The organism is Helicobacter pylori SA221C (genome assembly GCF_000476855.1).
In the GTDB taxonomy this organism is placed as follows: Bacteria; Campylobacterota; Campylobacteria; order Campylobacterales; family Helicobacteraceae; genus Helicobacter; species Helicobacter pylori_DK.
This window is the reverse complement of the sequence record NZ_CBPT010000004.1, coordinates 1-56,082: the sequence shown is the minus strand read 5'-3', so window position 1 is coordinate 56,082 and position 56,082 is coordinate 1. Positions and strand designations below refer to the sequence as shown.

General features: G+C 39.4%; 56 protein-coding genes, 5 tRNA genes and 2 pseudogenes (1 of these 63 only partly in view). 17 read left to right on the top strand and 46 right to left on the bottom strand.

The features are described from left to right. The 13 genes in view from mfd to QU01_RS03540 are tightly spaced (at most 47 nt apart) and all read right to left on the bottom strand, a layout consistent with a single transcriptional unit that may run on beyond the window. On the bottom strand, positions 1-1,441 hold the 5' end (the start) of the coding sequence (gene mfd, locus QU01_RS03600; RefSeq protein ID WP_033762177.1) for a transcription-repair coupling factor. Its footprint begins 1,565 nt before the window's first position; the window shows 1,441 of its 3,006 coding nt (coding positions 1-1,441); it begins with the start codon at positions 1,439-1,441; its stop codon lies off the left edge, out of view. Positions 1,442-1,444: 3 nt separating this feature from the next. Further along, the gene (locus tag QU01_RS03595; protein ID WP_000963936.1) at positions 1,445-1,855 is read right to left on the bottom strand and encodes a bactofilin family protein; all 411 of its coding nucleotides are present in this window, start codon (positions 1,853-1,855) and stop codon (positions 1,445-1,447) included. After that, positions 1,774-2,712, bottom strand: a complete 939-nt coding sequence (csd1, locus tag QU01_RS03590; RefSeq protein WP_033762179.1) for a peptidoglycan DD-metalloendopeptidase Csd1 — start codon at positions 2,710-2,712, stop codon at positions 1,774-1,776. The genes QU01_RS03595 and csd1 overlap by 82 nt, the downstream gene beginning before the upstream one ends. A gap of 8 nt (positions 2,713-2,720) precedes the next feature. Further along, on the bottom strand, positions 2,721-3,647 hold the full coding sequence (csd2, locus tag QU01_RS03585) for a M23B family cell shape-determining DD-metalloendopeptidase Csd2 (RefSeq protein ID WP_033762181.1): 927 nt from the start codon (positions 3,645-3,647) through the stop codon (positions 2,721-2,723). Beyond that, positions 3,647-4,816: a bifunctional folylpolyglutamate synthase/dihydrofolate synthase gene (locus QU01_RS03580; RefSeq protein ID WP_033762184.1), complete on the bottom strand. Its 1,170-nt coding sequence runs from the start codon at positions 4,814-4,816 to the stop codon at positions 3,647-3,649. The genes csd2 and QU01_RS03580 overlap by 1 nt, the downstream gene beginning before the upstream one ends. After that, positions 4,806-5,351 carry an LPS assembly lipoprotein LptE gene (gene lptE, locus QU01_RS03575; protein WP_050547306.1) on the bottom strand — a complete coding sequence of 182 codons (546 nt, stop codon included), beginning with the start codon at positions 5,349-5,351 and terminating at the stop codon, positions 4,806-4,808. Before lptE ends, QU01_RS03580 begins: the two co-directional genes overlap by 11 nt. Then, the gene (gene leuS, locus QU01_RS03570) at positions 5,314-7,734 is read right to left on the bottom strand and encodes a leucine--tRNA ligase (protein ID WP_033762187.1); all 2,421 of its coding nucleotides are present in this window, start codon (positions 7,732-7,734) and stop codon (positions 5,314-5,316) included. Before leuS ends, lptE begins: the two co-directional genes overlap by 38 nt. A 9-nt stretch (positions 7,735-7,743) precedes the next feature. Then, on the bottom strand, positions 7,744-8,082 hold the full coding sequence (locus tag QU01_RS03565) for a DUF6394 family protein (protein WP_000383778.1): 339 nt from the start codon (positions 8,080-8,082) through the stop codon (positions 7,744-7,746). 9 nt (positions 8,083-8,091) lie between these two features. Continuing rightward, positions 8,092-9,063 carry a protein translocase subunit SecF gene (gene secF, locus QU01_RS03560; protein WP_033762188.1) on the bottom strand — a complete coding sequence of 324 codons (972 nt, stop codon included), beginning with the start codon at positions 9,061-9,063 and terminating at the stop codon, positions 8,092-8,094. An 8-nt stretch (positions 9,064-9,071) separates the two neighbouring features. Further along, on the bottom strand, positions 9,072-10,652 hold the full coding sequence (secD, locus tag QU01_RS03555; RefSeq protein WP_033762190.1) for a protein translocase subunit SecD: 1,581 nt from the start codon (positions 10,650-10,652) through the stop codon (positions 9,072-9,074). Further along, positions 10,649-11,032, bottom strand: coding sequence for a preprotein translocase subunit YajC (yajC, locus tag QU01_RS03550; RefSeq protein WP_000531762.1), 384 nt, complete (start codon positions 11,030-11,032; stop codon positions 10,649-10,651). Before yajC ends, secD begins: the two co-directional genes overlap by 4 nt. Positions 11,033-11,079: 47 nt before the next feature. After that, complete coding sequence (gene nhaA / locus QU01_RS03545; protein WP_033762192.1) at positions 11,080-12,396, bottom strand: sodium/proton antiporter NhaA; 1,317 nt, start codon at positions 12,394-12,396, stop codon at positions 11,080-11,082. Between the two features lie 23 nt (positions 12,397-12,419). Beyond that, the gene (locus tag QU01_RS03540; RefSeq protein ID WP_033762195.1) at positions 12,420-15,254 is read right to left on the bottom strand and encodes a RecB-like helicase; all 2,835 of its coding nucleotides are present in this window, start codon (positions 15,252-15,254) and stop codon (positions 12,420-12,422) included. A 250-nt stretch (positions 15,255-15,504) separates the two neighbouring features. Here QU01_RS03540 and rpsB point away from each other — a divergent pair, with 250 nt between their 5' ends. The 4 genes from rpsB to QU01_RS03520 all read left to right on the top strand — a co-directional run bounded on the left by rpsB (position 15,505) and on the right by QU01_RS03520 (position 19,790). After that, positions 15,505-16,299 carry a 30S ribosomal protein S2 gene (gene rpsB, locus QU01_RS03535; protein ID WP_000258276.1) on the top strand — a complete coding sequence of 265 codons (795 nt, stop codon included), beginning with the start codon at positions 15,505-15,507 and terminating at the stop codon, positions 16,297-16,299. Continuing rightward, positions 16,299-17,366 (top strand): translation elongation factor Ts, encoded by a 1,068-nt coding sequence (gene tsf / locus QU01_RS03530; protein ID WP_033762198.1) that lies wholly within the window; start codon positions 16,299-16,301, stop codon positions 17,364-17,366. Before rpsB ends, tsf begins: the two co-directional genes overlap by 1 nt. A gap of 77 nt (positions 17,367-17,443) precedes the next feature. Continuing rightward, the gene (locus QU01_RS03525; protein WP_033762201.1) at positions 17,444-18,544 is read left to right on the top strand and encodes a DUF5343 domain-containing protein; all 1,101 of its coding nucleotides are present in this window, start codon (positions 17,444-17,446) and stop codon (positions 18,542-18,544) included. Further along, on the top strand, positions 18,534-19,790 hold the full coding sequence (locus tag QU01_RS03520; RefSeq protein ID WP_033762203.1) for a DNA cytosine methyltransferase: 1,257 nt from the start codon (positions 18,534-18,536) through the stop codon (positions 19,788-19,790). Before QU01_RS03525 ends, QU01_RS03520 begins: the two co-directional genes overlap by 11 nt. 280 nt (positions 19,791-20,070) lie before the next feature. Here QU01_RS03520 and QU01_RS03515 read toward each other — a convergent pair. The 5 genes and pseudogenes from QU01_RS03515 to flgB all read right to left on the bottom strand — a co-directional run bounded on the left by QU01_RS03515 (position 20,071) and on the right by flgB (position 23,450). Beyond that, a pseudogene (locus QU01_RS03515) lies at positions 20,071-21,917 on the bottom strand (peptidoglycan D,D-transpeptidase FtsI family protein). A 6-nt stretch (positions 21,918-21,923) separates the two neighbouring features. Continuing rightward, positions 21,924-22,049, bottom strand: coding sequence for a transcriptional regulator (locus tag QU01_RS07995; RefSeq protein ID WP_080000639.1), 126 nt, complete (start codon positions 22,047-22,049; stop codon positions 21,924-21,926). Positions 22,050-22,072: 23 nt separating this feature from the next. Further along, a complete protein-coding gene (gene fliE, locus QU01_RS03510; RefSeq protein WP_001147918.1) occupies positions 22,073-22,402 on the bottom strand; it encodes a flagellar hook-basal body complex protein FliE in 330 nt (109 codons plus the stop codon). Between the two features lie 127 nt (positions 22,403-22,529). After that, positions 22,530-23,015: a flagellar basal body rod protein FlgC gene (gene flgC, locus QU01_RS03505; protein WP_000480093.1), complete on the bottom strand. Its 486-nt coding sequence runs from the start codon at positions 23,013-23,015 to the stop codon at positions 22,530-22,532. A gap of 12 nt (positions 23,016-23,027) precedes the next feature. Next, positions 23,028-23,450 carry a flagellar basal body rod protein FlgB gene (gene flgB / locus QU01_RS03500; RefSeq protein WP_033762278.1) on the bottom strand — a complete coding sequence of 141 codons (423 nt, stop codon included), beginning with the start codon at positions 23,448-23,450 and terminating at the stop codon, positions 23,028-23,030. Between the two features lie 204 nt (positions 23,451-23,654). On the opposite strand from flgB, the gene QU01_RS03495 reads away from it, so the two are divergent. Beyond that, positions 23,655-24,821 carry an FtsW/RodA/SpoVE family cell cycle protein gene (locus QU01_RS03495; protein ID WP_033762207.1) on the top strand — a complete coding sequence of 389 codons (1,167 nt, stop codon included), beginning with the start codon at positions 23,655-23,657 and terminating at the stop codon, positions 24,819-24,821. Positions 24,822-24,843: 22 nt separating this feature from the next. On the opposite strand, the gene QU01_RS03490 is transcribed toward QU01_RS03495, so the two are convergent. Further along, the gene (locus QU01_RS03490) at positions 24,844-25,851 is read right to left on the bottom strand and encodes an ABC transporter substrate-binding protein (RefSeq protein ID WP_033762209.1); all 1,008 of its coding nucleotides are present in this window, start codon (positions 25,849-25,851) and stop codon (positions 24,844-24,846) included. Positions 25,852-26,050: 199 nt separating this feature from the next. Beyond that, positions 26,051-27,052, bottom strand: coding sequence for an ABC transporter substrate-binding protein (locus QU01_RS03485; protein WP_033762211.1), 1,002 nt, complete (start codon positions 27,050-27,052; stop codon positions 26,051-26,053). 240 nt (positions 27,053-27,292) lie between these two features. Here QU01_RS03485 and QU01_RS03480 point away from each other — a divergent pair, with 240 nt between their 5' ends. Further along, positions 27,293-27,889 carry a peroxiredoxin gene (locus tag QU01_RS03480; RefSeq protein ID WP_000961662.1) on the top strand — a complete coding sequence of 199 codons (597 nt, stop codon included), beginning with the start codon at positions 27,293-27,295 and terminating at the stop codon, positions 27,887-27,889. 144 nt (positions 27,890-28,033) lie between these two features. Continuing rightward, positions 28,034-28,849, top strand: a complete 816-nt coding sequence (locus tag QU01_RS03475) for a MetQ/NlpA family ABC transporter substrate-binding protein (RefSeq protein WP_033762214.1) — start codon at positions 28,034-28,036, stop codon at positions 28,847-28,849. Between the two features lie 471 nt (positions 28,850-29,320). Here QU01_RS03475 and mrdA read toward each other — a convergent pair whose 3' ends face one another. The 9 genes from mrdA to QU01_RS03430 all read right to left on the bottom strand — a co-directional run bounded on the left by mrdA (position 29,321) and on the right by QU01_RS03430 (position 36,675). Beyond that, positions 29,321-31,087: a penicillin-binding protein 2 gene (gene mrdA, locus QU01_RS03470; RefSeq protein WP_033762217.1), complete on the bottom strand. Its 1,767-nt coding sequence runs from the start codon at positions 31,085-31,087 to the stop codon at positions 29,321-29,323. Beyond that, the gene (locus QU01_RS03465) at positions 31,068-31,511 is read right to left on the bottom strand and encodes a hypothetical protein (RefSeq protein WP_033762220.1); all 444 of its coding nucleotides are present in this window, start codon (positions 31,509-31,511) and stop codon (positions 31,068-31,070) included. The genes mrdA and QU01_RS03465 overlap by 20 nt, the downstream gene beginning before the upstream one ends. A 12-nt stretch (positions 31,512-31,523) precedes the next feature. Continuing rightward, a complete protein-coding gene (gene yihA / locus QU01_RS03460) occupies positions 31,524-32,150 on the bottom strand; it encodes a ribosome biogenesis GTP-binding protein YihA/YsxC (protein ID WP_021173482.1) in 627 nt (208 codons plus the stop codon). Continuing rightward, positions 32,147-32,698, bottom strand: a complete 552-nt coding sequence (gene lptA, locus QU01_RS03455; RefSeq protein ID WP_033762222.1) for a lipopolysaccharide transport periplasmic protein LptA — start codon at positions 32,696-32,698, stop codon at positions 32,147-32,149. The genes yihA and lptA overlap by 4 nt, the downstream gene beginning before the upstream one ends. After that, a complete protein-coding gene (locus tag QU01_RS03450) occupies positions 32,698-33,291 on the bottom strand; it encodes a hypothetical protein (protein ID WP_000831025.1) in 594 nt (197 codons plus the stop codon). The genes lptA and QU01_RS03450 overlap by 1 nt, the downstream gene beginning before the upstream one ends. After that, a complete protein-coding gene (locus QU01_RS03445) occupies positions 33,266-33,760 on the bottom strand; it encodes a KdsC family phosphatase (RefSeq protein ID WP_033762225.1) in 495 nt (164 codons plus the stop codon). Before QU01_RS03445 ends, QU01_RS03450 begins: the two co-directional genes overlap by 26 nt. Further along, positions 33,757-34,704 carry a septal ring lytic transglycosylase RlpA family protein gene (locus QU01_RS03440; protein ID WP_033762226.1) on the bottom strand — a complete coding sequence of 316 codons (948 nt, stop codon included), beginning with the start codon at positions 34,702-34,704 and terminating at the stop codon, positions 33,757-33,759. Before QU01_RS03440 ends, QU01_RS03445 begins: the two co-directional genes overlap by 4 nt. Further along, complete coding sequence (locus QU01_RS03435) at positions 34,704-35,822, bottom strand: lytic transglycosylase domain-containing protein (protein ID WP_033762229.1); 1,119 nt, start codon at positions 35,820-35,822, stop codon at positions 34,704-34,706. Before QU01_RS03435 ends, QU01_RS03440 begins: the two co-directional genes overlap by 1 nt. 88 nt (positions 35,823-35,910) lie before the next feature. After that, positions 35,911-36,675, bottom strand: a complete 765-nt coding sequence (locus QU01_RS03430; protein ID WP_033762231.1) for a TatD family hydrolase — start codon at positions 36,673-36,675, stop codon at positions 35,911-35,913. A 74-nt stretch (positions 36,676-36,749) separates the two neighbouring features. Between QU01_RS03430 and ribE the strand changes: the two genes are divergently transcribed. From ribE to metI, 4 genes are read left to right on the top strand one after another with little or no spacing between them, the layout of a single operon-like run. Further along, positions 36,750-37,370: a riboflavin synthase gene (gene ribE / locus QU01_RS03425; protein ID WP_033762233.1), complete on the top strand. Its 621-nt coding sequence runs from the start codon at positions 36,750-36,752 to the stop codon at positions 37,368-37,370. Continuing rightward, entirely contained in the window at positions 37,371-37,643 is a 273-nt protein-coding gene (locus QU01_RS03420) for a FlhB-like flagellar biosynthesis protein (protein WP_001044047.1), read from the top strand. Between the two features lie 18 nt (positions 37,644-37,661). After that, positions 37,662-38,645, top strand: a complete 984-nt coding sequence (locus QU01_RS03415) for a methionine ABC transporter ATP-binding protein (RefSeq protein ID WP_033762235.1) — start codon at positions 37,662-37,664, stop codon at positions 38,643-38,645. 1 nt (position 38,646) lies between these two features. Then, entirely contained in the window at positions 38,647-39,294 is a 648-nt protein-coding gene (metI, locus tag QU01_RS03410; RefSeq protein WP_033587815.1) for a methionine ABC transporter permease, read from the top strand. 31 nt (positions 39,295-39,325) lie between these two features. Here the strand turns inward: metI and QU01_RS03405 are convergent, their stop codons facing one another. From QU01_RS03405 to wecA, 4 genes are read right to left on the bottom strand one after another with little or no spacing between them, the layout of a single operon-like run. Continuing rightward, positions 39,326-40,444 carry a glycosyltransferase family 8 protein gene (locus QU01_RS03405; protein ID WP_033762237.1) on the bottom strand — a complete coding sequence of 373 codons (1,119 nt, stop codon included), beginning with the start codon at positions 40,442-40,444 and terminating at the stop codon, positions 39,326-39,328. 48 nt (positions 40,445-40,492) lie between these two features. Continuing rightward, positions 40,493-40,921: a hypothetical protein gene (locus QU01_RS03400; RefSeq protein ID WP_033762239.1), complete on the bottom strand. Its 429-nt coding sequence runs from the start codon at positions 40,919-40,921 to the stop codon at positions 40,493-40,495. Between the two features lie 9 nt (positions 40,922-40,930). Further along, positions 40,931-41,527 (bottom strand): lipid A 4'-phosphatase, encoded by a 597-nt coding sequence (gene lpxF, locus QU01_RS03395; RefSeq protein WP_033762241.1) that lies wholly within the window; start codon positions 41,525-41,527, stop codon positions 40,931-40,933. Beyond that, positions 41,524-42,534 (bottom strand): undecaprenylphosphate N-acetylglucosaminyl transferase WecA, encoded by a 1,011-nt coding sequence (gene wecA, locus QU01_RS03390; protein WP_033762244.1) that lies wholly within the window; start codon positions 42,532-42,534, stop codon positions 41,524-41,526. Before wecA ends, lpxF begins: the two co-directional genes overlap by 4 nt. Positions 42,535-42,669: 135 nt before the next feature. On the opposite strand from wecA, the gene pdxJ reads away from it, so the two are divergent. The 4 genes from pdxJ (at position 42,670) to flgG (ending at position 46,436) form a co-directional block, all read left to right on the top strand. Then, on the top strand, positions 42,670-43,458 hold the full coding sequence (gene pdxJ, locus QU01_RS03385; RefSeq protein ID WP_033762246.1) for a pyridoxine 5'-phosphate synthase: 789 nt from the start codon (positions 42,670-42,672) through the stop codon (positions 43,456-43,458). 1 nt (position 43,459) lies between these two features. Further along, positions 43,460-44,383 (top strand): 4-hydroxythreonine-4-phosphate dehydrogenase, encoded by a 924-nt coding sequence (gene pdxA / locus QU01_RS03380; protein ID WP_033762249.1) that lies wholly within the window; start codon positions 43,460-43,462, stop codon positions 44,381-44,383. A 64-nt stretch (positions 44,384-44,447) separates the two neighbouring features. Further along, the gene (gene tsaD, locus QU01_RS03375; protein ID WP_033762251.1) at positions 44,448-45,470 is read left to right on the top strand and encodes a tRNA (adenosine(37)-N6)-threonylcarbamoyltransferase complex transferase subunit TsaD; all 1,023 of its coding nucleotides are present in this window, start codon (positions 44,448-44,450) and stop codon (positions 45,468-45,470) included. Between the two features lie 177 nt (positions 45,471-45,647). Continuing rightward, on the top strand, positions 45,648-46,436 hold the full coding sequence (flgG, locus tag QU01_RS03370; protein ID WP_000946438.1) for a flagellar basal-body rod protein FlgG: 789 nt from the start codon (positions 45,648-45,650) through the stop codon (positions 46,434-46,436). Positions 46,437-46,454: 18 nt separating this feature from the next. On the opposite strand, the gene QU01_RS03365 is transcribed toward flgG, so the two are convergent. The 7 genes from QU01_RS03365 to QU01_RS03335 form a co-directional block, all read right to left on the bottom strand. Then, positions 46,455-47,090, bottom strand: coding sequence for a hypothetical protein (locus QU01_RS03365; protein ID WP_033762254.1), 636 nt, complete (start codon positions 47,088-47,090; stop codon positions 46,455-46,457). Between the two features lie 496 nt (positions 47,091-47,586). Continuing rightward, entirely contained in the window at positions 47,587-47,727 is a 141-nt protein-coding gene (locus QU01_RS08290) for a hypothetical protein (protein WP_033762258.1), read from the bottom strand. Between the two features lie 84 nt (positions 47,728-47,811). Next, entirely contained in the window at positions 47,812-48,573 is a 762-nt protein-coding gene (locus QU01_RS03355; RefSeq protein WP_000323696.1) for a YaaW family protein, read from the bottom strand. Positions 48,574-48,877: 304 nt separating this feature from the next. Continuing rightward, positions 48,878-49,294, bottom strand: a complete 417-nt coding sequence (nusB, locus tag QU01_RS03350) for a transcription antitermination factor NusB (protein ID WP_000235749.1) — start codon at positions 49,292-49,294, stop codon at positions 48,878-48,880. Position 49,295: 1 nt separating this feature from the next. Beyond that, positions 49,296-49,766 (bottom strand): 6,7-dimethyl-8-ribityllumazine synthase, encoded by a 471-nt coding sequence (ribH, locus tag QU01_RS03345; RefSeq protein ID WP_033762261.1) that lies wholly within the window; start codon positions 49,764-49,766, stop codon positions 49,296-49,298. Between the two features lie 9 nt (positions 49,767-49,775). Beyond that, positions 49,776-50,606: a 3-deoxy-8-phosphooctulonate synthase gene (kdsA, locus tag QU01_RS03340; protein WP_033762264.1), complete on the bottom strand. Its 831-nt coding sequence runs from the start codon at positions 50,604-50,606 to the stop codon at positions 49,776-49,778. After that, positions 50,593-51,258, bottom strand: coding sequence for a carbonic anhydrase (locus QU01_RS03335; protein WP_033762267.1), 666 nt, complete (start codon positions 51,256-51,258; stop codon positions 50,593-50,595). The genes kdsA and QU01_RS03335 overlap by 14 nt, the downstream gene beginning before the upstream one ends. A 118-nt stretch (positions 51,259-51,376) precedes the next feature. On the opposite strand from QU01_RS03335, the gene pyrF reads away from it, so the two are divergent. Then, complete coding sequence (pyrF, locus tag QU01_RS03330; protein ID WP_033762270.1) at positions 51,377-52,060, top strand: orotidine-5'-phosphate decarboxylase; 684 nt, start codon at positions 51,377-51,379, stop codon at positions 52,058-52,060. Further along, entirely contained in the window at positions 52,061-52,891 is an 831-nt protein-coding gene (gene panC / locus QU01_RS03325; RefSeq protein ID WP_033762273.1) for a pantoate--beta-alanine ligase, read from the top strand. Between the two features lie 13 nt (positions 52,892-52,904). On the opposite strand, the gene QU01_RS03320 is transcribed toward panC, so the two are convergent. The 6 genes and pseudogenes from QU01_RS03320 to sabA form a co-directional block, all read right to left on the bottom strand. Then, positions 52,905-52,980, bottom strand: a tRNA-Glu gene (locus QU01_RS03320). Positions 52,981-53,043: 63 nt separating this feature from the next. Then, positions 53,044-53,120 (bottom strand) — tRNA-Asp (locus tag QU01_RS03315). A gap of 40 nt (positions 53,121-53,160) precedes the next feature. Then, positions 53,161-53,236 (bottom strand) — tRNA-Val (locus QU01_RS03310). Between the two features lie 41 nt (positions 53,237-53,277). Further along, positions 53,278-53,352: transfer RNA gene (locus QU01_RS03305), tRNA-Glu, on the bottom strand. A gap of 10 nt (positions 53,353-53,362) precedes the next feature. After that, positions 53,363-53,438, bottom strand: a tRNA-Lys gene (locus tag QU01_RS03300). Between the two features lie 433 nt (positions 53,439-53,871). Continuing rightward, positions 53,872-56,036, bottom strand: a pseudogene (gene sabA, locus QU01_RS03290) (Hop family adhesin SabA/HopD). Between the last annotated feature and the right edge of the window lie 46 nt (positions 56,037-56,082).

Genomic DNA, 56,082 nt, shown 5'->3' with positions numbered 1-56,082 from the left:
CATGCGATTTAAAGACTTCCAACTCCGCTAAATGCACATCCATCTTTTTACCCAAGATCAAATTGCGTTCAGCCGCTAATTCAATGATCTTGCTTGCAATCTCTAAAAGCTTAGTCCTGACTTTAGCTTTCAGTTTGAGGAAACTCCCTTTCCCTAGCCGGTCTTTAGCTGGCACGCTATCGCTTTGCGCCACATAGCGAGCGATGAGATGCAAATTTTCCACCGGTAACAGCAGTTTGTCTTCGCCCCAATAAGCGATTTCTAAAAAATCCCTCTTGCTCCCTAAAACGCTGTGCTGGACTAATTGAGAAAACACGCCCACCCCATAATCATCATGCACCACCCATTCGCCCGGATTTAGTTCATTCAAAGCGAGCTTGGATTTTTGGCGTTTTTTCTTCCTTTCAAAAGAATTGAGCGAAATAAAAATCCCATCAGGGGTTTTAAAGTTTAGCACAAAGGGGGCGATCACGCATTCCATGCTGCTTTTTTCAATCGTGCCTAATACATTGTCTAAAATCGTTTTATTAGGAGCTAGGAGCGTGATTTTACGATTTGAATGCAAAGCGATAAAGCCTTCTAGGGCATGCGCATGGATTTCTAAATCTTCATAGCCTTGCGCGTTTTCTAAAACCTTTAAAAATTTGAAACGCTCATAATCCAATTCGTTTAAGCTCGCTAATTCTTGAATTTCTTCTAAAGCTCTAGGGCTTATAACGCTTTTATAAACGCTTAGCAAGTCTTGCGCTTTTTCTCCTAAAAACCACAAACCAAAACTGGTTAAATCTTTAGAAAAGCTATTTAAGGGGCTTTGTTCCACTTTTGTTTTCAGATCCTTATAAGATGGTTCGTCCAAACTAAAAAGCGTGGGGGGGATTTCAATTTCTAACAAATCTTCTTTAAGACTCATTTGAGTGGTGGGATCCAATTCCTTAATGCTCTCACACTCCGTGTCAAAAAAACTCAAACGATACGCCTTAGAATTAGGCACATAAATATCCACAATATCCCCCCTAAAGCTCGCTTCGCCTTCCACTTCCACTAAGTCTAAAATTTCATAACCATAATAAAAGAGCTTGTCTTTCAAATCCTTAAGGTTATATTTTTCTAAAAGAGTGATTTTAAAGCTCTCTAAAAGTTCTTTTTTAGGTAAAGGGTGCAATAAAGCGCTAATAGGGGCAATGATGATAACTTCTTGTTTGTTTTCTAAGGCCTGATAAAACTCCCTCAAACCTCCTAAAAGCTGTAAAAATTCTTCAAAAAACGAACGCAAATCGTCGTTTTTTTTAGCCCTAAACTCCGGGAAAAGAACGGCTTTAATATTTGGCTTAAAATAGCTTATGACTTCTTTAGCGAGCTCGGACTCTTTAAAATCCTTACAAGCGAGTATTTGATAATCAAAGCCTTTGTTTAAGGCCCTATAAAGACTAGATTGGATCATTCCCTATTTATTTTCAATTTTCTTTTCTTGCTCATTGATTAACAACGCCCCCCCTTGAATATTCTTAGGGCGGGTTTCCCCAATCAAAATCCCCTTTCTTTCCACCACAAGCTCTTGACTAGAGATTTTACCATCAAGGCGCCCTAAAGGCATGATCTCTACCACTTCCGCCTCCACCGTGCCAGTGAACTTGCCATTGACCACTAATTTATTAGCAAAAATCTCACCCACTACCGAGCCGGTTTGCCCGATCACCACTGTGCTTTTAGAATGCACCACCCCTTCTAATTCGCCATCTATATGCAAATGGTAATCCAAATGAAGCTCCCCCTTTATTTTTGTGCCTTGAGCGATGATAGTCGCTGGTCCTGTTTTTGCATTAGCTGATTTATTATTGTTATCAAAGATTGCCATCTGATGCTCCTTTCTTTATTGAAAACTTCTTCAAAATTTTTCATGTTCCATTTGGTGAAACTCATGGGGTTTATGGGTTGATCTAAAAAACGCACTTCATAATGCAAATGCGGCCCTGTACTCATCCCTGTATTACCACTATACCCAATCAACTGCCCTTTTTTGACAAATTCGCCCGTTTTTACGATAATTTTATTCAAATGGGCGTAGTAGGTTTTAAAACCAAAAGGGTGGAAAACTTTAATCAAATTCCCATACCCCCCATTCCACCCTTTGCTCGCTAACCCCACTACCCCGCTCGCGCTCGCATACACAGGCGTATTAATAGCGGTGCTTAGATCAAGCCCGGTATGGTTGTGCAACACATGCAAAATAGGGTGGATCCTTTTATTAAAGGCGGCTGAAACGCGCCGATAGGATTCTAGCGGGTAGTCATTAGGGATAAGGCGCATGATAAAGCTTTTTTGAAGCCCGGTAATCCCAGCGACATCTAAGCGGCTGGAAAAATTGCCCTCTTCTTTTTCTTCTTCAGGCCTATTCACTCCCACCACTTCTTCTAAATCGTTGATGCGCTCCCCTGAAAGTTGCAAATCGTCTAAAAATTCATCCATTTGCAAAGAAAGCTTTTCATTCGTCTCTTTTTTTTTCTCAAATTCCTTAGTGATTAAAGCATGCTGCTTTTCAATATTTCTAATTTCTTTATTTAAAACTAATAACGAAATGCCTAAAAACAATAAAGATCCCACAACGCTCAACAGTGCATACAAGCCAATTTGACGGAATAAGATATGAACATTAATATAACGGCTCCCTTTAGAGTCCGTAACCATCACAATCAAACGCCTGTCTAAAAACACTAAAATCCTTACTGGCTTATGAGCGCGTCTTTATCCACATGCTCTTGGAGCTGGACAATGTCTTCTAAAACCCAAAACAAATTCTTCCATTCAATAAATTTATTTTCTTCTAAAGCGCTTTGGAAATGATCCAAATCCCATGCTAGGAATTTTTCTGCGTCTAAAATTTTACCCAAAAAGCGCACTTCATAATGCAATTTTTCGCCGCCGCTATTACCGCTCTTCCCGCTATAGCCAATCAACTGCCCTTTTTGAATAAAGCTTTTGGGCTGCACATTGACATGATCTAAGTGCGTGTAAATGGAGCTAAAACCAAACGCATGTTCAATGCGCACCAAGTTCCCATACCCCACATTAGAATTGGTTTTCACAAAATCCACAATCCCATCAGCGCTCGCATAAACAGGCGTGTTTAATGGCACGATAAAATCAATCCCGGATTCAACGCCCTTAATCTTTTTAATGGGGTGGTTCCTTTCTTTGGTGGGTTTGATCGCGCTATAAGTTTTTAGGGGCATGCCATTAGGAATGAGCATGAGCGCTAAATGTTTTTGAGCCAAATTTAAATTGTCTAAATCCACTTCATCATAAAGATGCACGCCCCCATTGGCCCCTCTTTTGACTTCAATCAAGGATTCCAACCCGCGAATCTTTTGCCCCACAATAAAAAGCTCTTCTCGCTTGTTTTTAATCTCTTTTGTCAAAGTGTAATTTTTTTGATACAAATCCCTAAAATCCCTTAAAACCGCATTCCTCTCGCTTGTCATCGTATCCATTTTAGCGATTAAAAATTTTAAAAACCCTACGCCAAGCCCCACGATCAATAAAAGAATGACAACAGAAATGATGAGGTTGCGTTTTAAATTTTTAGAAAATTTGAGCTGTTTAGAGCCTGATTCATCAATGATGGTGATCACAAGCTGGTTTTGCGGCATCAATCCCTCTTCTTTGGATAGCGTTCATAAAAAGCGTTGGCTACCAAAAATGAGCCATACACCAAATAATTTTCATTTTCTTTCAGTTCTTCAAACAAGGCGTGTTCTAACCCTAAAGTTTCTAAAATCCCTTTAAGTTTTTCTAATTGGATAATTCTTTCATTATGCAATTCTAAAATCAAAACCTTTTTAACCACAGGCTTTAAAATTTCTAGCACCAAAAAAGCGTCTTTATCTTGATAGCAGTTATAAATCAAAATGATTGGAGCGTTAAAAAGGCGTTTGATTTCTTCTTTTAAGGCTTTAGCGCTATGGGGGTTATGCCCCACATCTATTAAAATATTAGGGCTTAAAAGCTCGCAACGGCCGATTAAATCTAGGGGCTTTAGGTTTTTTAAAACTTCTTGTTTATTGCATGGCATAAGCGTCTCAAACGCTTTTAGGGCCACTTCTAAATTCATCGCTAAAAAATGGGCTAAATGGTGGCGTTCAATATAATCTCTTACTTCTTTTGAAATTTCATTTTGAACCACAATCAATTGTGCGTGTTTGTCTTTGGCGATTTTTTGAGCGATATTTAAAACCAGTTCTTGTTGGGGAGCGATGATACTAAGAGGGCCCATCGCTTTTAATTTAGTAGTCGCAATGCTTTCTAAACTATCCCCTAAAAATTCCTTATGATCGTAATCAATGGGGGTGAAAACGCTTAGGGTTTTTTCTAAAGCGTTCGTGCTGTCAAACTCCCCCCCAAGCCCCGCTTCTAAGACTAGATAATCGCAATCTTTAGCGAGCATGACAGCCAGTAAGGTGGCGTATTCAAAATACGAGCAAGCGCTGCTGAAAGCGTGCAATTGCAATTGCTGGTGGGCGTTTTCTAAAACGCTTTCTTCAACAACAGAGCCATTCACAAAAAAGCGCTCCCTAAATTCAAAAACATGAGGGGAGGTGAAATGCAACACTTTAAAATTTTGATCGGCTAATAAAAGGGTTAAAAACCGCCCGGTGCTGCCCTTGCCATTAGTCCCTACCACATGAATGACTTTCGCTTGAACCTCAAAAAAAGCGTTCTTAAAATCTTTATAAATTTGAATGAAGCGACTAGGATCAAATTTATGGTATTCCTTAGGCTTTGTTTCTAAAAACGCCTTTAATCCATGGCTATTTTTCATTATTGAATTTCCCCTCATAAGCGATTTGCGCGACAAATTTAGTCAAAGTTTGCTCCACAGCCTGATTGATAGCGTAATAGCGGTTCTGGTAGGTATTAAGGGGGTCTTGCAAATTCACAGCGTAATTGTAATACCCGCTATTTTGAAAAGTCTTTTGTGTGCCTCTTTTATTATCATAGGTGTAATTCACAGACACGGTTGCGCGATAGAAAGTCGTAAAGCCTTCTTTATTTTGCGTGATACTCGTATCGGTTACATTCGTGATTTCTATAATAATGATAGAATCCGCATCCTTTTCACTCGCTAAGCGGCTTTGGAAGCGTTGCACGACTAAACGATTCATCAAATCCTTAAACTCTACAGAGTTTTCAGGGTTAGGCAAATTCACAATGAGTTTCACGTATATGCTATCGCCTAAAGCGTTTTGAGCGTAAGCCGCAATGGGCTTATACCCACAGCCCTTGAACAAAAGCAACAAAATAAAAAAAGTAAAGCCTTCATGCGATAACAAAATTAACAAGCTTATTAGGCACATAAATTTCTTTTTTAACGCTCGCCTTTTCTAAATATTTCTCTAATTCTTTTTTAGCCAAAACAATGATTTCTTCTTTACTGGCGTTAATATTGACTTTCAATTCCGCGCGCCTTTTGCCATTAATGGTAAGCCCTAAAGTCATAGATTCTTCTATCAAAGCGTTTTCATCGATCGCTATAGGCTTAAAATTCTCTCTTTTAAAAAGCCTCTCGCTCAACTCCCATGCCGTGTGTGGGATAATAGGCTCTAAAATTTGCAACAACACAAAATAACCCTCGCATAAAATTTGCTCATTACTTTGCACGTTCAAAGCGTTTAAGGCCTCCATGCAGCTTGCGATCAAAGTGTTAAACGCGTAAGCGCTTTCAGCCTTATTGAAAATTTCATGCGATTTTTTCAACGTCTCATAGACTTTTTTGCGGGCTAGTTTTTGCGCTTCATTCAGGCTAACTTCTTTAAATTCAGGCTTAGAAGTGGTAGGGCTAATGGCGTTCGCTTTATCGTATAAGCGCTTGATAAACCGGTGTGCCCCCTCTAAAGCGCTGTCATTCCATTCCAATTCTTTAGCCGGCGGGGCAGCAAAAAGGATAAAGAGCCTTGCCGCATCGGCCCCATATTTTTTGAGTATTTCTTTAGGGCTGACGACATTACCTTTAGACTTGCTCATCTTAGCGCCATCTTTTAAGACCATGCCTTGAGTGATGAGTTGTTTGAAAGGCTCATCTAAATTGAGATAGCCCAAATCCCTTAAAGCCTTAGTGAAAAAGCGCGCGTATAACAAGTGCAAAATCGCATGTTCAATGCCGCCAATATAAGTGTCCACTGGCATGAAATACTTCAAGTAATTTTGATCAAACGCTTGATTTTCACGCTTATCTTTGGGGGTGGTGTAGCGCAAGAAATACCAACTAGATTGGATGAAAGTATCCATGGTGTCTGTTTCTCTTAAAGCGTCTTTGTGGCATTTAGGGCATTGAGCGAATTTCCAACTCGCATGCTTTTCTAACGGATTGCCCTCCCCATCAATCACAATGTCTTCAGGTAAAGTTACCGGCAGTTGGGTTTCAGGCACAATCCCGCAATGTTTGCAATGAATCATAGGAATAGGCGCTCCCCAATACCTTTGACGGCTCACTCCCCAATCTTGCAAGCGGTAGTTGATCACTCTTTTACCGAGGTTTTCTTTTTCAAAATAAGCGATGATTTGTTCTCTGGCCACTGAGCTAGAAAGATCGCTCCACTCCCCGCTATTTTTTAAAACCTCTTCTTTGGTGTGGGGCAAACTTTGAGAACTTTGAGTGATCACTTTAATAGGGATATGATAAAGATTGGCGAATTCAAAATCCCTTTCATCGCAAGCTGGCACGCCCATTAACGCCCCAGAACCATAATTAGCTAGAGCGAAATTAGCCACCCAAACAGGGATTTTTTGCTTCGTTAAAGGGTGGATAGCATAAACGCCTAAAAACGCCCCTTTTTTCTCTAAAGCTCTTTCTCTTTGAGTCGTGTTTAAAATCGCTTTAATCATCTTTGAATCTTCTTGGCTCACTCGCTTAATGGCATGCTCTACTAAAGGGTGTTCTGGGGCGATGGCGATGTAAGTTACACCATAAATAGTATCCGCTCTTGTGGTAAAGACTTCAATTTCTTGAATGCCGTTGCAAGCTTTCAAGCATTCATCAGCGATTTTAAAACCAAATTGCAACCCGCTAGATTTTCCTATCCAGTTTTTTTGCATGATTAAGACTTGAGAAGGCCAATGATTTTCTAAAGCCTCTAAGTCTTTTAGCAATTCTTCAGCGTAATTTGTGATCTTCAAATAATATTGATAGAGTTCTTTTTGAATCACTTCTGTATCGCAACGCCAACACCTCCCATCAATGACTTGCTCATTAGCTAAAACGGTTTTATCGTTAGGGCACCAATTGAGCATGGCTTTCTTGCGATAGACTAGCCCCTTTTCCCACAAATCAATGAAAAATTGCTGTTCAAATTTCGTGTAATCCGGATCTGAAGTGGCAAATTCCCTGTTTTTAGAAAAAGAAAACCCTAAAGCTTCAAACTCTTTTTGCATGTTTTCAATGTTTTCATAAGTCCAAGTTTTAGGGTGGATACCATGCTTAATGGCCGCATTTTCTGCAGGCATCCCAAAAGAATCAAACCCCATAGGGTGTAACACATTATAATGGTGCAAACGATAATAACGCGCCAAAGCATCGCCAATGGTGTAATTGCGCACATGCCCCATGTGGATTTCCCCACTAGGATAAGGCAGCATGCTCAAAATGTATTTTTTAGGGAGGTTAAAATCGTCTTTAGGCTCAAAACTCTTATTTTTCCACCAAAATTCTTGCCATTTTTTTTCTATATTGATAAAATCCATCGTTACCCCTTAATCCGTTTCGCTCGTTACAACGCTTTCAATCAACAAAAAGATGAGACTGAAAGCGTTGCTAATCAACGCTCCAATCATGAGCATGTAAGCGGTAACCAAATTATTCAAAATCTGTAAAAACACAAATGCCGGTATGAGGTGCAACACGGTGGCTAAAGAGCTAGCCAACAGCTCTGAAGCGAAACGCTTGATCACCCCAATTTTAAGCGTAACGGAAATAAGGTTTAAAGCTAACGCTACAAACAACACCACCGTGTTAGGCTCATACAAAAACCCTGCAATGGTGGTTAAAGAAATAAGGCTGAACAGCACATGAACGACCCGACCCCAATCCATAGAAACTCCTTAAACTTGACCGCCCTCATACAAACGGTGCATTTTTTCTTTCTCTTGAGCTTTTTTGATTTTTCTAGCCTCATTCTCATAATATTTATCCATATCAAAGCCTAACAATAACGCTACTTTAGGGGCGATGAAAATAGAGCTATAAGTCCCTACAATCGTGCCTATTAGCATGGGCAATGAAAAGCCAATGATAATCTTACTCCCAAACACGCACAAAATCAACACCACAAAAAACACGGTTAAAGAAGTTAAAAGCGTGCGCGTGAGCGTGCTGGAAATGGCTTCATCAATGGCTTGAGTGGCATTTTTGGTTTTTTGAGAGAGCATTTCTTCTCTGATCCGATCAAAAATAATGATCGTATCATTAATGGAATACCCAATCAAAGTGAGCAAGGCCGCAATCACTTCCAAATTCATATCAATCTTAAAAACAATCACTGAGCTTGCCACTAAAATCACATCATGCACAAGCGCAATAACGCTCGCTAAAGCGAAACGCCATTCATAGCGGAAACTCACATAAACCATGATCGCCATTAGGGCTAAAATCAGCGACAAAATGCCCTTTTCTTTCAATTCGCTCCCCACTCTAGGGCCCACGGTGTCAAATTTACGGATTTCAAAATCGCCACTGGGTTTTAGAATGTTAGCCACGATAGCGTTCAAATCTTCATTTTGGGCTGTTTCTACAAAAGGGAATTTGATTAAAATCTCTTCTTTAGAACCAAACTCGCTCACTTGAACGCCCTTAAAACGATCTTCTTTTTCAAAAAGAGCGCGCACTTCTTTAATGGGAGCGTTTTGCGCATAACGCACTTGCACCAAACTCCCTCCGGCAAAATCAATCCCTAAAGAAAACCCTTTAAAGAACAAAAGCCCTAACGCCAGAAGCGCTAAAATCGCTGAAAGAATCACTCCGTAATTGGAATAACGCATGAAGCTTAAGATTCTCGTTTGTTTGAATAATTCCATAAAAACTCCTAAGCCCTTTTATTTTTCACGCCAAACCAAAAATAAAGGCTCTTGGTTTGGGTCAATTTAGGCAAAAGGGCTTGATAAATCCCTTGAGTGCCTATAATAGCGGTGATAATAGAGGCTAAAATCCCAATGCCTGTGGTGAGTGCAAAGCCTTTAATCGCTCCTGTGCCATAAGCGTATAGTAGCACCGAAGCGATCAAGGAGGTGATATTGGAATCAAAAATCGCTCGGCTCGCATTGATATAGCCTAAATGGATCGCTTTAGTGATGCCCTCGCCCTCTCTTAACACCTCTCTAATGCGCTCATTAATAATGATATTAGCATCCACGGCAATCCCCACGGTCAAAACAATCCCTGCCATTCCCGGTAAAGTCAGCGTCGCTCCAAAAATCGCCATCACCGCCACGATCAAAAAAAGATTCACCACTAACGCCATACAAGCGATCACCCCAGCCATAGAGTAATACAACACCATAAAGCCCATCACTAAAATAAAACCCCCTATGAGAGCGATAATGGAAGCTTTAATGCTGTCCTTCCCTAAACTTGGGCCTATAATCCTTTTTTCTAAAACCTGAATGGGTGCGCTCATCGCCCCACTCCTTAAAGCGATCGCTAAATCGCTCGCTTGAGCCACGCTAAAATTCCCGCTAATTTGCCCGCTCCCTCCTCCAATGCGCTCCCTAATCACCGGGGCTGAATAGACTTTATTGTCCAAAACGATCGCCATGCGTTTGCCCACATTCGCGCCTGAAAAATCCCCAAAAATCTTAGCCCCTTGAGCGTCCAAAGTAAAGCTCACCACCGGCTGGTTGTTTTGATCATATACCACTTTCGCATCTGTAAGCATTTCGCCATCTAAAATAGGGATCGCTTTGAGTAAGATTTTACCCCCCATTTCCACATCAGACAACAACACACTGCCTAATTTTTGAGCCTCTAAATCCGTCATTTTCATCGCATCTTTATTGTGCTCTTCATCCACTGCCATCATCTGCAAATGAGCGGATCTTGAAATCAAGTCTTTAGCGCGCCGTTCTTCTTCTAAAGTCTTAATGCCAGGCAATTGCACCGAAATTTCTTCTTTACCTTGCTGGATGACTACAGGCTCTGCCAAACCAAATTGATCCAAGCGGTTACGAATGATCCCTATCACTTGCAAAATCGTGTTTTTACGCAATTCCTCTTGCTCTAAAGGGGTGAGCTTCACGCTATAAAACTCCGCTTCTTTTTTGATTTCAAACTGACTATGACCTTGCAATTCCAATAAAAGCGCGTCTAATTTTTTCGCTTCATCTTCATCTAAAAGCTCAAAACTGATCCCTTCTAAATTGGATTTAATGTCTTTAAGCAAGATATTTTGCTTTTTAGCGTTGTATTCTAAAGCAGACGCTAGGCTTAAATACTTGTTTTTTAAAGCCTCATCGGTTTGTACCCCTAAAAGCATGTTCAACCCCCCCCTTAAATCCAAACCTAAAGTGATTTTAGGGCCTTTAGTCTCTAACAAAGAAGGCACAGAAAACCCTACCCCTAAAAGAAGCGCGCAAATAAAAACGATTAAACGAGGGTTAAAAAGTTTCATTTAGTTGTTATTTGGCGTTGTTTCAAAGTTTTAGTACCAGATAATTTTGCCGAGATTTCTTCTCTGCCTTGCTGAATGACTATAGGCTCTGCCAAACCAAATTGATCCAATTCGTCTAATTTGAACGCTACATAGTTTTTAGAAAGTTTAGCGGTGGTGTCATCATTGAGTTTCACGCTAAAAAAATTCGCTTCCGCCTTAAGCACCTCAACAATCAGTCCTCCTTGAGTGACAATTTTATCGCCCTTAGTCAAACCCTCTATCATTTCTTTATGCTTTTTTTGCTGTTGGCGTTGCGGGCGAACAATCAAAAAATAAAAAATAAGAAACAACACCAAAAAGGGTAAAAGCGTCGTTATAATTTCTTTAGTTTGTCCCATTAAATTTCCTTAAAAGATGTTTTAATCTCAAATTATAGCATTTTTCACTATTTCTTTAAAGCCGCTCTTTTATCTAGCACGAATAAATATAAAGCCCCTATGATCCCAGAAATCAAAGATCCGAGTAAAATCGCAATTTTTGCCACTTCCATAGCGTCCTTATGCTCGCTCGTAAAAGCCAGATTAGAAATGAACATAGACATGGTAAAGCCAATCCCTGCTAAAAGCCCAGCCCCTAAAATATGCCACCAGTTGATGCCTTTAGGGCGCGCGGTGATTTTAAGCTTTTCGCTTATGAAAGTGATTAAGAAAATCCCTAAAGGCTTGCCCAAACAAAGCCCTAAAATAACCCCTAAAAGCACCTTATCCACTTCTAAATTGATGCTAGAATCAACACTCACCCCAGCGTTTGCAAACGCGAATAAGGGCATGATGAAATACCCGCTGATGGGGGCTAGAAAATGCTCCAACCTTTCTAAGGGGCTTTGTAAAGCGCTCGCTTTTTCTTCAATAGAATGCAAGATTTCTTGCTGCTCTTTGGTTAAAAGCGCTCCTGAACTCGTTTCTGCGTATCGCTTGCCTAATTCTAAAAGCTCTACATTTTTAGAATCTTTAGGGATTTTCACCGGTATCATAAAAGCTAGAATTACCGCAGCGATCGTCGCATGGATACCGCTTTGATGCACGCAAAACCAAAGCAACACCCCTAAAAGCAAGTAAGGGATAAGCGAGTGCATATTCAAACGATTTAACACAGCTAAAACAAAAACCACCCCTAAAGCCCCTAAAAGCCATGCGAATTTTAAATTCGTGGTATAAAAGAGCGCGATCACCACAATAGCCCCCAAGTCATCAGCCACCGCTAGAGTGATTAAAAAAACCTTTAAGGCGGTTGGCACCCTCTTGCCTAAAAGCATGATCACGCCCAAAGCGAACGCAATATCCGTCGCCATAGGGATCCCAAAACCATGCTGAGAGGGCGTATCAGCGTTAAGAAAAAAATAAATCAATCCTGGGGCTATCATGCCCCCAAGAGCCGCAATCACAGGGAAAGAAGCTTTTTTAAAACTGGATAACTCCCCAAATAACAATTCTCGCTTGATTTCTAAACCTATCATTAAAAAAAATAACGCCATTAAAACATCATCAATCCAATTATGCAAACTAAAGCCGATGAAAAAATCCCCTATTTGGAACCCAAAAGGGGTGTGCCATAGCGCAAAATAACTTTCTTTCAAAAACGAATTAGCCACCACCATCGCTAAAACAGCGTTCAAAAAGAGGAAAATCCCTCCAAAAGACTCGCTTTTAATAAAGTTTTTAAGCGTCAAACTGAGCGCGTTTTCTGTTTTTTTGAGATTCATAGACAACCTTAAAATTTTTAATTTCAAACCCATAATTTTTCAAGCAGTCTTTTATGAGCGTAAATGATGCCCGCTTGTATCTTAAAATGGGGGGCTTGAGTTTGCAAAAACTCAGCGTAATGAGACACTTGCGCTTTATGGCTTTGCTGGTAATTTTGAGAGCTTTTATAATCTAAAACATACAAATTTTGCCCCCTATCCCACAACAAAACATCAATCCTAGACACAACCCCTTCAAATAAAAAAGCCGCTTCACCCCTTAAGGCATAATTTTTAAAAAGAGCTTGTATCTCTGTATCGTTTTCAAAAAGCTCTAAACTCTCTTCTAACGCTTGGTAATCCAAACCATAAAAACCATGATGGTAGTTTAAATATTCTAAAACGCTTTCTTTAGGAATGTTGTAAGCGTATTGGTATTCTAATCCCTTGTGCAAAGCGATACCAAAATTGATCGCTTCCTGGTCGTTATTCTTCTCATAATCGCTCTCTGGCTCTTCTTCTATCTCTTGGACTTGCTCGCCATAGGCATGGGGCTTGATGAGAGTGCTTGTAATTAAAGGCTCTTTTTGTGGAGAAATAACCGGCATAATTTCTCCCTCTTCTAAAGGCGCAAGATCCAATTGTTCGCACATTTTTTTGTTTTTGCTTTCTTTTTTGTCTTTGGCCACGACAATCAGCCCTAACTCAGCCCTAGTGAATGCGACATAATACACATTGGTTTCTTCATGATCTTTGGCCGCTTCTTCTTTGTCTAAAGCCCTAGCGTAATCTTTATCCACGACCTCACGATTTTTCATTCTGTAATAAAGGCGAAGAAGCTCTGCGCCGTCATATTCTTCAAGGAGTTGATTGGAGTGATTTGAATTAGGATTGCCCAAGCATTCGCACACGATCACATAAGGGAATTGCATGCCTTTAGATTTGTGAATGGTCATGATCTGCACGCCTTTTGAATAGGAAGAAGCGATCGATTTAGCCTCTAATTTTTCTAAAAATCCATCGGCGTCTTCGCACCCAACCGCCAATTCCAAGCAGCTTTGCGCGCACTCTCCATAAAGCTCAAACAATTCCATCACCTTCCACACAAAGCCTGCCACGCTCTCTTTTTTGGGGTTAAAACCAGGCAAAGCGATCACATCATCATGCAAGTATCCAGCGAGTTTTAAAACGCTGTGCTTATAAAAAGGCTTGTAAGGTTCTTCCGCTAGAGCGTATTCTAAAGCGTTCTTAATGATTTTAGACTCTACAAATTGAGACAATTTTGCACTAGATTCCGTGCTTGGGTGGATTGCACTCAAACGCTCTTGCAAATAATTTTTGATTTCTAAAGCGTCCTTATTGGTGGCGCATAAAATGGTAATATCTTTAGGCCCAATACGATGTTCTAAAAGGTTTTGAGCTTCTTGTAAGACCTGATCTAATAGCAATTCTCTTTCATCAGCCACTAAAGAGACTTTAACATAGCCGTCTGTAGCATGTTTATTTTGAGAAGTTTTAGGGTATTTTTGCTCCAAATAAGCGGTGGGGGAATTTTGATAAGCTTTTTTAAAAATGGTGTTCACATAATTAATGATCAAAGGCGAACTGCGGTGGTTGAATTGTAGATTATCGTGGTAAAAATCCTTAGAAACGCTTTCAAACAAAGAGCTAAAACTCCCCCTAAAGGCATAAATGCTCTGCTTGACATCGCCCACAAAAAACACGCTCCTGTGCCATTTCGCTTGCCCTATCCCGGCTTTAATCTCATCAATAAAAGGGGCTAAAATCTTATAATCGTTCAAGCTCGTGTCTTGAAATTCATCAATCAAAATGTGCGCAATCTTGCTGTCCAACCTGAAATAAAAAAACTCCGCCGGCATTTCTTCATAACCATTCAATAAGACATGAACCTTATCTTTAATCGCATCAAAATCTAAGGCTTGGATTTTAGAAGTGGCGTTATCATAAAGTTGGATGAATTTAGGGAATTTTTTAAATATTGCGGTTTCTTTGGCTTCATAATAGCGTTTTAAATCGTTTTCAATCTCTTTGCATTCGCTCTCTAAAGTGGGGATTTCACTTTTAAGTTTTTTGAAAGATTGATATTCGCTCTTTTTTTTAAGCCAGGTTAAAGAGCTGTTTAAAAATCCCCTAAAACTACCGCATTTAATGGCTGTTTTAGCCGTATCTGACGCTGTTTCTATGCTTTGAATTTGTTCGTTTAAGCTCCTTAGTTTTTCTAAAAAACCCTCTTCATCAAATGCAGGCTCTTTCTTATTAGGATCAAATAAGTAGAGCTTGTTTTTTAAAAAACGCAACCGCTCTAAAATGGAATCGCTTGTGTAACTATCATAACTTAAGCATTGAGCGATAAAAACGCTCAATTCCTCAAGCTGTTCGTTATTTAAAGCGCTCAAAAAACCCTCATTAAGCTGTTGCTGGTGCGCTTTGGTGTCTTCATTGACTTCAAAATTCGCGCTCAACCCCACAAACCAGCAAAATTTCCTTAAAATGCTTTGAAAAAACGCGTCAATGGTGCTGATTCTGATTTCGGCGTTTAAAAAGCGTTGGTAGATTTTTTGAGCGCTATTTCGCACTAAACTAGGGTCTAAATGGTATTTTTCTTCTAATTCTTTTAGGATATTTTGGGATTTTTCTTTTTCTTTTTCATTTTCAAGGTCTTCTTTTTGCAAAATTTTTAAATAGTCTAAAATGCGCTCTTTCATTTCGGCGGTGGCTTTTTTAGTGAAAGTGAGCGTTAAAATCTCGCTAGGGTTAGCCCCCTTAAACAACAGGGCCAAAAACCGCACGCTCAAAGCGAAAGTCTTCCCGCTTCCTGCTGAAGCCTTTAAAGCCATGCATTGTCTTTTTGTATCCATTGAGATCTATCCTAAAATTTCTATTTTGTCTTTATTATAACCTAAAAGCCTTTTTTACTTAAGCTAAAAAACCCTAATCTTTTGCTATAATCACAGGGTTTTGTCGTTTTTCTATCATTTTAATAGGAATCAAAGGCAAAGACAGCGTCAAATTCACACATGCTAATCCTTGTATTTAGGTGTTCTTAAGAATTTAAGAATCAAATGAGCATGGAGGAAGAGAACCAAAATAACTTTAAGGAGCGTATTCATGGTAACCATGAAAGATTTATTAGAATGCGGTGTGCATTTTGGACACCAAACAAGGCGTTGGAACCCTAAAACCAAAAAATTCATTTTTGGCGTTAGGAAAAATATCCATATTATTGATTTGCAAAAAACCTTGCGCTATTTTAGATACACTTATAATATCGTGCGCGATGCGAGCGCTCAAGGCAAAAGCATCATGTTTGTAGGCACTAAAAAACAAGCCAACGAGACTTTGAAAGAATTTGCTGAAAGCATTCAAGTCCCTTATGTCAATTACCGCTGGCTTGGCGGCATGCTGACTAATTTTAGCACCATTAGAAAATCGGTGAGGAAATTAGAAATCATTGAAGAAATGGAAAATAGCGGTCAAATTGATCTATTGACCAAAAAAGAAAAGCTCATGATTTTAAGGAAAAAAGAAAAGCTGGATAAATATCTTGGCGGGGTGCGCCACATGAAAAAAATCCCTGATATGATTTTTGTGATTGATGTGGCTAAAGAAAAAATCGCTGTCGCTGAAGCAAGAAAACTCCATATCCCTATCGTGGCTCCCTTAGACACTAACTGCGACCCTGATTTGGTGGATTACCCCATTCCTGGAAATGACGATGCGATCCGCTCTATCAGGCTATTTTGTAAAGAAATGAGCGAAGCGATTTTAGAGGGGCGAGAACTCATGCAAGAAGAAATCGTCCATGCGGATGAAAATAGCGAAGAGATAGAGTTTGTGAGCAATGAAGAAAAAGAAGAAATGCTCGCTGAAATCCAAAAAGAAATCACTCAAGGAGCCGAATAATGTCAGGAATTAGCGCTCAATTAGTCAAAAAATTAAGGGACTTAACCGATGCGGGCATGATGGATTGCAAAAAAGCCCTTGTAGAAGTGGCTGGGGATTTGCAAAAGGCTATTGATTTCTTGCGCGAAAAAGGCTTGAGTAAAGCCGCTAAAAAGGCCGATAGGATCGCTGCTGAGGGCGTGATCGCTTTAGAAGTAGCGCCTGATTTTAAAAGCGCAATGATGGTAGAAATCAATAGCGAAACGGATTTTGTGGCTAAAAATGAGGGCTTTAAAGAATTGGTGAAAAAAACTTTAGAAACGATCAAAGCCCACAATATCCATACCACAGAAGAACTGCTTAAAAGCCCGTTAGACAACAAGCCTTTTGAAGAATATTTGCACTCTCAAATCGCTGTGATTGGTGAAAACATTTTAGTGAGGAAAATCGCTCATTTAAAAGCCCCTAGCTCTCATATCATCAACGGCTATGCGCATTCTAACGCTAGAGTGGGCGTGTTAATCGGTATAAAATACGATAATGAGAAAAACGCTCCAAAAGTGGTGGAATTGGCCCGAAACATCGCTATGCATGCCGCAGCGATGAAACCTCAAGTATTAGACAGCAAAGACTTTAGCCTTGATTTTGTCAAAAAAGAAACTTTAGCCTTGATCGCTGAAATTGAAAAAGACAATGAAGAGGCTAAACGCTTGGGCAAACCTTTAAAAAACATCCCCGCTTTTGGGAGTCGCATTGAATTGAGCGATGAAGTTTTAGCCCATCAAAAGAAAGCTTTTGAAGACGAACTAAAAGCACAAGGCAAGCCTGAAAAAATCTGGGATAAAATCGTTCCTGGAAAGATGGAAAGATTTATCGCTGATAACACTCTTATTGATCAACGCCTGACCCTTTTAGGGCAATTCTATGTCATGGACGATAAAAAGACTATCGCTCAAGTGGTTGCTGATTGTTCCAAAGAGTGGGATGATGATTTAAAAATCACTGAGTATGCGCGTTTTGAATTGGGCGAAGGCATTGAGAAAAAGGCAGAGAATTTCGCTGAAGAAGTGGCTTTGCAAATGAAATAGAATTTTTTAAGCGCGTTTTTTTGCGCTTCAAAACTCTCACAACTTTAACAACTAATAAAGAAACAATATAAACTAACATGCCTTACAGACTAGAAAAAGACTTCCAAGACTTAATCGCTAGTAACAACAACATTCAAAAAGATATTTGTTCTGTTTTAGAAATGGATTATAAGGATTTTAAGCTTTTAAGAGAGGACACTTATATCAATGGCATTACAGCAGACTTCACGCTTTTTGAAAGAAATAAAGTTAGGGCTATCATAGAGTGTAAGGGCGGAGCTATCGGGGTGAGCGAGTATGTGCGTGGTATCGGTCAAATTTTTCAATACGAATATTTTTTTGAAAACCATCTAAGCCTTAAAAATTATGGATTTTGCCAAAATTTTAACAGCGTGTTGGTTTTTCCTGAAAGCGTGTTAAAAAACAACGATTTTAATGTGGGGCTTTTCAAATACCCTAAAAGCAAGAAAATTTTAGAAATCAATTCGCATAATTTAGCCGTTAGATGCATTAATGATAGCGAATTGGAAAAGTTAAGAGAGACAAAACACAGGGATTTTAAAGTGATCTCGCCTTATTATGTGCGTGATATTAGATTTTTTGAAGTGTATTTTTTGCTCCAAGTTTTAGCTATTTTTAAATTTAAAAACAAATTAGTGCATCGTAAAAACATAGAAGAAACGATTTTAAAAAAGACCAATTCACTCAATAATGGTAATTGGCGCAATGTCTTTATCACGCTATCCACATTGGGTTTCATTGATAGCCAAAATTATCCTACAAGCACAGGTTTAAACTTTGTGAATATGAGTTATAGCGAATTTCTTGTGATGATTTTTGAAAGTTATATCAAGCCTTACTATATTGAAATTTTTAAACTTGTAGAAAATGATACGCTTAACTTAAAAAATAACGAAATAGCAGAACGCATTAGAGCGAATTTTAACAACCATGAAGTCTTGTTTTTGACTGAGTCCAATTCAAGATATATTTCATCATGGCTTAATATCGCAAAAGATGATTTTGCTTTTTTTGATTTCACTAAAAGACTAGTGCAAAGGCAATTGATTTTTAATCCTTTTACCAGCAATAAAGAAAGTTTTATTAAACATATTGAAAAACATTCACTTTTTAATAAGTATAAAGAAAGATATAAGGAAATTTTAAATGGCATATAATGTTTGTGAATTTTTTGTGGGAGCAGGCGGTTCGCATTTAGGTTTTATCCAACAAGGTTTTAAAACGCTCTATGTTAATGATATAGACAAAGACGCCCTAAAAACTTTACTCCATAACAATAAAGAACTAAAAGATGCCATCATAGATCAAACAAGCATTACAGAAATTGACCCTAAACATTTACAAGCACAGATAAAACAAGAGGTTGATGTGATTTTTGCTGGCATTGTGTGCAAAAGTTTTTCCTTAGCTGGGGAGCGTTCACCCAATGATAAACGCAATTATTTTTACCGCTACTATTTAGAAATAATCAAATCCCTGAGACCAAAAATCAGCATTATAGAAAATGTCAAAGGCATGCTAAACGCTAAAATTTTGCCGCAAAATTCAGATCCTAAAATTTTACAAGAAGTGGATATTTTATACCAAGAGTTAGAAAATTATAAGGGCAAAAAAGCAGAGTTAAGAAAAAAGAATTCTATCACTAAGGAATTTGAAAATTACGGCTTAAACTTACGCCAAAAGAAACAAAACTTGCAAAAGAAACTCAATGATTTAATGCATGGCGTCATAGATGACATTTTAAAAATTTATGAAGAATTAGGCTATCGTGTAGAGTTTAAAGTCTTAAATAGCGCGTGGTATGGGAGTGCGACCAAAAGAGAAAGGTTGATTATAGTAGCTGTTAGAAACGATTTACCCTTTAATTTTACATTCCCTAAACCCACCCATTTAAGCGATGAAATCAATACTAAGCTAGATTTTAAAGACTTACCCACAAGTTTTAAAAAACCTTTTTTGATTAGAGACGCTTTTAATTTGATTGATTATTCCAATTCAGATGATACAGACAATTTGCCCATGCAACACAACCCTAAAACAATTGAGCGTTTTAAATACATACAAGAAGGCAAAAACATCCAAGAAAGCATTGAGATTTTGCCTAAACACCTGCAAATCTCTAAATTCTATTCTAGAGGCAATACCATGCGTTTAAAAATGGATGCCTTATCTCCTACTTTAGTGCCAGGGCATAGCAATTTCCCCTTACACCCAACAGAGCACAGAAGCATCACCATTAGAGAGGCAGCAACCATTACCGGCTTTCCTATTTCTTACAAATTTTTTGGCTCACACACCAAGCGTTGCGAACAAGTGGGCAATGCTGTGCCTATCGCTTTATCCAGTGCGATTGCTAAGGAAGTTAAAAGATTTTTAGATAGTTTGAAACCAAAAACTATCTAAACGCCCAAAAAAATATTATGGTTGCAAATGAGCTTCAAACAGGCTTTAGCCATTTGTAAACCTTGCGTTTAAATTGCAATAACAAGTTAATTCGCATTCTTTTTGATTCAAGGGTTAGTTTTGATTATCTTTTTAGGGATCATGCAAGTTTCATTTTATTTAATTAGGATCAATCTAACTTAAACAGATTTTTTCTCATCTGTCCTCTAAATTTGGCCTTAATGCCACAGAGCCGGCAACTTAAGACTCCTTTTTTGGAGTTTGGGTTGAAAAGAGCCTTTTATTTTATCTTAAAGCGGTTTTTCTCCAACGCATTTTGAATCGCAATAGAGGGCGATAGATAATTGTAACGCACTAAAATTTCGGTGATTTCTTTAAAAATAGGGGCTGCAATCTTGCTAGCGTAATATTCTTCCTTGCCGTGCGAGCCTAAGATAACCACGCCGATAGTAAAAACCTGCCTTTCATCTTCAGCGAACCCAAAAAAAGAGCTGTTGTAGGACTGCACGCTATAACTCCCGTTTTTAGCAACCTTAGCCGTGCCCGTTTTGCCCCCTATGTATAGCCCTTCAAATTGAGCGTTTTTGCCTGTGCCATAACGCACCACTTTAATTAAGGTTTCTTTCATTTTTCTAGCGCTTTTTGGATTGATGACTTGAAAAGTGGGTTTGGGGCTAGGGATGTAAATATCGCCATTAGGGGCGGTTTCTCGTTGCACTAAATAGGGGGTAATTAATTTGCCTTCATTAGAAAACACCGCATAAGCCCTTAAAAGCTGTAAAAAAGTCGCGTTCAACCCATAGCCATAAGAGACGCTGCCCTTTAACACTTCACGCTTGAAAGCGGACAAAGGAGGGATCTTCCCTGTGGCTTCTAAGGATAAGTCAATGCCGGTTTTTTGAGAAAATCCATAGCCTAAAAGCCCGTTATAGAAATCCTCTGGGTTTAAGTTTTTACTGATTTTTATCATGCCCACATTGCTAGATTGGATCAAAATGTCTTCCACAACGGCTTTTTTACTGGGGATAAAGTCGTCTTTAATGGTGTATTTTCCTAATTGGTAATAGCCATGGTTTAAATCAATGCGTTCTTTGGGGTTGATCAAATTCTTATCCAACAGCAAGGAATAAACAATGGGTTTGATCGTGCTGCCTGGCTCAAAAACCTTTTCGGCAACGCTCAAATTCAAGCTTTCATAATCGCTGGTTTTAATCGCATTAGGATTGAAGCGCTTGCTTGAAGCCAGCGATAAAACTTCCCCGCTTTTAGGGTTAATGATACCCACTAGGATTTCTTTAGCCTTGAGTTTGTCTTTGGTTTTATCCAATAGGGTTTCAATTTCTCTTTGGAGTTTTAAAGGAACGCTCAAATACACCTTATAGCCATCAAGCCGTTCAACCTCTGTATAAGAGTGGTTTTGGATAAAGTTAAAACTCACGTCTCTTTTGCCCGTTCTTATGCCATTTTGTTGGGCTTTAAGCAAGTGATCTTGAGATTTTTCAACGCCTTTTTTACCGGTAGTTAAAGTGAGTTTGTCTTCTTCTTGTTTTTGCACATAGCCAATGATGGGCTCTAGGCTATTTTGATAAGGGTAATGCCTGGAAACGCCGCTCACTTCAATGTTTAGCCCTTGCTTTTGCCACACTTTATCGTGCGCGTCTTTGAAATTTTGAAAAACCCCAAAGGCTAAAAATTTCTTATTCAAGTCTCTAATATTAGCAGCCATATTAGGTGTGAGATCATAGGCTAGAATGATATAGCCTTTCGTATTGATGGCGTCTTTTAAGGAATTTTTAGGGATACTACTATAAATAGAAAGGAAATCAACGAAAAAATCTTCTTTATCTGGGTTTAAAAACCTCGTGTCAAAGCCCAGTTTGAAAAGGGTTTGCGAAGCGGCCAGGCTGTAGTTGTCTTGACTATAGATAGTCCCTCTAGTCGCAGTGTCTTGCTTGCTCATCACTAGATTGGGCATGTTGGCTTGGGCAAAAAAAGCTTTTTTAAAAGCCACCATTAAAAAAATAAAAAAAGCAATAAAAAGATTAAAGCCGTAACAGAACCCTTGTATTTTTGGGTTTCTAAAAATCGCTCTGGGTTGAAGCTAGGATCAATGTTTTTATTATCCATGAACGCTTACTTGAAAATGGCGTAGCGTTGGACTTTCACAACGCATGAGAGCATGAATTTTTGATGATAGAATCTGTTAAAATAGGGCGTAGCAACAACGAACCCTCTCTTTAAAAAGGACCAAGCGATCATTTAAAGAGAAGCCACTTAAGAGACTAGATCTGCGTTCTTAAAAGCTCTTTATAAGCGCTGATTGCTTTGTTGCGCACCTCAAGCATGAGTTTCATGCTCGTTTCAGCCTTCCCTATGGCGATAGCCGCTTGGTGCAAGTCTTTGATTTGCCCTGTCGCCATGTCGGCTAAGGCTTTATCAGACTGCTCTTGAGTGTTGTTAAGCTCATTGATAGATTGTTTTAAGAGTTTAGAAAACTCCCCACCTTTTTGCTCTTTAAAAGTGCTACCCGATTCTTCTCTTTTAGTCCTGTTGTCCGTGTTAAGCTCAGAGAAAGGACTCAATAAGCTTTTATCATTGTGTATGGCTTGCATAGAACCTCCTTAAGCTCTTTTTTAAAAATTTAACTCTATTAAATATCTTATTCATTTCTGTATTCTACTGATCTTTGGCTAATACTACCTAAATTTTCTTATACTACCATAAATTGTTGAAAATCATTCATGTTTGTAACATGCCAATCGCGTTTTGCGCCATGTTTTTAGCGCTTTGAAAGGCTGCAACATTAGCCTGATAGGCTCTAGTCGCTTCCACTAGATCCGCCATTTCAACCACCGCATTCACATTGGGGTAAGCCACATAGCCTTGAGCGTTAGCGTCAGGGTGGCTGGGATCGTATTTCATCAACGGCTCGCTATCATCGCGCACAATCTTATCCACCACCACGCTTGTAATGGGGATTAAGGGGTTGTCATCGCCTTCATCTAAAGGGTCTTCATAGGGGGTAATTTGATTGTTTTGGGCGATTTTTTGGTTTAAAATCTCATTGAAATCAAAAGCCTTAAACACCGCTTCTTGCCTCCTATAAGGGCCTCCTTCGCTCGTGCGCGTGGTGTTAGCGTTAGCGATATTAGAAGAAATCAAATTAGCTCTTAAGCGTTGGGCGGACAAACCATAACCGCTAATATCAAAAGAAGATAAAAACATGCTTTCCCTTAACTATAAATTCTTACTGGAATCAATGGCGTAATTGATCACGCCTCGATACTTTTTTAAGGCTGAACTCAAGGCTAAATACATGGTAGAGTTCTTGCCCATTTCACTTGTTTCTATGTCTAAATCCACGCTGTTGCCATCATTTTTAGCCAAATGCCCATCTCTAAAAAAAAGGCTTGCCCCATCTTTAGTGCTCTTTTCAAAGTCTAAATGCCTAGGGTTAGTGTGGGCTAAAGGCAAAACTTTACTGGATTGGTTTTCAAAAATTTCCGCTTTTTTCTTCGCTAAAACGCTTTCAAAATCCAAATCCTTTGGCCTGTAAAAAGGGGTGTCCACATTAGCGATGTTAGAAGCGATCATATCCTGCCTTAAAGCCCTATAATCTAGCGCTTTATAAACCAATCCAAACGCTTTAGAAAAATCCATACAAAACCCCTTTTTAAACCCTTGCAAAATTAAAGCATGCAAAAAGCATTCCAAAACCGGCTCGCTTTTTCATTAAAGAATGCGATCCATTTCAAAGCATGCTTAAGCTTGAGCGATAAGCCAATTCAGAGCCATTATAGTGTAAAATACCCCTAAAATACCTTAAGAGAACGCCTATTCAAAAACCAAAATAAGGAAATCCTAATGACTACAGACAGAAACCTGTTTTTTTGCGCTTCGCTATTGATTTTTTTGGGGGTATTGATGAGCTATTCGCTCTCAACTTACACCACAGTGGTGCTGTATCATTATGGGGAATTCCATTTTTTCATACGCCAGCTTTTAAGCGCGATCATGGGTATTGTTATCATGTGGGGGTTGTCTAGGGTTGATCCTAGCAAGTGGTTTAGCCGTTTGGGGTTTTTTCTTCTTTTTATCCCACCATTACTCATTATTGGCATGTTTTTTTTGCCAGAAAGCCTTTCTAGTAGCGCAGGGGGGGCGAAGCGATGGATTCGTTTGGGGTTTTTTTCTCTAGCGCCTTTGGAGTTTTTAAAGGTTGGTTTCACCTTTTTTCTTGCGTGGAGTTTGTCTCGCACCTTTGTGGCAAAAGAAAAGGCTAATGTTAAAGAAGAACTCATCACTTTTGTGCCTTATTCAGTGGTGTTTGTGGCCTTAGCGATTGGGGTGGGGGTTTTGCAAAACGATTTGGGGCAGATCGTTCTTTTAGGGGCGGTTTTAGCGGTGTTATTGGTTTTTTCTGGGGGGAGTGCGCATTTGTTTGGCTTGATTGTTTCAGGGGCGTTTGCGATCAGCGTTTCAGCGATTGTTACAAGCGCTCATAGGATTTTGCGCCTAAAATTGTGGTGGTCTAATTTGCAAAATTCGCTTTTCACGCTCTTGCCGGATAGATTAGCGAACGCTCTTAGAATAAGCGACTTGCCCGAATCCTATCAAGTCTTTCATGCGGGCAATGCCATGCATAATGGGGGGTTGTTTGGGCAAGGGCTTGGGCTTGGGCAAATCAAGCTTGGATTTTTGAGCGAAGTGCATACGGACATGGTCTTAGCTGGGATCGCCGAAGAATGGGGTTTTTTGGGGCTATGCGTTTGTTTTATTTTGTTTTCTGTTTTGATTGTTTTGATTTTTAGGATCGCTAACCGCTTGAAAGAGCCAAAATATTCGCTATTTTGCGTGGGCGTGGTGCTGCTTATTAGTTTTTCTTTGGTGATCAACGCCTTTGGGGTGGGCGGGATTCTTCCGGTTAAAGGTCTAGCGGTGCCGTTTTTGAGCTATGGAGGGAGTTCGCTTTTAGCGAATTGTATCGCTATAGGGCTTGTTCTAAGCCTAGCGCGATACACGAAAGGCTAAAAAATATCGCCCTTTTTTAAAATCAGTGCCATAAGAATGGTTCAACTTCTGCGTCATTCAAATCAAAAACCACCTTATAATAGTCTTTGACTATCGCATTAATATCCACGCCCTTAAAGGCTTCAGGGTGGGCTTTTAAAGCGATATACAAGCTAATGAGTGGGGCTCTAGGACCGCCAATATCCATTGTGGGGAGTTTATAGACTTGTTTGTTTTTGATGGCTTTGATAGTGGAAAATTTAGGGTTGTTTAACATGTCTTCAGGCGTGAGTGGGCTTACCCACCAAATGAAAATGATTTCAGGGTTTTCTTTAACGATTTTTTCCACGCTAATGTCAGCACGCCCAAATTTGACGTATTTCAAGCCAAAATTGTCTATGCCCCCTTTTTCTAAAATGTCTGAATCAAGGGCTTGATGGCCGCTAATCTTATTGGCCTTATGGAAAAGCTCCACCCCTTTTTTCTTTTTAACATTTTTCAAACGCTCAGCAATAAAGTCCAAAGTTTCTTGCATTTTGGCGAATTTTTTAGAAGCGTCAATTTCTAAGACCGTGGCTTGAGCTTGCATGGCCTGCATGGCCTCTGCAATCGTTGTCTCTTGGAAAGAAAGAAATGATATACCAAATTTTTTCGCATGCTCTACCGCTTTAGGGTTGCCCACAAAGGTTACCACAAGATCAGGGCTAAGCTTTTTTAAAAGCTCCACATTCAATGCGGCTGTATGATCAGTGCTCATGTGTTTGACGCGTTTAAGATCTTCGCCTTTGAGAGTGGCTTTAACAATGTCGTCTTTAAAGGCGTAATCCGAAACGCCTACAACCCTATTCCAAACATTAAGCATGGCAGGCACTTCTACATAGCTCCCTATATAGGCTATTTTAGAAACAGGAAGCTTTATCGTTTGATCCCCGAAATAATCCTTGACTTTAACTTCTTGCATTGAAGCGTTGCACACATTCAACAATAATGAAGCGACAAGCGCACCTAAAGAATAAGAAATGAAGGCTTTTTTAAAGCGAGTAACTAACATAACGATCCTTTTTGTATGATTTATAAAGCGATTATAACATTACTAAGAAAATAACAATAGTAAAAATGAAACTATTTTTCATAAAATCTTAAAAGATAAAAATAAGATAAAAATTAGGGAAGAAAATTTTAGCTACAAGGCTTGTTCTAAGCCTAGCGCGATACACGAAAGGCTAAAGAATATCAGCCCTTTTTAAAAATCAGTGCCATAAAAAGGGTTCAACCTCTGCATCATTCAAATCAAAAACCACTTTATAATAGTCCTTAACAACCGCGTTAATATCCACGCCCTTAAAGGCTTCAGGGTGGGCTTTTAAAGCGATATACAAGCTTATGAGTGGGGCTCTAGGCCCGCCAATATCCATTGTGGGGAGTTTATAGACTTGTTTGTTTTTGATGGCTTTGATAGTAGCAAATTTGGGGTTGTTCAACACATCTTCAGGCGTGAGTGGGCTTACCCACCAAATGAAAATGATTTCAGGGTTTTCTTTAACGATTTTTTCCACGCTAATGTCAGCGCGCCCAAATTTGACGTATTTCAAGCCAAAATTGTCTATGCCCCCTTTTTCCAAAATATCTGAATCAAGGGCTTGATGGCCGCTAATCTTGTTGGCTTTGTGGAAAAGCTCCACTCCCTTTTTCTTTTTGACACCTTTCAAACGCTCTTTGATAAAATCCAAAGTTTCTTGCATTTTGGCCAATTTTTTAGAAGCGTCAACTTCTAAGGCCTTAGCTTGAGCGTCAATATCTTCCATGACTTCTGCAATGGTTTTTTCTTGGAAAGAAAGGAATGAAATCCCAAATTTTTTCGCATGCTCTACCGCTTTAGGGTTGCCCACAAAGGTTACCACAAGATCAGGGCTAAGCTTTTTTAAAAGCTCCACATTCAACGCCGCCACATGATCACTGCTCATGGGTTTAATGCGTTCAGGGTCTTTAAGAGTGGCTTTAACAATATCGGATTTAAAAGCGTAATCCGAAATGCCCACGACCCTATCCCAAGTATTGAACATGGCAGGCACTTCTGCAAAGCTGCCCAAGTAGATTATTTTAGAAACAGGAAGCTTTATGGTTTGCTCCCCAAAATAATCCTTGACTTGGATTTCTTGATTAGAAGCGTTAGCCACGCCTAATAACGATGAAACAAGAAGAACCCCTAAAGAATAAGAGATTAAAGCTTTTTTAAAGCGAGCGATTAGCATGACAATTCCTTTCGTATGATTTATGAAGCGATTATAACACTATTCAAGGAAATACAAGCAGTAAAAATGAAACTTTTTTTCACAAAATCTTAAAATTTAAAAGGAAATATCTTTTCATTAACTTTTTAAGAATATACTCCACTATGTTTCCGCTGGTTGAGTGGAAAGCATAATAAAATTAAATCTGTTTTAGGTTTAATTTTGATCCAACAAAATTTTAAAACACTTAAGGAGTTGTATATGTTAGTTACAAAACTTGCCCCCGATTTTAAAGCGCCTGCCGTTTTAGGAAACAATGAGGTTGATGAGCACTTTGAGCTTTCTAAAAATTTAGGTAAGAGCGGTGCGATTCTTTTCTTTTGGCCAAAAGATTTTACTTTTGTATGCCCTACAGAAATCATTGCGTTTGACAAAAGAGTGAAAGACTTCCAAGAAAAAGGCTTTAATGTGATTGGCGTGTCTATTGACAGCGAACAAGTGCATTTTGCATGGAAAAACACCCCTGTAGAAAAAGGCGGTATTGGTCAAGTAACTTTCCCTATGGTGGCTGATATTACTAAGAGCATTTCTAGAGACTATGATGTGCTGTTTGAAGAAGCGATCGCTTTGAGAGGAGCTTTTTTGATTGACAAAAACATGAAAGTAAGACATGCAGTGATCAATGACTTGCCATTAGGTAGGAATGCAGATGAAATGCTTCGCATGGTAGACGCTCTCTTACACTTTGAAGAACATGGTGAAGTATGCCCAGCAGGCTGGAGAAAAGGCGATAAAGGTATGAAAGCTACCCATAAAGGCGTTGCAGAATATCTTAAAGAAAATTCCATTAACCTTTAATGGTTCAATTCGCTGTTTGATCAAGAGAAACTTCGTTTTTCTTGGTTGAATCCTTTTCTTTTTATTCTTTGCCAGTTTCTAAAATTTTCGTATCGTTTTATCTTTTTATCATTTTTGAATTAATTTTTTAATAAAGGGGTTTTTATGAATGCATTCAAGCGTATTATTAGTGTGGGGGTAATTGCTTTAGGTTTGTTTAACCTTTTGGACGCCAAACACCACAAAGAAAAAAAAGAAGACCACAAAATCACTCGTGAGCTTAAAGTGGGTGCTAACCCTGTGCCGCATGCGCAAATCTTGCAATCAGTCGTGGACGATTTGAAAGAGAAAGGGATCAAATTAGTGATCGTGTCTTTTACCGATTATGTGTTGCCTAATTTAGCGCTCAATGACGGCTCTTTAGACGCGAATTACTTCCAGCACCGCCCTTATTTGGATCGGTTTAATTTGGACAGAAAAATGCACCTTGTTGGTTTGGCCAATATCCATGTGGAGCCTTTAAGATTTTATTCTCAAAAAATCACAGACATTAAAAACCTTAAAAAAGGCTCAGTGATTGCCGTGCCAAATGATCCGGCCAATCAAGGCAGGGCGTTGATTTTACTGCATAAGCAAGGTCTTATCGCTCTCAAAGATCCAAGCAATCTATACGCTACGGAGTTTGATATTGTCAAAAATCCTTACAACATCAAAATTAAGCCTTTAGAAGCCGCATTATTGCCTAAAGTTTTAGGGGATGTGGATGGGGCTATTGTAACAGGGAATTATGCCTTGCAAGCAAAACTCACCGGAGCCTTATTTTCAGAAGACAAGGACTCGCCTTATGCCAATCTAATAGCCGCTCGTGAGGATAATGCGCAAGATGAAGCCATAAAAGCGCTGATTGAAGCTTTGCAGAGTGAAAAGACCAGGAAATTTATTTTGGATACCTATAAAGGGGCGATTATCCCGGCTTTTTAAGCCATTTGGATAACATTCGTCTTTAAGATGAATGGGGGCTTTAGGTGCTAATCAAAAGTTCTTTTCTTATTGAGTATTCAAAACGCTAAAAGTCTTTTTAAAATAAAACGAAAAGAGCTTGCACTAATCAAGTGGCAATTTCTTAAAAGCGTTATTTCTTAAAGGGGGAAATGGTGCAAAATAACCCCCTATCCCTTTAAGAAAATCATGATAAAATCTAAAACGATGAAGCAAAATAACAAAATATTAAACAAGGCTTTAGCTGTCAATATGCGATTAAAACAAAGCCAAACATACAGCAAGCCTAAATCTCATTAAAGTTTTACGCTTTTAGAATGTTCTTTAATGAAGACCAGTTTTAAACCACCCATTAGAATGAGTTATAGAGCGCTGAAACAAGTTTGGAAACAAGTTGGCTAATGGTCTTTAGCGTTTAAAAGGTTGCGTTTTTTGAAAAGATTTAGAATCTTATTAAAGATAGCCAAGCTCATAGAGTTTATTGCTCATTTTCACTAACAAGCCTCCTAGTTTTGACCCCCCTTCCCCATGTTCTACTAAAATAGTGATAGCGTATTTGGGTTTTTCATAAGGCAAGAATGCCGTAATCCACGCATGGGATCGATGGAAATATTCCATATCCTTTTCTTTCATGCGGTTGACAATGTTTTGAGCGATTTCCACGACTTGCGCAGTGCCGGTTTTACACGCTAAAGTAACCTTAGAACCCCTTGTGGAATGATAAGCGGTGCCGTCTTTATGGTTACACACTTCATACATGCCCACGCGCAAGGCTTGGAGCTTCTTTTTTTGAAAACTATTCAGGGGATCTTTGAGCGGCTGTTGGTTATGGATAGCAAAATGAGGCGTTGCCAGTTTGCCTGTCGCAATGAGTCCCGTGTAGGCTAGCACCTGCAAGGGCGTGGCTAAAAAAGAGCCTTGCCCAATAGCGGTAATGAGCGTGTCCCCAACGCGCCAATCTTGATTGAAGCGTTTGAGTTTCCACAAATTATCCGGCACAATCCCCACAAATTCATTCGGCAAATCAACGCCCGTTTTTTCCCCAAAGCCCACTTCCCTTAAGGTTTTAGAGAGTTTTTCTATAGAGATTTCAAGCCCAAACTTATAAAAATACACATCCACGGACTCCCTAATGGCTTTATACAAATTAGAATTGCCATGCCCTGTTTTTTTCCAGTCTCTGAATTTGCGCTTACCCACTTCAATAAAAGGCGGGGTGGGTATGGTGGTGTTTTCTGTGATATGAAGGTTTTCTAAAAAGCTCAAGCCCACGCCCATTTTAACCACAGATCCCGGCGGATACAAGGCGTTAGCGAAGCGGTTTAATAAGGGGTTATAAATATCATCTTGAAGTTTTTGCCATTTGTCTTGACTGATCCCACCTACAAAATCGTTCAAATTGTATTCAGGGTAACTTCCTGCAACGAGCAATTCCCCATTTTCTGCGTTCATCACTAAAATAGCCCCTCTTTTGTTTTCAAAGAGTTTGTCCGCTTCTTTTTGCAAGCGTTTGTCTAAACTCAATTGCAAGTGGTTATTGGTGCTTGGTGGCACTACTTCTAAAGTGGCTAATTCTTGATTGAGCGCATTGACACGCATGATTTTATAGCCCACCTTGCCTTGTAAAAGCTTGTTGTATTCTTTTTCAATGCCGGTTTTGCCCACAATCTGGCTGTATTGATTCTCTTCATCGTCTTTTAGATCTTGCAAGCTTGCCACCCCCACATAGCCTAAAACATGCGAAGCTAAAGCGTTATTAGGGTAGTAGCGCTTGTCTAAGGGAAGAGCAAAAATGCCTTGAGTTTGGATGAGTTTGGCATAAAGAGATTGCATGGCGATATAAGGAATGAAGCCAACCACTTTAATGAGATTATGGTTATAAAGCGAATTTTCTTTTTGGTAATTGTTTAAAAGCACTTCTTTAGAAAAGTTAGGGAAAAACTTTTGGATGATTTCAATTTTTTCCAAAAGCTCTTTTTGTTTCAGTCTGCTAGGCAAAAACACGCCAAACACCAATTCGTTAGTGGCTAAAAATTCATGGTTTCTGTCTGTAATATCACCCCTTGTAGGGACTAAAAATTCCTTTTTAGTCATGTTTCGTTCAGCCAGTTTTTCATAGTATTCTTGATTTTTAACGCTTAAAATAAATAAATTTAAAACCAATAACCCCCAAAACCCTATAAAAACAAAGAGTAAAAGCTTATAGCGAAGATTTTTCATACAAACCCCACAAAGTGCTCTCTATTAAAGCAAAAAGAGCGAGAAAACCGAGTATCTTCAAATCCAAAGACACCGAAAAAAAGCGCGATAAATAAAGGTAATAAACCAAAAAAACATGCAAAGTTTTGAATAAAAAGCCGTCATTAAAAAGCTTTAAAGAGTTTTTATAGACGATTTGATGGTAGATTAAAAACAATAAAGCTAAAACGCCTAAAGTCTTTAAATGCATGCTCTCAAACCAAAACAAACAGCCAAACACGCTCAAACTGGGTAGAAAATGATCGTATTTTTTCGCATAAAACAAGAATAAAAACCCAATCATAGGGGGTAAAAAAGGCATTAAATCTCTCAAAAGGCTATAAAAATAAAACCCCAAGATCCCTAAGCATAAGAAAAAAAAGGAATCTTGTTTTAAAGAGAGCATGGTTTTTGCGGCTTATAAAGGGTTAGTGAGCAAGTATTTCAAAAGGGTTTGGCGCACTATTTCAAGGGTTGGGTATTTTGAAGAAAGAGCGTTAAAATGGGTGGTATTGATTAAAAAAGGTTTAGGAGCGTTTAAAAAAAGGCGGTGTTGCTCATTTTTATTCAATTTGTCAAATTTCGTAAAAAGAGAAAGGTAGGCTTGATCAGGCCTTAAAAGGGCTTGAATGTTTTCTTTAGCGTTTTTATCAATTTCTAAATCCAAATGGCGCGCATCCACTAAATGGATAAAAAGTTTGATAGAAACCCTAACGCTCAACAATTCCCATAAAAACCCCTCCCATTCTTTTTTCAAGCTTTTAGAAACTTTAGCGTAGCCAAACCCAGGCAAATCAATCACATTAAAAGTGGTCGTTAAGGCGTTTTCTTTATCTTCCCAAGTGGTGGAAAAAAAATTCGCTAAACGGGTTTTTCCAGGCGTTGCTGAACTTTTGGCGAGATTTTTTCCTAACAAGGTATTAATAAACGAGCTTTTGCCTACATTGCTGCGCCCTAAAATGACCATCTCAGAAGTCAGGCTTGCAGGGCATTGAAAAAGTTGGCTAGAAGAAGTGAGAAAATGAGCGTCTTTAATGGCGATCATGGTTTTTCGCCTTTCTTCTTCAATTTGGCCTTACGATTTTCTTCATTAATATCTTCCATATCAAACACGAATTTAGCGGGCCGTTTCGCGCTCCCCAACACATCAGCATAACCCTTAGCTTTGTTTAAAATGATTTCATCACCGGTGATGACATTGGATTTCCCCACTTCTCTAACCACCGCATTTTGCAATAATTTGTATTCCCCATTCAGCGCGTTATAAATGAGCTTGTCAGCGCTCCCGCTGATTTCACGATTATCCTCTGTAAAGATGTTAAAATGCGTGTTCCCTGTGGCTTCATAGCGCTCTGGCTTTCGTTTATCGTTTAAAAACACGCTCACCTTATCCGCAAACAACCGGTCTTTACCTTTTTTGATCTGCACATTGCCTTGAATAACGGCGGTTTTGGTTTTGTCATTCGCTACAAATTGGTTGCCAGTAATCTCTAAAAGCTCTCTTTCTTTTTTCAAACCTTTATTGTCTGTTTTTTGAGCGTCCATCACGCTTAAAATACCAAAACAACACACCAAAAAACACCACCAACGCATTAAAAACCTCCTTTGAAAGTGGGGAGTTTTTTCTTTTCTTTCTGGCTTTGTTTGATTTCATCTAAGAATAAATGCGCTTGAATGCTTTGAGCTTCAATAACGGCTAAAGCATGCGAATAAGAAATGTCAAGCCCTTCAATCTTGCTGTCCTTTGAAGTGAGGATGAAACGGCCCTTGCCTTTAAAATTTTGCTCTTTATGGTTGTAAATCCCTGTTTCACTCCAAAAACTAGAATCATCGCTTCTTTTATAAGTAACCCCATTAGGGAAGAAATACAAATCCTGCTGCCGTTTGGCTTTAGGGGATTCAACGCTTTCAATGGTGTCTTCATCATAGCGCTTGATTTTGGAATCAAAAAAGATCTCGTAATCATCGTATTGTAAAGCTTTTTTGCCCTCTATGGAAAGATCAAGGATCTTATCGTTGATTTGAAACGCTTTAAAATTTTCTAATTCAATTTTAGGGATATTTTCTTTAGAGACCACGCTAGTGGGTTGGGAACGCAAAAAGAAAAAAACTAGCCCTATCGTGATGAAAGATAAAACCACAAAAAAGTTTAAAACGCTATTAGAGGTAAAACTTGAGCGCTTCATCTTGCAAGCCTTCTAATGTTAAAAGATAATCAATCGCTTCCCTAACAGCCCCCTTGCCCCCCGAATTTTGCAACACTTTATAGGCCTTGCTTTTAAGCAAGGGGTGTGCATCAAAAGGAGCGAAACTCAAAGTGCATGCCTTAAACATGCCTAAATCGTTATAATCATCGCCTACGCATGCGATTTCTTGCGCACTCAATTGCAAGTCTTTTTTGAGCCGCTCCACAACCACGCTTTTATTTTCAACGCCCATAAAAACAAACTGAACGCCCAAACTCTCCATGCGTTTTTTCACCATGATTGAAGTTCTTCCTGTAATGATAGCGATTTTTTTGCCTAATTTTTGCCATAGCGTCATGCCAAGCCCGTCTTTGACATTAAAAGCCTTGAACTCGTGAAAATTTTCATCAAAATACAACGATCCGTCTGTGAGCGTGCCATCCACATCTAAAAGCAATAATTTAATCATTCTCTCGTTAAAACCGCATTCTGATTATATTTTTTCATAAAATCCCTAGCCTCTTCTTCGCTTTGAAACCCTTGAACTAAAACTTTATACAAATCGTCTTTAAAAGCAACCTTGACGCTGTAATTTTTATTCTCTGCTTGCAATTTATCCGCTAAAGTTTGAGCGCCTATTTGGTTTCTAAAAGCCCCCATTTGTAAAGAAAATTTCCCTCCGCTCACGCTTTTTTCGCTCTCGCCGACTTTAAATTCCTTGTGTAAGATCTTTGAAGAGCTGGCGTTAAAGGATTGTTCGTATTGCGTGGAGATAACCCCACCAAAGCCCAAAACAATAAGACGCACGCTGGCCGTGCCTTTTTTAACCATGTCAATATCCCTAGCGGCCGCATTAGACAAATCAATGATGCGATCGCTCACAAAAGGCCCTCTATCATTAATGCGCACAATGGTGCTTAAATGGTTTTCAACATTGATGACTTTGACAATGGTGTTCATGGGTAAAGTCTTGTGCGCAGCGGTGTGGGCGTACATGTTATAAATTTCCCCATTACTGGTTTTTTTGGCATGGAAATTGGGGCCATACCAGCTCGCAACGCCATCAAATTTTTCGCCTAAATCCACTTTAGTGGGGTAATACCACTTGCCCCCCACTTGATAAGGGCGCATGGTAGCCCTTTGGATCGCGCTAGAATCGCGCATGCCGTTATCTAGGGGTTGATCTTTGGTATTGCCATCTTGCGGACTGGAGTGGTGTTTGAAATGGCGTTCAAAAAAATTGCGTTTATAAGTGGCTTTTTGGGTTGTCGGATCATAGTCTTTAGCGTTTTCATAAGCGCGCAAGCTTTCATGCTTATAAGACAAATTCTTGACCCCCTCTTTTTTAGTCGCGCAAGCGCTAACCAACAAAATAACGCCCAAAAAATAAATTTTTTTTAACGCTAAGCCCATTAAAATTCCCTTGTAGCGAGTAATTTTTTGTTAGTGGGGATGATTAAGCGTTGGTGGATAAAAATATTAGAATCTTTGAGGTTATTGGCTAATTGGATACTGGAAATACTGACTTGATAGCGTTTAGCGATAGAAGATAAGGTTTCTTTAGGCAAGACCACATGGGTGATAAAAGGGCTTTTTGAACTAGTTTGAATGTTTTTATTTTGTTTGAGCTGGCGTTGTTTGAAAAGAGCGAGTTTTTCATAAGGGATATAAATGGTGTAGGTGGGGTCTTTAGAAGGCAGAATGTTATAGCGGAATTGGTGGTTGTAAGATTTTAAGGTTTCTAAACTCAAATTCAAATTTTTAGCCACTTGGATTAAAGAAGTGTGCCTTTTAAACGGGACGCCCACTAAACTTACCCTCGCCCCACGATTGAGCAGATATTCTTTATCTTTGAGGTTGTCTAGGCTGTTGAATTTTAACGCCAGGCTTAGAATGGAGCGGATATACTCTCGCGTCTCTTTAGGGAGATATTTCTTATCTTCATCCAACAAAATCTTAATGTCCGAAGTGCCGGCGGCTTTAATAGCGTTTTGAACCTTGCGTAAGCCGTAATTATACGCCATAGCGACCAAATACCACTCCCCGGTTTGCTTGTAGAGCCGTTTCAAATAAGTGATCGCCGCTTGAGTGCTTTTAATAGGATCTCTTCTTTCATCAATGTAATGATTGACCTTAAGCCCTAATTCTTTAGCCGTGCTTGGCATGAATTGCCAAATCCCTACCGCTTTTTTCCTACTATAAGCCCTTGATGAAAACTTAGACTCGGCCATGGCTAAAAATAAAAATTCTTGCGGCACGCTCGCTTCTATGAGCATGTTTTTGATGATAGGGATGAACTGGTAATTCACATCAAATCTTTTGACAAGTCCTTTCCATTCTTCTTCTTCATTCATTTTTTTTAAAGCGTTGGGCATTTGGGATAAAAAGCCCGCATTAACCCCAAAAGCCTCTAGCGCTTTGGTGTCAATATTAGATTCAAAAGCCATTTTCGCATGGCCTAAAGAGGCCAATAAAAGGGTAACAAAAAAAACCAACCATTTTTGACTAAAACACTTCATTCTTTTTGGCATCGTATCCTGATAACTATAGCTATTCAGCTTTTAAAATAGCCTTGATTATAACTAAACTTGAATAACGCTTTCTAACACAGCCTTATTTTTAGGGGAAACTAAAGAGCGTTTGAGCGTTATGCGTGCTTAAAGAAGCGAGTTCTTCAGTCTCTATGTTGATGATTTCGGCAATTTTTTGAGCGATTAAAGGGATATAAGTAGGGCTATTTCTGGTGCCTCTAAAAGGGTGTGGGGTCAAATAAGGCGAATCCGTTTCTAAAAGAAGCCTGTTTTTAGGGATTTTAGGGAGGATCTCTACCAGTCTTTTAGCGTTTTTAAAAGTGCTAACCCCTCCTATCCCGTAGTAAAAACGATCGCTTAATTCCAAAAGCATGCCATCAGCGTTAAAGCAATGCAACACCCCAAAAGCCTTAGGATAGCTTTTTAAAAGATTCAAACTATCAAAACTCGCCTCTCTAATATGGATAATCAAGGGCTTGTTGTGTTGGATAGAAAACTCAATCTGTTTGGTGAAAATTTCTTTTTGTTTGCTTTTATAATTCTCTCTTTCATTCAATTCAGGCAAGCGGTAGTAATCCAGTCCGCATTCGCCTATCGCCACGCACTTTTGATGACTGACAAATTTTTCAAACAGGCTTTCATCAAAGCTTTCCACATCATAAGGGTGAGTGCCTATGGCAAAAAACACGCCTTCAAATTTTTCGCTAATTTCTACCGCTCTATTCAGATCCTTCATGTCCGCGCCCGGAATCACGCATTGAGTAACGCCTTTTTCTAGGCTTTCTTTTAACACTTCTTCTAAATCGTTTTCATAATCCTTGTGATCCAAATGGCAATGCGTATCAATAAACATGCTTTTATCCTATGGTTTTATTTAATATGTTACAATACTTAAGCATTCTAACATAAGGAAAATAATCATTAACGATGTTCAGCGGCCTAATCAATCAAATAGCTAAAGTGAAGAGTTTCCACAACAATATTTTAAGCATAGAGAGCGATCTCAATCCCAAGCTTGGCGACAGCATTGCTATTAATGGGGCGTGTTTGACCGCCATAGAAAGTTCAAAAACGCATTTTAGCGTGGAATTGAGCCAAAAAACCCAAAACAGCGTAGCGTTAGAAAATTACAAGGATTTAGTCCATATTGAGCCAGCCCTAAAAGCCGATGCGAGTTTAGACGGGCATTTTGTGCAAGGGCATATTGACGCTATCGGGGTCATTGAAAAAATCATTCGCAACGCTAATCAAGTGGATTTTTTCATCAGCGCTTCTCAAGAAACGCTTTTATTGTGCGTTGAGCAAGGCTCTATCGCCATTGATGGGGTGAGTTTGACTTTAAGCAAGGTAGAAGAAAAGGGGTTTTGGCTAACGATTATCCCTTACACTTTAGAAAACACCCTTTTTAAGACTTATAAACTCAAACGGCGCGTGAATATTGAAACGGACATGTTGGTTCGCAGCGTTGCGTCTATTTTGAAAAAAACAAAAGGGTTTGAAAAAAATTTCTCTTGGAATGATGCGGATTCTTTGACTTTAGGGTATTAGATGAATAAAACCATAAAAGCCGCCGCTCTAGCCTATAACATGGGGCAAGATCATGCCCCAAAAGTGATCGCAAGCGGGGTGGGCGAAGTGGCTAAAAGGATCATTCAAAAAGCTAAGGAATACGATATAGCACTCTTTTCTAACCCCATGCTAGTGGATTCGCTTTTAAAGGTGGAATTAGACTGCGCGATACCTGAAGAATTGTATGAAAGTGTGGTGCAAGTGTTTTTATGGCTCAATAGCGTGGAAAATAACGCGCAAATGTCCAAGTAAGTCAAAAAGTCAAATAACATGGTAGTAGAATTAAAAAACATTGAAAAGATTTATGAAAACGGGTTTCATGCTCTAAAAGGCGTGAATTTGGAATTGAAAAAAGGCGATATTTTGGGCGTGATAGGCTATTCAGGGGCGGGGAAATCCACGCTCATCCGCCTAATCAATTGTTTAGAGCGTCCCAGTTCTGGCGAAGTTTTAGTCAATGGGGTCAATCTGTTAAAATTAAAGCCTAAAGAATTGCAAAAAGCACGCCAAAAAATAGGCATGATTTTCCAGCATTTCAATTTATTGAGCGCTAAAAACGTGTTTGAAAATGTCGCTTTCGCTCTAGAAATCGCCCGATGGGAAAAAAATAAGATCAAATCCAGGGTGCATGAATTGTTGGAATTAGTGGGGCTAGAAGATAAAATGCATTTTTATCCTAAACAGCTCAGCGGCGGGCAAAAACAAAGAGTGGCGATTGCTAGGAGTTTAGCGAATTGCCCTGATTTATTGCTTTGCGATGAAGCCACATCCGCATTGGATTCTAAAACCACGCATTCTATTTTAACGCTTTTAAGCGGCATTCAAAAAAAGCTTGATTTGAGCATCGTTTTCATCACGCACCAGATTGAAGTGGTTAAAGAATTGTGCAATCAAATGTGTGTGATCAGCAGTGGCGAAATTGTGGAAAGAGGCTCGGTGGAAGAAATTTTTGCTAACCCTAAACATGCCGTTACTAAGGAATTGCTTGGCATCAAAAACGAGCATGGGGATCAAAAATGCCAAGACATTTATCGCATTGTGTTTTTAGGGGAGCATTTAGACGAGCCGATCATTTCTAATTTGATTAGGCGTTTTAAAATAGATGTGAGCATCATTTCAGGCAACATTGAAGAGCTTACGACTAAAGATATAGGGTATTTAGTGGTGCGGTTTTTAGGCAATATTGCAGAGATTCAAAGGGCTTTAGAGTATTTAAACGCTTTAGGCTTACAAGTGGAAAAATTAAAGGATTAAAATGATTTCTCAAATGCTCATTCAAGCCACGCTAGAAACGCTTTATATGGTGTTTGTGGCGAGCTTTTTGGCGGTTGTTTTTGGCTTGCCTTTGGGGGTTTTATTGTTAGTGAGTAAAAAAGGGCATTTGTTAAACAAACCCCTTTTGCATAAAATTTTAGACACTTCTATCAACATGACTCGCTCTTTCCCTTTTATCATTCTCATTATTTTGCTCCTGCCTTTATCGCGTTTTTTGATTGGCACAAGCATTGGCTCTAGCGCGAGCATTATCCCGCTAGCCATTTCAGCCATTCCTTTTGTCGCAAAGCTTTTTGAAAATTCTTTAATGGAAGTAGAGCATGGCAAGATTGAAACCACTTTAAGCTTAGGAGCGTCTCATTTGGAAGTCGTTAAAATGATGCTTTTAGAGAGCCTGCCCTCTTTAGCGAATAACATCACCATCACCTTAATTTCTTTAATAGGCTATTCGGCTATGGCAGGAGCGTTAGGGGCTGGGGGCTTGGGGGATTTAGCCATTAGGATTGGCTATCAAAGTTATAGGGGCGATGTGCTTTTTTATGCGGTGGTCGTGATCATTGTTTTAGTGCAAATCATTCAAAGCACAGGGGATTATGTGGTGAAACGCCTAAGAAAGCATAAGTATTAGGGATTTGGTTTCGCCTTGTGATTCCAACAAATTAGAACTTTTTTTGAAAAAATTTTTTTTGAAAGAAAGTTTTTATCGGTTTAGACCATCGTTCTTTGATCACTAAATTATAGTAATGAGATGCAAAAACCTTAATGGAGCGTATGCTCACTTCATAAAGACGCTTATCTTGAGAAAAATAATGGATTTTTTGAGCAATATCTTGGTATTCTACGCGTTTTTTTTGCATTTCTAGAGTGAAGTCTTTCCAAAATGGAGTGTGTGCAAGCATCTCTAACCACAGGTGGTATTGATTCCCCAAAGGGAACTCCCAAGGTTTGCCATTGTAGATTCCAAGAGCATCTTTATCAGATTCATAGTGCATGATAATAGGGTTTGAAAGAATGTCTTGAATTTGAGAGATCTCATAGGGGATTTGCTGGCGATAGATAAATTCATTGGGTTTGTCTTGGTGGATGATTTCAAACCGAATGGGTAAGGAAGCTTTATGTCTCAAATCATCAAGTTCTTCTTGATAATAATAAGGCAAAACACAATAATGTAAGGGAAGTTCTCTAATATAGGCATGCAAATGGTGTATTAATGTAGGTTCTTTAAAATATGGACGCATTACTTGAATTTTAAATTTTTCTAAGACCTGTTGGGTAAAAGAGTGCTCTCGCATGTAATCCAAATTGCAAAACCAAAACCCCTCTGTAACTGATTGTGATACTAAACTTATCACACCACTCAAATGAAAAGATTCGCTTGTGTCTAAAGCGATAAAATCATCAGCGAAAGCTCTGCAAAAGACCACATCCACATCAGACCAAATCATTTTGCTGTATTGGGGGAATAAACTAGGGAGAAAGTATTTAACCAAAATCATTCTAGAATAGCGATTAACCCATGCGCTATCCGTGATGGTGGGCAAAGAATCAAGAGTGGCACTAATATCTTGGCATTTTAAAGTGGCAAAATGTTTGAAAGGCTTGATAGTTTCTTGGAGCCTGTTTAAATCATCTTCATTCAAACCGCTATAGAATACATAGATACTAAAAATTATTCTTTCAACTGCACGATGGGCATCAAGCAGTGAGTAAAGGGCAACAGCCCCTGTTTTTAGGTAGTTTTTATCAAAGGCAAAGGCAATAGGGATTTCATGTTGCATCAATTTTCCTTGGAGATTTTGTAAAAATAAACTATATCATAGCTTATGTTAGTTTTTATTGATAAATTTATCCATCTGTTTTTCTAAGTCTATGATTTGCGTTATCGTTCCTTCTAAAATTTCAAAATTTTTAGCGTTTTTTGGGGCAACGCATGCAAGCTTGTTGGAAGCTTTTTCTAACGATTGGATGTCTTTAAGCAAGGTTTTTAAAACTTCTACGCTTTTAAAATCCTTTTCAAAATAATCATCAAATTGCTGTTCTGTTTGAGACAAGTTCTCTAAAAAAGCGCTTTGAAGGCGTATTTGGGTGCGATCATGCCCGGTTTCTATGCAGGTTTTATAAGCTTGATGGATCGCAGTCAAAACTTCTTGGGCTTTCAAAAAAGCCTTTGAAAGCTCAACGATGATTTCATAATGTTCGCCCTCTGCTTTTAAAAACCCTAAAAAGAGCGCAATGAGTAATAACTTTTTTAGCACTTTATCCCTTTACCATCGATAAGAAAAGCTCACCCCATAGCGGCTACTGCCTTTAAAGTCGCTAGAAATTTCAGGATAGAGCATCCATTGTTTAGGTTTGTAGCGTGAAGTGAATAAATAAGCAAACCCCCATGCAATAAGGCTGCCAATCGTAACCTGTAAGATCGTGTGCTTGCCTGCTACCACTCTACTAGCGTCAGTAAGGATTGCAAGAGCGATCACAGGAAGAGCCGGCTTCCACCCATAGCGGTAATACACAAACCCAGCCGCGCTAAACACCCCCCCAGCATGCCCGCTTGGCATGCCTCTCCAAGAATTACAGCATGGGCGTTTGGCAAATTCCACTCTAGCCCCATCTTTATGGGCGTTGCTAAAAGCTCCTTTAAGGCCATAAATCACGCCTTGAGTAACCAATGTGCCGACCGCTAATTCCCCTAAACCTCTATAATCGCGCATCGCCAAACTGACCGTGCCTACAAAAATAGGCAAAAACCTGAGCACATCGCCAATCTCTTCTAAAATGTATGCCCCCTCATTGATCGGCTCACTCCTTAAAGGATACACCCATAAGAGCAGGATCAAAAAAAGACCTTTGAGCTTTTTCATTGAAACGCTCGCTTTTCTAAAGCATAAACTTGCTTGTTCAAATAAGCATAGCCTATTAAATAGCATGCGATAAAGACTAGGCTAATGGCAATGAGCGCGTAAGGATTTAAGCGGAATAAGACGCTGATTAAAATAAAAGGCAGGTTGCACAGAATAAGGATAAACGCACATAAAGGGTTGGGGTAATTGAAAGAGCGTTGTTGCAAGAATTTAAATAAAAGGGTGTGCAAATGCAAATTATCCGGCATGGTGGCTTTCTGGCGTTTTATTTTGCGCCTTAGGATACTAAAAAGCACCTCTATGACCGGATAAAGCATTAAATTGAGCCCAAAAAACACGCTGATTTTTTGCTCTAAACTCAAATGTAAAAGGGAAATCCCGCACACCAAACCCAAAAAATACGCCCCCCCATCGCCTAAAAAAATCTTTCCTAAAGGGAAATTCAACACCATAAACCCAAGCACCATGTAAGCGAGCAAACAAGACAAACTGCTAGGGTCTATATAATGAATGACTAAAAGCGTAATCGCGCAAATCCCTGATGCCAGCCCGTTAAACCCATCAATGATATTAATAGCGTTACTGATGCCCACTAGCATAAAAATAGCGAATAAAAAAGCTATAGGGTAAGCTAAACTAAAAAGGGGCGAAAAATCGCTCACCACTAAGGGCGTTGATGAGATGATGCAAACGACCCCTACGGCTTGCAAAATAAGGCGTATTTTGGGGCTTAATGAAAGGTTAATGTCTTCTAAAAAACCGCTTAAAAAGACTAACAACAAACCCAAAAAAACAAAAAACCCCTTAAAAGGCGCTTCAAAAGGCTCAAAAAGATAAGCTAACACAAAAGAAAGAAAGATCCCAAGCCCCCCGGCTCGTGGGGTTCTTGCATGATGGAAGCCTTGTATTTTATTAGCGTTATCCACAAAGAGCATGGATTTTTTAGACCACAAAACAATCAAAGAGCAAATAAATAAACTGGTTAAAAAATATAGCACCCACAACACTTTTTATTGGATTTAATTGACATTTTGTTTTGGGTATTATAGCAAAAGATAGCTTGATGATAAAATCTTATAGGCATAAGGGGTGGTTTTTATGTTACAATTCCAAAAATCATTATTATAAAATAAAGGATAGTCATGCGTTTTGGATTGAATATTGATCACATTGTTACTTTAAGAGAGATAAGAAAGACTTATGAGCCTGAGATTTTAGAAGCCCTATTCATCGCTAAAAACACCCATAAAGTGGATTTAATCACCATTCATTTGAGGGAAGACAAACGGCACATTCAAAATGAAGATGTTTTGAGGTTGCTTGAAATAAGCCCCTTGCCTATTAATATTGAATGCTCTATTAATGCTGAAATCACTGATTTTTTATGCTCTTTAAAAAATAAGCCCAGTAAGGTTACGATCGTGCCTGAAAACAGAAATGAGGTTACGACAGAGGGGGGGTTGGATTGTTCATTAAAGGGTTTAGGAGAGGTGATTAGAGCGTATCACAATAAAGGCATTGAGGTGTCTTTGTTTATTGATCCTTTAAAAGACTCTCTGCATTTTGCAAGGGAGCATCAAGTCAAGCAAGTGGAGTTCCACACTGGGGTGTATGCGAATTTGCACAACGCTTTATATTCTAACGCTAACAATCAAATCCATGCCATTAGCGCGCTCAAAGACAAAAGCCCCAAAGAATTGAAAGAAGAATTGCACAACGCCTTTTTACAATTAAGAAGAATGAGTAAAGAAGCGTTTTTTATGGGCATCACGGCGTGCGCGGGGCATGGGTTGAATTATACTAATGTGAAAGAATTGTTAAAAATCCTTTCTTTAAGAGAGCTTAATATCGGTCATAGCGTGGTTTCAAAAGCGGTTTTAGTGGGCTTAGAAAAAGCGATTTTAGAAATGGCGCAACTTATTAAAAGATAAAATGGCTAAAAAGAAAATTGCGATCAGTTGCGGGGATATTCAAGGCGTAGGCTTAGAGTTGATTTTAAAAAGCCATAAGGGAGTGAGCGCACTGTGTGAGCCGTTGTATCTCATTGATGGCGAACTTTTAGAGCGGGCCAATCAATTGCTAAATAACGCTTATGAAACTAAAACGCTTAACACACTCGCTATTGATGCCCCCTTACCCTTATTGAACTCTAGCACGATAGGCAAAGTCAGCACTCAAAGCGGGGCGTATAGTTTTGAGAGTTTTAAAAAGGCTTGCGAGTTAGCGGATAGTAAAGAAGTGGATGGCATTTGCACTTTGCCTATCAACAAACTCGCATGGCAACAAGCTCAAATCCCTTTTGTGGGGCATACCGATTTTTTAAAACAACGCTATAAAGAGCGCCAAATCATCATGATGCTTGGGTGTTCTAAACTCTTTGTGGGGCTATTTAGCGACCATGTGCCTTTAGGAGCGGTTTCTCAACTCATTCAAGTGGGAGCGTTAGTCAAGTTTTTGTTAGCGTTTCAAAAAAGCACTCAAGCTAAAATCGTTCAAGTGTGTGGTTTTAACCCCCATGCGGGCGAAGAGGGCTTGTTTGGGGAAGAAGATGAAAAGATTTTAAAAGCCATTCAAAAGAGCAACCAAACGCTGGGCTTTGAATGCTTTTTAGGGCCACTGCCTGCTGATAGCGCTTTTGCCCCCAATAAGCGCAAAATAACCCCCTTTTATGTGAGCATGAGCCATGATGTGGGGCTAGCCCCTTTAAAAGCGCTCTATTTTGATGAAAGCATCAATGTGAGTTTGAACGCCCCCATTTTACGCACCTCCACCGACCACGGCACGGCGTTTGATATCGCTTATCAAAACAAAGCGAACAACAAAAGCTATTTGAATGCGATCAAATATTTGGCTTAAAGATTTTAAAATACAAGCCAACAAAGTATAATTCAAGCAAAAACACCACCCAAAGATAAAGATAATGATTTTAAGCATTGAAAGTTCTTGCGATGACAGCTCTTTAGCCCTTACAAGAATAAAGGACGCTCAACTCATCGCTCATTTTAAAATCTCTCAAGAAAAGCACCACAGCTCTTATGGGGGCGTTGTGCCAGAGCTTGCATCGCGCTTGCATGCTGAGAATTTGCCGCTCTTACTAGAACGCGTTAAAATAAGCTTGAATAAGGATTTTTCTAAAATTAAAGCCATCGCTATCACCAATCAGCCAGGTTTGAGCGTTACTTTAATAGAAGGTTTGATGATGGCAAAAGCCTTGAGCTTGTCTTTGAATTTGCCCTTGATTTTAGAAGATCATTTGAGAGGGCATGTGTATTCGCTCTTTATCAATGAAAAACAAACCTGCATGCCTTTAAGCGTTCTGCTAGTCTCTGGGGGGCATTCTTTGATTTTAGAGGCTAGAGATTATGAAGACATTAAAATCGTTGCCACGAGTTTAGACGATAGCTTTGGGGAGAGTTTTGATAAGGTTTCCAAAATGCTTGATTTAGGCTATCCAGGAGGCCCCATAGTGGAAAAATTAGCCCTTGATTATAGGCATCCAAACGAGCCTTTAATGTTCCCTATCCCTTTAAAAAACAGCCCAAATCTGGCTTTTAGTTTTTCAGGTTTAAAAAATGCGGTGCGTTTGGAGGTTGAAAAAAACGCCCATAATTTGAACGATGAGGTAAAACAAAAGATTGGCTATCATTTTCAAAGCGCGGCTATTGAGCATTTAATCCAGCAGACTAAACGCTATTTTAAAATCAAACGCCCTAAAATTTTTGGCATTGTGGGGGGAGCGAGCCAAAATCTGGCCTTAAGAAAGGCGTTTGAAAATTTGTGCGATGCGTTTGATTGCAAGCTTGTTTTAGCCCCTTTAGAATTTTGCAGCGACAATGCCGCCATGATAGGGCGATCCAGCCTAGAAGCTTATCAAAAAAAGCGCTTTGTCCCTTTAGAAAAGGCTAACATTTCGCCAAGAACGCTGTTAAAAAGTTTTGAGTGAATGGATACAAAAAGAAAGCGCATGATAAAACGCCCTAAAATTTATCAATAGCGTCAAGTATCGGTTATTTTGAGGCAAGAACCTAAAAAGAGGGTGTTAAAAAAGAGCGTTTTAGTCAAATTTAATCTTATTTTTGTTATAATTATAGGATTTTAAGTTTCAGTTTAAAGGGAAAAAATGCTTCGCTCTCTCTATAGTGCCACTTCAGGGATGCTCGCCCAACAAACGCATATTGACACCACTTCAAACAATATCGCCAATGTCAATACCACCGGGTTTAAAAAATCTCGTGCGGATTTTAACGACTTGTTTTACCAAGCGATGCAATATGCTGGCACCAACACAAGCAACACGACTTTATCGCCAGATGGCATGGAAGTGGGCTTAGGCGTGCGCCCTAGCGCGATCACTAAAATGTTTTCGCAAGGCAGCCCTAAAGAAACGGAAAATAATTTAGATGTCGCCATCACGGGTAAAGGCTTTTTTCAAGTCCAGTTGCCTGATGGCACCACCGCTTATACAAGAAGCGGGAATTTTAAGCTAGACGAACAGGGTAATCTTGTAACGAGCGAGGGCTATCTTCTCATCCCTCAAATCACCTTACCTGAAGACACCACGCAAGTAAACATCGGTGTGGATGGCACGGTGAGCGTGACTCAAGGCTTGCAAACGACTTCTAATGTGATCGGGCAAATCACGCTGGCTAATTTTGTCAATCCGGCGGGGCTTCATTCTATGGGGGATAATCTGTTTTCAATCACCAACGCCAGTGGCGAGGCGATTGTGGGCAACCCGGATTCTCAAGGATTGGGCAAGTTAAGGCAGGGCTTTTTGGAATTGAGCAATGTGAGATTGGTAGAAGAAATGACGGATCTAATCACCGCTCAAAGGGCTTATGAAGCCAATTCTAAAAGCATTCAAACCGCTGACGCCATGCTCCAGACGGTCAATTCTCTCAAACGATAAAAGGGGATTTTACTCTCCTTAACGCTCTTTAACCTCTGCTACCTTGTTGTTTTTGTGCTTGGAGTGGTTTTGTGCTTTGGAGTGGTTGTTATTGTTCTTTTTATGGTTCTTGGAGTTGGGATTTTTGGCGTCAATTTTTTGGATAGCGCTTGGCTGGCTGTTGCTTGCGTTGTTGTTTGGTTGGTGTTCTCTTTTGATGAAAAAAACAGCTAAAATAGCTAGACCAACGAGAAAAACGATAGCTAGATACCATGTTTTATTAGCTTCATTCGCTTGCTGTGTTTCTTGGTGTAAAGATTTACCGGAATCTACTTTAATAGCATTAATAAGTTGTTCTATTTCCTCTCGTTTTTGATCCCCATGTATGACCAAACAGCACCAAACAGTCAATATTACCCATAAAAAAAAGAAAGCGGCAAACCAAACAATCTGGCTAGGTCCTCCCTCCAAAAGAAGAGCACCCAAAACACCCAAAATAGGAATACGATCAGATACATCAGATACAACCATTGAAGCAACCATTGGAACAACAACTTCAACAATCATTGGAAGACAAAGAATGACCCAAAGAATAAAGCTGAATATAGCCGAAAAAATCCTACCTCTTAAGAGAAAAGCTAACCATGGAAAAAATACAGCTAATGTATAAATCACAACTTACTCCTTTAACTTTATTTCTACCGCTCGCTCAAATCCCACCAACCCCCTTTTTTAGTGAAGTGATTAGTGATTAGTGATTAGTGATTAGTGATTAGTGATTAGTGATTAGTGATTAGTGATTAGTGATTAGTGATTAGTGATTAGTGATTAGTGATTAGTGATTAGTGATTAGTGATTAGTGATTAGTGATTAGTGATTAGTGATTATAGCATCATTTTTTAAAATCATGTTTAACGCCCTAAAAAGCTCAAGCACACCCGCTAACTGCGCACAAAGATAGCACTACAGACGCTAATGAGCTTTATTGATTTTGCAATCAGAGAATGATGATAATAGTTAAAATATTTTGATACGCTTATCATTTTGGATACGATAAATCTGATTTGAAAGTAGGAAATTATTGATTTTTTCTTTAGATAGGGCTAATTTAATGAAACGCTATTTTGATTTTTGGCACAAGAAACCCCCTCCTTTTAACTCTCTCTAACCCTTATTTTTTGTCGTTTTTATGTTCGTGGTTAGCGTTGCATTGATTAGCTTGGTTTTGGCTATTTTTTTGACAACTTTCGTTGTTTTGATTTCTAGCATCACCTTTTTGATTGTGGTTTTGATTACTGCAACTGTTACTCATTTTGTCTCCCTTAAATTAAAATAAAAACTAGATGCGTTTTCGCATCTAGGTCTCCATTCTATACCTTTTTCCCTAAAAAAAAGCTTAAATGGATTCTATTTGCAACGACTTCTTATCTTCACTGGCTTGCTGTGTTTTTAGGCGTAAAGTGGCAACCACAATGCATGCCGGTATGGTTACCCTATAAGCCGGCCCTGCAATATCAATCGCTGTCCATACGCCTGTAATGATCCAGCCAACAGGGCCTGTTAAAAAGCTCAGGGTTCTTGTAAGCACCTGATTGCCCGCAAGCGATAAACCACGCCCTAGAATGGTTTTTGCGACCGCATTCGCAACAATGACCGCTAATTGATAAGATTTAAAGCCTCCCATTTTAAACAGCGTTAAAGTCGCCGCGCTTAAGGCTTGTCTGTTCAAATTGTCAGTGTTTTTTATGGACAATTCATCACACATTTCTTTCACTTCTTCATCATCCATTTCTTCCAAACTTCTTTCTAAGATTTTAGAAAGCATGTTTTGTTCAATTAAAGTCGTTTCGGTTTTCTTGTTGTAATTGACCTTTAATTTATCGCACACATCGCATAAAATCTCTTTGTATAAGACTCCTTCGCCTTTAATGAAACTCGCAAAACTATTGCTCCCATAGTATTGCAACTCTTCAGCGATTCTTTCTGCGTATTTAGCGTAATCATCGCCATGCCTTTTGTATTCTATGGAGCTGGTCAGTTTTTCATTGTGTCTTTTTTCGCCGTCTTTACCAAAAACAAGCACCTCAAACAAATCCAATAAATCACTAGATTCCAGTTGCTTTAAAAATTCCAAGTCTCTATCATATTTGTACGCCATATTATTCCTTTATATTGTTTTATCACTTATTAAAAACAAACGACTTTTCGCACCCCATCGCTGTTTTTCTAAAGTGGTTACTGATTTTAATATCATTTGTCTAAAACTATACTTAATATTCTAAAAAGGCTTAAACTCAAAAGCCCAACGCTCTTAGTTCTATAGATTTCATGCTTTAAAACACCAATTCTTTGGTTATTGCCTGAATAATGTTTTTTTTATAAAAAACAACTAATAAAATAATGGCTAAAAAGAAAATAAAGCGGTTATAGCATCATTTTTTAAATTTAGGTATAAAACGCCCTCAATTCAAGGGTTTTTGAGCGAGCTTTTTGCTCAAAGAATCCAAGATAGCGTTTAAAAATTTAGGGGTGTTAGGCTCAGCGTAGAGTTTGCCAAGCTCTATGCATTCGTTGATGATGATAGGGTTTTGCGTGGGCGTGAAGCCAATTTCATACGCTCCTAAGCGTAAAATCGCCTTTTCCATGCTCCCTAATCGTTTGAAATCCCAGTCTTTTAAATGCGGTTCAATGAGGGCGTCAATTTCATTGATTCTTTCTAACACGCCATTAAAAAGGCTTAAAGCAAAAGCGAGCTGGTTGTTTTTAATCTTTTTTTCTTCTAACATGCTGGAAGCGATTTTTTTAATTTCTTCATTACCGCTCTCAAACGCATACAACAATTCAACCACAGCCCCCCTGGCTTGAGTTCGTGTCGCCATTTTAACCCTTGAGAGTTTGGCACAAGCTCAATAATTCAATGAGGGTACTCATCGCTTCAAAGCCCTTATTGCCGGCTTTACTGCCCGCTCTTTCAATCGCTTGCTCAATATTGTCTGTGGTCAGCACGCCAAAACTTACCGGCATGCTGTATTTGAGCATCGCGTTGGCAATGCCCTTAGTCGCTTCCGCGCTCACATAGTCAAAATGCGGAGTCCCCCCTCTAATAATCGCTCCTAAAACGCACACGCCATCGTATTTTTCACTCCCTAACAACCTCTCTAAAATGAAAGGCAATTCATAAGCCCCAGGCACCAGCACGACGTCTAAAAGATCCTCATCGCCCCCATGCCTTTTAAAGCAATCCATCGCCCCTTCTTGTAATCTGTCTGTGATGATATGATTGAAGCGCGATGTTAAAATAGCGACTCTTTCATTCCCTTGTAGTTGCAATTTCCCTTCTATGATTCGCATGAATTTCCTTTAAAATAAATTTTGGATTTTTAACATGTCGGTTACTAAATTTTCAAGTTCATCAGGTTTGAGCATGTTCGCCCCATCGCTTAAGGCGTTTTTAGGATCAACATGCGTTTCTGCAAACAACCCATCAATGCCCACCGCAGCCGCAGCTCTGGCTAAAATAGGGGCAAAGGAGCTGTCTCCCGAACTTTTCCCGTTCGCTCCCCCTGGCATTTGCACGCTATGGGTAGCGTCAAAAATCACCGGAGCAAACTCTCGCATGATTGTTAAAGAGCGCATATCCACCACTAAATTCCCATACCCAAAGCTGCTCCCCCTTTCACACAGCCACACGCCATTAGCTAAAGCGTTTTCATAAGTGGGGGTTTGAATGCTTTTATCTCTTGTTTTAAGGGCTTTTAAGACAGAATATTGCATGTCTTTTGGGTTCATGAATTGCCCTTTTTTAATGTTGATAATGGCGTTAGTTTGACTCACTTCCACAATCAGATCCGTTTGCCGGCACAAAAACGCCGGGATTTGTAAAATATCCGCTACTTTAGCCGCTACATTCGCTTGATAACTCTCATGCACATCGGTTAAAATTTTATAACCAAATTCATCTTTGATGGTTTGTAACATTTCTAAGCCTTTTTCTAAACCAGGCCCTCTGTAACTCTCCAAACTCGTGCGGTTAGCCTTATCAAAACTCGCTTTAAAATAAAAATCCAACCGCTCATTGTTGGCTAGGGGTTGCAATTTAATAGCGATACTTCTTAGATTTTCTAAACTCTCAATGACGCATGGCCCAGCGATTAAAACGGATTTAGGGGTTTTTGTTTTAGAAGTTTTCATGACTTATCCTTTGTTTAATGGTTTCTTCAATCGGCTCAAAAAAATGGCTTTCAAAATTATAATTATAAATCCTGCCTGTTTCTATGATGTAGTGCCAACCAAAAATTTTTAATTCGTTATTTATTACTCTTTCTTGAATGAAATCATAGCTTAAGAGGTTGTTGAGTTGCAAGCGCGCATTCAAACGCTCTGTAAGCCATGAACGCTTGGCGGAATGGTTGCTGAATTGCGGATGGTTTTTTAATTCTTCTTTAATAGGCTCTAAAAATTGTATCCAGTTTGCAATGTAAGGGGTTTTAGCTTTGGTGGTTTCATCATGGATTAAATGAATACTCCCGCAAGCCCCACAATCGCTATGCCCGCAAATGATTAAGTTTTGAACGCCCACATGCGCAATAGCGTATTCAATGCTCGCAATGGTAGAAAGGGATTCTTTATGGCTTGTTTTAGGGGGGATCACATTGCCCATGTTGCGGATCACATATAATTCGCCCGGTTTGGTGCCAGTGATTAGATTAGGCACGACTCGTGAATCCACGCAAGAAATGAACAAAGTGTGGGGCTTTTGCTTGGTTTTTAAGCTCTCATAAAGCTCTTTAAGCTCTTCATATTCATTCTCTTGAAACTCTAACACTCCTAAAAACGCTTTCACTCTTTAACCCTTACTCTAATTTCATAAACTTGGTTTTATTTTCAAACGCTTATCATAGCTAAAATTCTTCCATTTCTTTTTGTTATAATGGCGTTATTTTACACTTTAAAGGGCTTTCATGCAATTATGTGTCGCATTAGATTTAGAAAAAAAAGAGGACAATCTTTCTTTATTGCAAGAATTAAAGGGCTTAGATTTATGGGCTAAGGTGGGGCTTAGATCTTTTATAAGAGACGGGGCTGTTTTTTTAGATGAAATCAGAAAAATTGATGGGAATTTTAAGATTTTTTTGGATTTGAAGCTCTATGATATTCCTTATACGATGGCAAATGCCGCGCTAGAATGCGCGAAATTAGAAATTGATATGCTCACCGTGCATTTGAGTAGCGCTAAAAGCGCGCTAACCATTTTAATGCAACGCTTAAACGCTCTTAAAAAACGCCCCTTGATCATGGGCGTGAGCGCTTTAACCAGCTTTAGCGAAGAGGAATTTTTGATGGTGTATAACGCCCCTTTAAAAACGCAAGCGATTAAATTGAGCGCTATGGGTAAAGAGAGCGGGATTGATGGGGTGGTGTGTTCGGTGTTTGAAAGTTTAGCGATCAAAGAGGCTTTGGGTCAAGGCTTTTTGACTTTAACCCCTGGCATAAGGCTGGATCAAAACGATAAAGAAGATCAAGAAAGGGTAGCGAACGCTAAAGAGGCTAAACAAAATTTAAGCGATTTTATCGTGGTGGGCCGCCCCATTTATCAGGCTAAAGAGCCTAGAGAAGTGGTTTTAGAGCTTTTAAAGGATTGTTAAATGCGGGTGTTAGAAACGATTGCTGCTTTAAGAGAGTATCGTAAAAGTTTGAAAGAAAGCGTGGGGTTTGTGCCGACTATGGGGGCTTTACACAAAGGGCATCAAAGCTTGATAGAAAGGAGTTTGAAAGAAAATCTCCACACGATTGTGAGCGTTTTTGTCAACCCCACGCAATTTGGGGCTAACGAAGATTTTAGCGCTTACCCGCGCCCTTTAGAAAAGGATTTGGCTTTGTGTGAAGGATTGGGCGTTAATGCGGTGTTTTTGCCTAAAATGAGCGAAATGTATCCCTATGAAGCAGAGCAACGCCTAAAACTCTACGCCCCTACATTTTTATCTAGCTCTTTAGAGGGAGCGGTGCGTAAAGGGCATTTTGATGGGGTGGTTCAGGTCGTGTTAAAATTGTTCCATCTTGTTAATCCCACTAGAGCGTATTTTGGCAAAAAGGACGCCCAACAGCTTTTAATCATCCAGCATTTAGTTAAAGATTTGCTTTTAGACATTGAAATAGCGCCATGCGAGATCGTGCGCGATAGCGATAGTCTGGCTTTAAGCTCTAGGAATGTGTATTTGAATGCCACACAAAGAAAACAAGCCCTAGCCATTCCAAAAGCTTTAGAAAATATCCAGCAGGCCATAGATAAGGGCGAAAAAGCGTGCGAAAAGCTTAAAAAACTAGGGCTTGAAATTTTAAAAAATTTAGAAGTGGATTATTTGGAATTTTGCAACCACAAGCTAGAGCCTTTAAAAACCATAGAGCCAACTAACACGCTAGTTTTAGTGGCGGCTCGTGTGGGTAAAACCAGGCTTTTAGATAATTTATGGGTGTAGTTTGAAATTTTTGTGGCGACCCTTGAAAGATTTGAACTTCCGTTTCCACCGTGAAAGGGTGGTATCCTTGGCCACTAGATGAAAGGGTCATTTTTAACGATTGACTATTATATTGGAAATAAAGCGTAGAAAATGATTTAAAAAGTTCTTGGTGGCGGAGCGGACGGGACTCGAACCCGCGACCCCCTGCGTGACAGGCAGATATTCTAACCAGCTGAACTACCGCTCCCTATCCAAACCCCATAGCCTAAAAATGCATGCTTTAGTCATGGTGGTCGCTATAAGACTCGAACTTATGACATCTACCTTGTAAGGGTAGCGCTCTACCAACTGAGCTAAGCGACCAAAATATTGAGATAAAATCCAACTAAACCCGTATAAAAGAGTGGTGACTCCTAGGGGATTTGAACCCCTGTAACCACCGTGAAAGGGTGGTATCCTAACCACTAGATGAAGGAGCCACGATGCTCATGGTGACCCGTGTTGGATTTGAACCAACGGCCCATTCCTTAAAAGGGAATTGCTCTACCAGCTGAGCTAACGGGTCTCACAAAAAGATAATGATACAATTTTTTTTAACGCTTGTCAAGAATAATTGAAAAATATTGCGGTTTTCATAGAAATGACACGCTCTTAAAACGGCATAACAGCTTTTTGCTTAAATAAAAAACTTGGTTGTGCTTTAACGCTATAAGGATAATAATAGACGCCATGCGTTTTGGTTATTGGTTAGTCTTGTTTTTAGGGGTTTTAAAAAGCTTTGTTTTTATCAAGATCTAACAAATCTTATTAGGATTTAATGCTTTTTGGTTTAAAAAATTCCATTGTTAAAAAATGGGTTTTTGTTTTATTGTTTTAGATCTTATTTTGTTGTCAAACGCATTTTATTAAAGTTTTATTTTATTTTCTTAAAGGGATAGGGGTGAATTTTACGCTTGACCCCCAAAAAAGAGGGTTCAAAAGGGGTTTAATGCGAGCTTTTAGTAAGCGAACACATAATTCAAATACACGCTATAAAGCCTGCGGTATTGGAGTTGAGTGCCTAGCAAAGAATAGTAATTGGTGTTGATCGTGGGGATCTTCACGCCTAGTTCCACGCCATGCTGAGCGGCATGATCGCTCGCTTTCTTTTTGTTTTTAGCCAGATTCATTCTCAAGCCCAAGTTGAATAAGAATTGGAAATTCGCCACATTCATTTTAGCGCTATAGAAATTATTGAAGGTCGCTAAATTCACGTATTGAGAATTCAGCCATGAAGTGCCGGCTAAGGCGATCCCCCCAAACACCCCAAAAGAAATCTTGCTGTTTTTGGTGGCTTTATCATTGATGAAGTTATAGAGGACATCTGTTCCTACCCCATAAGTGAACACATCAGAGGCGGAGTTGAAAAAGCTGGATTTGATATAGGCATGGTTGTAATCAAAAAAGCCGTAATACCTTAACCCCCACCTTCTTTTTTGCCCAAAGAACTGCTTGTAGCCCACTTGCACGCCGATCCCGTTCATCGCGCCGTTGTTGGTTTGAGAGCTGATCAATCCAACGCGTCTGAAAGGGTTATGCCCTAATTCTTGCGTGGCGCTTAATAATTGCGAATAAGCGCTTTGGTTGACTTGATAAACGGCCTGTAAGCCCCCGGGGTTATTAGGGTTAGTGGATTGGCTTATCAAATTTTTAAGGAATGGGGAATTAGGCGTGTTTGAAGCGGTCGTGGTGATGCTGTTATAAGTGTTGTTTAAAGTGCTAAGGCTGCCTCTAAAATCAAGTATCGTGCGCGCCAACAACTCAGATTGCTTGATCTGCTCGGCTTGAGTGCCAAAATGCGCAAGGCTGTTGTTTAAAGCCGTTATCGTCTCTCCCACATAGGCGCAACCGGCCCCCCAAGTGTTGTTAGTAACCCCTGCATCAGGTAATGTCCCACCCCCATTTCTGCAAGCTGCCAAGTAGTCTGTAACGAAATGTGTAGGGATAGTGCTGAGATTGGTTTTGATTTGATCGGCTAGTTCAAGCATCTTAGCTTGCGCTTGCGCGTGGTTGAGCATGTTTTGAGCGAAAGCCATGTCAGCAGAGGTGTAAGGGTTGAAATCTTGTGGCGCGTTTTGATTGTTTTGCTGGTTAGCATCAAGGCTTTGAGCTTGCACGACGATTTCTTGGGCGTTTTTGATCATGCTAGTAACGGCGCTAAATTCAGCGCTAAAGATTTGGCACGCATTCCCGTTTTTATTGATTTTCCATGGGCTACCATCACCCGGAGCGTCTTCATTATGCATGGATCGCACCAAGGGGCATTGAGTGTTAAGGACATTCATGATCGTGCTGGCTTGTTCCAAAAGGTTTTGAGCGGTATTGGTGAATTGGAAGGTTTGCGTTGTTTGCATTGTTTTGTTGCTACTAGTGCTAGTAACCCCATTGCTGCTGCCATTTTTTTGACAGAATTGATACACACCACCATTAATGTATGCAGTTTGTTTGCATTCGTAGGTGTATTCTACTTTCACTTCGTTTGTGCCTTTTCCGTCCAAGACAGGAAACCCATTCCCGCTCTTTAAAGCTTGTTGGATAGCTTGATAAGCTTTATTGAGTTTTTCAAATTCTTGGATAGACATGGATTTACCAGGACCAGTCGCTTCATACCGGTTGCAAGTGATGCTTGTTGAATAAGATCCTGGTTGGTTATTAAAGACCACGCTGCCAGGCCCCCCCTCTGTGCCATTGCCATTCCCGCACATTATCGCATAGCCTATCACGTTCCACAAGCCCACCGCAGCATTCAGCGCCAAAGAGACGGCTTGATAGGCCGGGGAATTGTCTTTTTCGCCGGTCAAACCTTGCGTGTTTGCTTTTAAATTATCGATCGCAGCATTGATTTCTGAAGGGCTGCTCGCGTTCGTTACCGCCTGATTGAGATTGTTGAAATTGTTTAAAAGGTTGCTCAAATTCTCGTAAGTGTCTGAAAGTCTTTTCAATTCGCCGGTGTTTTTCACCATTTGAGCGGCTTCACCGATTTGATAGCCCGCGCTTATAAAAAAGCCGTTGTCTTCAGCGTTTAAAAGCGATGAAGCGAGAGAGAGAGAGAGAGAGAGAGTTAAAAGGGTTTTTTCATAAAATTCTCCTTGAAATTAAATTGAGTGATTGAGATTTTATACATTAAGAACATATTAATGTATTTGAGATTATTGTAGCAATAAAATTTT

What these genes read in the sequence shown, in the direction of transcription:
- QU01_RS03595 (WP_000963936.1), bottom strand. Translation starts at nt 1,855, where the DNA reads ATGGCAATCTTTGATAACAATAATAAATCAGCTAATGCAAAAACAGGA.
- csd2 (WP_033762181.1), bottom strand. Translation starts at nt 3,647, where the DNA reads ATGCCGCAAAACCAGCTTGTGATCACCATCATTGATGAATCAGGCTCT.
- QU01_RS03580 (WP_033762184.1), bottom strand. Translation starts at nt 4,816, where the DNA reads ATGAAAAATAGCCATGGATTAAAGGCGTTTTTAGAAACAAAGCCTAAG.
- lptE (WP_050547306.1), bottom strand. Translation starts at nt 5,351, where the DNA reads ATGTGCCTAATAAGCTTGTTAATTTTGTTATCGCATGAAGGCTTTACT.
- leuS (WP_033762187.1), bottom strand. Translation starts at nt 7,734, where the DNA reads ATGGATTTTATCAATATAGAAAAAAAATGGCAAGAATTTTGGTGGAAA.
- QU01_RS03565 (WP_000383778.1), bottom strand. Translation starts at nt 8,082, where the DNA reads ATGGATTGGGGTCGGGTCGTTCATGTGCTGTTCAGCCTTATTTCTTTA.
- secF (WP_033762188.1), bottom strand. Translation starts at nt 9,063, where the DNA reads ATGGAATTATTCAAACAAACGAGAATCTTAAGCTTCATGCGTTATTCC.
- secD (WP_033762190.1), bottom strand. Translation starts at nt 10,652, where the DNA reads ATGAAACTTTTTAACCCTCGTTTAATCGTTTTTATTTGCGCGCTTCTT.
- yajC (WP_000531762.1), bottom strand. Translation starts at nt 11,032, where the DNA reads ATGGGACAAACTAAAGAAATTATAACGACGCTTTTACCCTTTTTGGTG.
- nhaA (WP_033762192.1), bottom strand. Translation starts at nt 12,396, where the DNA reads ATGAATCTCAAAAAAACAGAAAACGCGCTCAGTTTGACGCTTAAAAAC.
- QU01_RS03540 (WP_033762195.1), bottom strand. Translation starts at nt 15,254, where the DNA reads ATGGATACAAAAAGACAATGCATGGCTTTAAAGGCTTCAGCAGGAAGC.
- rpsB (WP_000258276.1), top strand. Translation starts at nt 15,505, where the DNA reads ATGGTAACCATGAAAGATTTATTAGAATGCGGTGTGCATTTTGGACAC.
- tsf (WP_033762198.1), top strand. Translation starts at nt 16,299, where the DNA reads ATGTCAGGAATTAGCGCTCAATTAGTCAAAAAATTAAGGGACTTAACC.
- QU01_RS03525 (WP_033762201.1), top strand. Translation starts at nt 17,444, where the DNA reads ATGCCTTACAGACTAGAAAAAGACTTCCAAGACTTAATCGCTAGTAAC.
- QU01_RS03520 (WP_033762203.1), top strand. Translation starts at nt 18,534, where the DNA reads ATGGCATATAATGTTTGTGAATTTTTTGTGGGAGCAGGCGGTTCGCAT.
- QU01_RS07995 (WP_080000639.1), bottom strand. Translation starts at nt 22,049, where the DNA reads ATGATCGCTTGGTCCTTTTTAAAGAGAGGGTTCGTTGTTGCTACGCCC.
- fliE (WP_001147918.1), bottom strand. Translation starts at nt 22,402, where the DNA reads ATGCAAGCCATACACAATGATAAAAGCTTATTGAGTCCTTTCTCTGAG.
- flgC (WP_000480093.1), bottom strand. Translation starts at nt 23,015, where the DNA reads ATGTTTTTATCTTCTTTTGATATTAGCGGTTATGGTTTGTCCGCCCAA.
- flgB (WP_033762278.1), bottom strand. Translation starts at nt 23,450, where the DNA reads ATGGATTTTTCTAAAGCGTTTGGATTGGTTTATAAAGCGCTAGATTAT.
- QU01_RS03495 (WP_033762207.1), top strand. Translation starts at nt 23,655, where the DNA reads ATGACTACAGACAGAAACCTGTTTTTTTGCGCTTCGCTATTGATTTTT.
- QU01_RS03490 (WP_033762209.1), bottom strand. Translation starts at nt 25,851, where the DNA reads ATGTTAGTTACTCGCTTTAAAAAAGCCTTCATTTCTTATTCTTTAGGT.
- QU01_RS03485 (WP_033762211.1), bottom strand. Translation starts at nt 27,052, where the DNA reads ATGCTAATCGCTCGCTTTAAAAAAGCTTTAATCTCTTATTCTTTAGGG.
- QU01_RS03480 (WP_000961662.1), top strand. Translation starts at nt 27,293, where the DNA reads ATGTTAGTTACAAAACTTGCCCCCGATTTTAAAGCGCCTGCCGTTTTA.
- QU01_RS03475 (WP_033762214.1), top strand. Translation starts at nt 28,034, where the DNA reads ATGAATGCATTCAAGCGTATTATTAGTGTGGGGGTAATTGCTTTAGGT.
- mrdA (WP_033762217.1), bottom strand. Translation starts at nt 31,087, where the DNA reads ATGAAAAATCTTCGCTATAAGCTTTTACTCTTTGTTTTTATAGGGTTT.
- QU01_RS03465 (WP_033762220.1), bottom strand. Translation starts at nt 31,511, where the DNA reads ATGCTCTCTTTAAAACAAGATTCCTTTTTTTTCTTATGCTTAGGGATC.
- yihA (WP_021173482.1), bottom strand. Translation starts at nt 32,150, where the DNA reads ATGATCGCCATTAAAGACGCTCATTTTCTCACTTCTTCTAGCCAACTT.
- lptA (WP_033762222.1), bottom strand. Translation starts at nt 32,698, where the DNA reads ATGCGTTGGTGGTGTTTTTTGGTGTGTTGTTTTGGTATTTTAAGCGTG.
- QU01_RS03450 (WP_000831025.1), bottom strand. Translation starts at nt 33,291, where the DNA reads ATGAAGCGCTCAAGTTTTACCTCTAATAGCGTTTTAAACTTTTTTGTG.
- QU01_RS03445 (WP_033762225.1), bottom strand. Translation starts at nt 33,760, where the DNA reads ATGATTAAATTATTGCTTTTAGATGTGGATGGCACGCTCACAGACGGA.
- QU01_RS03440 (WP_033762226.1), bottom strand. Translation starts at nt 34,704, where the DNA reads ATGGGCTTAGCGTTAAAAAAAATTTATTTTTTGGGCGTTATTTTGTTG.
- QU01_RS03435 (WP_033762229.1), bottom strand. Translation starts at nt 35,822, where the DNA reads ATGCCAAAAAGAATGAAGTGTTTTAGTCAAAAATGGTTGGTTTTTTTT.
- QU01_RS03430 (WP_033762231.1), bottom strand. Translation starts at nt 36,675, where the DNA reads ATGTTTATTGATACGCATTGCCATTTGGATCACAAGGATTATGAAAAC.
- ribE (WP_033762233.1), top strand. Translation starts at nt 36,750, where the DNA reads ATGTTCAGCGGCCTAATCAATCAAATAGCTAAAGTGAAGAGTTTCCAC.
- QU01_RS03420 (WP_001044047.1), top strand. Translation starts at nt 37,371, where the DNA reads ATGAATAAAACCATAAAAGCCGCCGCTCTAGCCTATAACATGGGGCAA.
- QU01_RS03415 (WP_033762235.1), top strand. Translation starts at nt 37,662, where the DNA reads ATGGTAGTAGAATTAAAAAACATTGAAAAGATTTATGAAAACGGGTTT.
- metI (WP_033587815.1), top strand. Translation starts at nt 38,647, where the DNA reads ATGATTTCTCAAATGCTCATTCAAGCCACGCTAGAAACGCTTTATATG.
- QU01_RS03405 (WP_033762237.1), bottom strand. Translation starts at nt 40,444, where the DNA reads ATGCAACATGAAATCCCTATTGCCTTTGCCTTTGATAAAAACTACCTA.
- lpxF (WP_033762241.1), bottom strand. Translation starts at nt 41,527, where the DNA reads ATGAAAAAGCTCAAAGGTCTTTTTTTGATCCTGCTCTTATGGGTGTAT.
- pdxJ (WP_033762246.1), top strand. Translation starts at nt 42,670, where the DNA reads ATGCGTTTTGGATTGAATATTGATCACATTGTTACTTTAAGAGAGATA.
- pdxA (WP_033762249.1), top strand. Translation starts at nt 43,460, where the DNA reads ATGGCTAAAAAGAAAATTGCGATCAGTTGCGGGGATATTCAAGGCGTA.
- tsaD (WP_033762251.1), top strand. Translation starts at nt 44,448, where the DNA reads ATGATTTTAAGCATTGAAAGTTCTTGCGATGACAGCTCTTTAGCCCTT.
- flgG (WP_000946438.1), top strand. Translation starts at nt 45,648, where the DNA reads ATGCTTCGCTCTCTCTATAGTGCCACTTCAGGGATGCTCGCCCAACAA.
- QU01_RS08290 (WP_033762258.1), bottom strand. Translation starts at nt 47,727, where the DNA reads ATGAGTAACAGTTGCAGTAATCAAAACCACAATCAAAAAGGTGATGCT.
- QU01_RS03355 (WP_000323696.1), bottom strand. Translation starts at nt 48,573, where the DNA reads ATGGCGTACAAATATGATAGAGACTTGGAATTTTTAAAGCAACTGGAA.
- nusB (WP_000235749.1), bottom strand. Translation starts at nt 49,294, where the DNA reads ATGGCGACACGAACTCAAGCCAGGGGGGCTGTGGTTGAATTGTTGTAT.
- ribH (WP_033762261.1), bottom strand. Translation starts at nt 49,766, where the DNA reads ATGCGAATCATAGAAGGGAAATTGCAACTACAAGGGAATGAAAGAGTC.
- kdsA (WP_033762264.1), bottom strand. Translation starts at nt 50,606, where the DNA reads ATGAAAACTTCTAAAACAAAAACCCCTAAATCCGTTTTAATCGCTGGG.
- pyrF (WP_033762270.1), top strand. Translation starts at nt 51,377, where the DNA reads ATGCAATTATGTGTCGCATTAGATTTAGAAAAAAAAGAGGACAATCTT.
- panC (WP_033762273.1), top strand. Translation starts at nt 52,061, where the DNA reads ATGCGGGTGTTAGAAACGATTGCTGCTTTAAGAGAGTATCGTAAAAGT.